Raw genomic sequence first — 56,183 nt, 5'->3', positions numbered from 1 at the left:
AACGCCAGCGAGCCGGCGATCTTGAACGCCATCTCGCTGGAGTCCACGTCGTGCATGGAGCCGTCGAAGGCCTCCACCTTCACGTCCACCATGGGGTAGCCGGCCACCGGGCCGTTCTGCATGGCCTCCGCGCACCCGGCCTTCACCGCGTCAACGAACTCCTTGGACACCGCGCCGCCGGTGACCTTGTTCTCGAAGGAGAAGCCCTGCCCGGGCTCATTGGGGGCCACGCGCAGCCAGATGTGGCCGTACTGGCCTCGGCCGCCCGTCTGGCGGATGTACTTCCCCTCCATCTCCACCCGGGAGGTGACCGTCTCGCGGTAGGCCACCTGGGGCTTGCCGATGTTCGCGTCGACCTTGAACTCGCGCAGGAGGCGGTCGACGATGATTTCCAGGTGGAGCTCGCCCATGCCGGCGATGAGCGTCTGCCCTGTCTCCTCGTTCGTCTTCACGCGGAAGGACGGGTCCTCCATGGCCAGGCGCTGCAGCGACTGGAGGATCTTGTCCTGGTCCGCGGTCGACTTCGGCTCGATGGCGATGTCGATGACGGGCTCGGGGAACTCCATCCGCTCCAGGATGATGGGCTGCTTGTCGTCACAGAGCGTGTCACCCGTGCCGGCCAGCTTCAGGCCCACCACCGCGCAGATATCACCGGCGTAGCACTCGGTGATTTCGTCCTTCTTGTCCGCGCGCATCTGCACCAGCCGGCTGACCCGCTCGCGCTTGCCCTTCACCGAGTTCCACACCGCCGAACCCGCCTCCAGCTTGCCGGAGTAGACGCGGAGGAAGGTCAGCGTCTGGGACTGGAACGAGGGGTCGTTCATGATCTTGAACGCCAGCGCGCTGAAGGGCGCGTCGTCCCGCGTCTCGCGCACGGCGTCCTCGCCGTTGGGCGTCTTGCCGTGGATGGGCGGCACCTCCAGCGGGCTTGGCAGGTAGTCCACCACCGCGTCCAGCAGCGGCTGCACGCCCTTGTGGCGGAAGGCCGAGCCGCAGAACACCGGGAACAGCTTCAGGCCCACGCAGCCCTTGCGGATGGCGCCACGCACTTCGGCCTCGGTCAGCTCCACGCCCTCGAGGAACTTCTCGGTGAGCGCGTCGTCCTGCTCGGCCGCGGCCTCGAGCAGCTCGGCGCGGGCGGCGTCCGCCTCCTCCTTGAGCTCCTCGGGGATGTCCGTCTCGTCGTAGCGGCTGCCCTGCTCCGAGTCCTGGAACACCAGGGCCTTCATCTTCAGCAGGTCGATGACGCCGCGGTGCTTGTCCTCCGCGCCCAGCGGCAGCTGCATGCGGACCGCACGCGCGCCCAGCTTCTCGCGGATGGTTCCCACGGACATCTCGAAGTCGGCGCCCACCCGGTCCATCTTGTTGATGAAGCAGATGCGGGGAACCTTGTACTTGTCCGCCTGGCGCCACACTGTCTCCGACTGCGGCTCCACGCCGTTCACCGCGTCGAACACGGCGATGGCGCCGTCCAGCACGCGCAGGCTGCGCTCCACCTCGATGGTGAAGTCCACGTGTCCCGGTGTGTCGATGATGTTGACGCGGTAACGCTGGTCGTGCCGCTGCCAGAAGGCGGAGATGGCGGCGGACGTGATCGTGATGCCGCGCTCACGCTCCTGGACCATCCAGTCGGTGGTGGTGTTGCCTTCGTGCACCTCGCCCATCCGGTGGATGGCGCCGGTGTAGAAGAGGATGCGCTCCGTGGTCGTCGTCTTGCCGGCATCGATGTGCGCCATGATGCCGATGTTGCGGTAGCGCTCGAGGGGGTACTCACGGGCCATGACTCAATACCTCTCCAGGAAGGAAGGGCGGGCCCGAGGCCTCGACACCTGCCGGCCGGACGATTTCAGAGAACCTGCTACATCTAACAAAACCGCCCGGATGCATCCTCTGCATCCGGGCGGCAACCGCGAAGCCTCTAGGGCCTACCAGCGGTAGTGAGCGAAGGCCTTGTTGGCCTCCGCCATCTTGTGCGTGTCTTCACGCTTCTTCACCGCGTTGCCGCGGTTGTTGGCGGCGTCCATGATCTCACCGGCCAGCTTCTCCTGCATGGTCTTCTCACCACGCGCCTTGGAGTAGGTGATGATCCAACGCATGCCGAGCGCCACGCGGCGGTCCTGACGGACCTCGACGGGCACCTGGTAGGTGGCGCCACCGACGCGACGGCTCTTGACCTCAAGCACCGGCTTGACGTTGTCGAGGGCCTTCTTGAAGGTCTTGAGGGGGTCTTCCTTCGCGCGCTCCTCGATGAGGGCGAAGGCACCGTAGCAAACGCCTTCCGCGATGGACTTCTTGCCCTTCCGCATCAGGTCGTTGACGAACTTGGTGACGAGCCGGTCCTGGAACTTCGGATCCGGAAGAATCTTGCGCTTGGCGACTACGCGACGGCGAGGCATCTCTTCTCTCTTCCCTTACGCCCCACTCCCATTGGGAGAAATCCACGGGGCTTCAAGTGCTGCAGGAGGAACTTCACAAGGACGCTCCCCAGGGTGCGGGGCAATGCGTCCAGACGCTGCGCTACAGAAGGTGATCCGCGCGACGAGCGATCAGCTCGGACGCTTCGCGCCGTACTTGGAGCGGCTCTGCTTGCGACCCGCGACACCCACGGAGTCCAGCGTTCCACGGACGATGTGGTAGCGGACACCCGGGAGGTCCTTCACACGGCCACCGCGAATCATCACCACCGAGTGCTCCTGGAGGTTGTGACCCACGCCGGGGATGTAGGACGTGACCTCGATCCCGTTCGTCAGACGAACACGGGCCACCTTGCGGAGGGCCGAGTTCGGCTTCTTCGGGGTCGTGGTGTACACGCGCGTGCAGACGCCACGCTTCTGAGGGGACTCCTTGAGCGCGGGGCTCTTGCCCTTGACGACGAGCTTCTCGCGGCCCTTGCGGACCAGCTGGCTAATGGTCGGCACTGATACCTCTTCTTCGGGTTCGTCGCCGCCAGAGACACCAGGCGGCGCATATCTACCTACAGGACTACGGAAAGGCGCGCGAGTATAGGAAGGGGCCTCTCCGTGTCAAGCACGGCCTGTCCCTTGCCTACAACCGGCCAGGGTCCCAGGTCCCATTTCCTGCCTCGGCGCTTCCACGCACGGCGGGTCTACAACGGGGCGGTCCTCTACTCCGCGTGAGGTTAGAAGTCGAGGACCATCACGACGGCGTCCTCGCCCTCGTCGACGTAGTAGTTCGGCCGGATGCCGACCGGGCGGAAGCCGAAGGCCCGGTAGAGCTGGAGCGCGGCCTCGTTGCTCTTGCGCACCTCCAGGGTGGCCAGGGTGCAGCGCCTGGCCCTCCCCCGCTCAAGGACCTCGTCCATGACGGCCCGCGCCACGCCCCGGCGCCGGTGTTTGGGCGCGGTGGCCACGTTCAGCACGTGCACCTCGTCATGGACGATCCAGAAGATGGCCAGCCCCAGCAGCTCCGGCCCATCCGCCTCCCGCTCCTCCTCCACGAGGAGGATGGTGGACCATTCGTGCTGAAGCTCGCGCTTGAGCAGGTCCTGGGACCAGGGGTTCTTGAACGCGGCCTGCTCCAGCAGCATGACCGCGGGCAGGTCCTCCGACACCATCTGCCGGATGGTGTAGCCGTGCCGGGCCCCGGGCGCCGGCTCCTCGCGCATCCGCCTCATCGGCTTGCCTCCCGGGCAAAGGGCGCCACGCGGCGCACCTGCGCCGAGGCCCGCACCTGCGCCAGCTCTTCCGCCGCCAGCGCCCCATACCGCTCCCGAACCAGCTTCTCCCGGATGGCGGCGCGCGCCGCCTCGTAGCCTTCCGGATATTCGTCCGCGTGCTGCTCGAAGTGGCGGCGGACCTCCGTCTCACCCACCTGCGCTCGCAGCCGGATGCGGCTGTCGAGGATGCGCTCGGCCCGAAGCCCCCGGGCCAGCACCCGCTCCAACCCCTGTACGTCCACGTCATGGCGGGACAGGAACCGCTTCAAGGCCGCCTCCCCTCCCAGCCCCGCCTGGAACGCCTCCACCCGCGCCTGGACCTCCGCGGGCTCGGCCGGGAAGGCCTGCAGCCGGTCCGCGTTCAGGACCTGGACCCGTTGGTTGATGATGAACTCCAAGGCCCCCCGGAGCGTGTCCTCGTCGAGGGGAAGCGCCAGGGCCTGCACGCCCCCTCGCTGGAGGAGCGCGACCCGGGCCTCGAAGCGCAGCTCGCTCAAGGTGAGCACCTGGCCCTCGATGATGGCCACCACCCGGTCCGCGACCCGGGCCTCCACGGCGGACGGCGGGGCAGCCGCGTTCCCCACGGCCGGCGCCAGCGAGAGCCAGCCCGCAAGCCACAGGGTATCCGCGCCGAGCCAGCGAGGCGGTGACATGGGCTCCCTCATCCTCCGGCGACTTTATACATCTCGCACGGTCCGGACAGTCCTTGCTGGCGCGTGCCTACCGGCTGGTTACGTTGAATCGGGTACACCACGGCGGGAACAAATGGCGGACGACTACTACCAGACCCTCGGCGTTGACCGGTCGGCTTCAGCGGAGGACGTCAAGAAGGCGTACCGCAAGCTGGCACGCAAGTACCACCCGGACGTCAACCCGGGCAACAAGGCCGCCGAGGAGAAGTTCAAGCAAGTCAGCGCGGCGTTCGAGGTGCTGTCGGACGCTCGGAAGCGCAAGCTCTACGACGAGTTCGGCCCGGACGCGGAGAAGATTGGCTTCGACGAGAAGAAGGCGGAGGCCTATCGGGCCTACAAAGCCTCGGCCGGGAGCGCTGGCGCCGGGGGCATCCCCTACGGCGCCGAGGGCTTCGACCTGGGTGACCTCTTCGGCGACCTGTTCGGAGGCCGCGGCGGTGGCGCCCCGGGGGGCGTCGACATTGGCGAGATGTTCGGGCGTCGCGCTCGCGGCTCCGGACCCGAGCGTGGAGACGACCTGACGGTTCGCGTCCAGCTCACCCTGGCCGAGGCCGTCTCTGGTACCGAGCGCCCCCTGGCCTTCAGCCGTCCGGGCCGCTGCGCCACGTGCAGCGGCAGGGGCACATCCGGGCCAGTGTCCACCTGCACCGTCTGCAACGGCACGGGCCGGTCCCGCCGGTCCGGGAGCCTGTTCGGCGGCGCGGGGGCGTGCCCCAACTGCCACGGCACGGGCAAGGCCGCTCCGCCCTGCTCCCAGTGCGGGGGCTCGGGGATGAAGGAGGAGCAGGCCCGGCTGACGGTGAAGATTCCCGCGGGCGTGCACACTGGCTCAAAGGTGCGGCTCTCCGGCCAGGGCGCGGCGGGGACACGAGGCGGCCCCCCGGGTGATCTCTACATCGAGACCGAGGTGGCCGAGCATCCGCTCGTGCGTCGCGAGGGCGACGACCTGCACCTCGACCTGCCCGTGACGGTCTCCGAGGCCCTGCTGGGCGCCGACGTGCGTGTCCCCACGTTCCAGGGGGAGGTCACCGTGAAGGTGCTCCCCCATTCCCAATCTGGCCGCCGGATGCGGCTGAAGGGGCGCGGGGTGCCCTCGCTCAAGGGCGGAGCACAGGGCGACCTGTACCTCCACCTCCAGGTGAAGGTCCCCGAGGAGACCACCGCCGAGGCCCGGGCCGCCGCCGAGGCGCTCGCCCGGGCCTACCAGGGCGACGTCCGCCGCGAGCTGACGCTCTAGCCTCTTGCCTCTTGTCCTGGGCGCCGCACCGTCATAGACGGACGGCGCCCCACCTTCTCACGCCGCCGAACCATACGGAGCACACGCGCACATGGGCCTCTTAGACATCTTCACGGGCGGCTCGGGCCCCGAGAAAGCCCTCAAGCTCAAGCCCAAGGTCACCCAGAAGTACGGAGACCCCGCGACCCGGCAGAAGGCCCTCCAACAGCTGGGGGAGATGAAGGTCCCCGAGGCCGTGTCCGTGCTGCTCAGCCGCTTCACCATCACCGTGGACCCGCTCACCACGGACGCGGATGAGAAGGAGCACACGTTCGAGCTGGTGAAGAGCTTCGGCAAGGACGTCGCCGTGCCTCCCATCCTGGAGTTCCTGCGCACCAGCGAGCAGGCCGCTTCCTGGGCCCTGCGGCTGCTCGGTGAGCTGACCTCCGAAGAGGAGACCATCACCGCCTGCGTGAGCGCGCTCCAGCACCTGTCCGCCCACTACACGCGCAACCCGGAAAAGCGGGTGGTGCTGCTGCACCACGTGGCCGGCAGCCAGGACCCCCGCATCCCCCCCGCGGTGGTGCCCTTCCTGGAGGACATGTCGGACGACGTGAAGATCGCCGCGCTCAAGACGCTGGGCGCCTTCAAGTACGAGCCGGCGCGCGAGCCCATGCTGAAGCTGCTCACCGCCGACGAGACGGCTCGCCGGGTGCAGACGTCCGTGCTCAGCGCGCTGGCGGAAGGCGGCTTCTCCGTGGAGGGCTACCAGGAGAAGGTGGAGCCGCTGCTGGTGGAGCCCTACGCCCTGGGCAACGACCAGCGCATCCAGCGCCGGGCCTGAGCCCCGGCTGTCGGCCAGCCGACATGGACACTGTCCTCCGGAAGGCCTCCGAGGACAGAGGCCGTTCACATGCGCGCGGAACTTGAGCAAGGATTCACCCGTGCGCTCAAAGAAGAAGGGGACGCTGGCGGAAGTCGTACCACTGCGTCCGGTCGCGAAGGCGGCCAAGAAGACTCCGAAGCGGCCCGCGAAGCCGCTCCCCTCGGTGGATGCGGATGTTGCTCACCGCGCCCTGCTGGAGATGTCGCGGCACCTGACGGACAACGCGGGGCCCACCGAAGCGCTCCGCTCCCACCTGCAGACCCTCCACACGCTCCTCAAGCCGAAGGTCTGCTACGTGGCGCGCTACTTCCCTTCCCGGGAGCAGCTCCACGTCGAGCACGTGCGAGGCCGCTACGACGACCGCGTCACCGCCGCCGTCCCGGGCGAGGGCGTGGTGGGCCGGGCCTTCTCCCAGAAGGCGCTGCTGCGTGATGGGGACCTCATCGCGGTGCCGCTCGAGGGCCCGCAGGGCGTCGGTGGCGTCCTGGTGGTGCTGGGCTCCCGGCGCGAGCCGTCCGACACCCTGTTGCAATCCCTGGCCGCGCAGCTCACCGCCGCCTACGAAGTGGCGCGCCTGCGTGACGACAGCGCCCGCCGCAACAAGGACCTGCAGACGGCCATCGCCGGCCTCAAGAGCCTGGAGCAGAACCGCGAGGAGCTGCTGGGCAACGTCTCGCATGACTTGAAGAACCCGCTCACCACCATCAAGTCCTACCTGGCGATGATGGGCCGCGAGAAGCTGGGGCCCCTCACGGATGCCCAGCGCCGCGCGGTGCAGATCTGCGACCGGAACTCGGACCGGATGCTGCGCATGGTGAATGACCTGCTGCTCATGTCCCGGCTCCAGTCCGGGAAGATGCAGCTCAATCAACGTCCCTTCGGACTCAAGGCCGTGGCGGAGGAAGTGGTGCGCTCGCTGGGGGCGCTCGCGGAGCACTGCAAGGTGCGCGTGGTGATTCCCCCCTGCCCCGAGGTGTTCGTCCGCGGCGACCGCGAGCGCATCGCCGAGGCCATCCACAACCTCGTGGAGAACGGCATCCACCACAGTGAGGCGGACGACACCGTCGAGGTGCGCGTCTCCGCCGAGGACGGCCTGGCCATGTTGACCGTGAAGGACAGCGGTCCGGGCATGTCCAGCGAGGCCCTGGAGCACGTCTTCGATGCCTTCTACCGCGCCACCCCGGGCATGCCTCGGCCGCCCGGTGCGGGGCTCGGGCTGCCCCTGGTGGGGAAGATTGTCGCCCTCCACGGCGGACGCATGGAGAGCGCCAGCGTCCTGGGTGAAGGCAGCACGTTCCAGATGGTGCTCCCCATGTTCGCCGGCGCCGTCAGCGCGCCGGAGATGGCCCAGGCCGCGCCCAAGTCCGGCGGCATCCTGCTGGTGGAGGACGACGCCGACTGCCGCGAGGTGCTCCAGCAGGTGCTGGAGCAGGAAGGCTACCGGGTGATGGCCACCTCGGGCGCCTCCGAGGCACGGTCCATCCTCTCCCACATCCGGCCGGCCATGGTCCTGCTCGACCTGCGGCTGAGCGAGGAGGACGGGCAGTCGGTGCTCCGCTACATCCGCGGCAACGAGTCGCTATCGGACATCGTCGTGTACATCATCTCTGGAGCCACCGAGGTGGCGTCGCTCACTTCGGGCCAGGGGCTGGAGCGCATCGACGGCTTCTTCGAAAAACCTCTCAACCTGCCCAAGCTGCTGGACACCGTCTCCGCGGTGGTCCGGCCCAGCCGACGAGCCCCCGCCGTGCCATGAGTCAGGGATTCGTCGTGGGTGCGAACAAGAGGTGGCCGTTGGCCACCTCGGTTTGTCTAGTATCCGCGCGGTCCCATGAGCACATCCGTCTATTCCCGCTACCGCGCCGCCTTCGCCCAGGCTCTTGCCACTGCCCTGGGCGTGTCGGCCGCCGACATCGAAGCCCAGGTCAAGCCCGCCGAGCCGGCGCACGGCGACCTCAGCTTCGCCACCTTCCCACTCGCCAAGGCCCAGAAGAAGGCCCCGCCCGCCATCGCCGCCGGGCTGGCGCAGTCGCTCAGTGTCCCTGGGCTGGAAATCAAGGCCGTGGGGCCGTACGTCAACGCACGCTTCACCGCCCTGCCCTTCACGGCGGAGGTCATCGACGCCGCGCGCGGCGCGGGCATTCGCTACGGCGGTGACGAGGACGCGGGCCGCGGCAAGACAGTGGCCATCGACTACTCGTCGCCGAACATCGCCAAGCCGATTGGCTTCCACCACATCCGCACGACGTTCCTCGGCCACTGCATCGCCAACATCTACCGGGCGCTGGGCTGGCGGGTGGAGGGCATCAACTACCTGGGCGACTGGGGCAAGCAGTTCGGCCTGGTGGCCGTGGGCTTCCAGGAGTACGGCGACCCCGCCCGCATCGACGACATGGGCCACCTGGTGGAGGTGTACGTCAAGGCCAACAAGCGCGCCGAGGCCGAGCCCGAGTTCGACGAGAAGGCCCGCGCCTTCTTCCGCCGCATGGAGGCCGGCGACGCCGAGGCCCTCAAGCTCTGGAACCAGTTCCGGGACACTAGCATCAAGGGCTTCAAGACGATCTACGCGCGGATGGGCATCGCGTTCGAGCACATCGAAGGAGAGAGCCGCTACCAGGGGAAGATGGACGCGGTCATCGACCAGATTGCGAAGAAGCCCGGCGTGAAGGAGTCGCAGGGCGCGCTCATCGTCGACCTGCCCTACGCGGAGAACGAGCCGCCCATCCTGCTGAAGAAGAACGACGGCAGCACGCTGTACGCCACGCGTGACCTGGCCGCCGCGCAAGACAGGTACGAGCGCTTCCAGTTCGACAAGTCGCTCTACGTCGTCGCACAGGACCAGGCGCTGCACTTCCGGCAGGTGTTCCGCACGCTGAAGGAGATGGACCTGCCCTGGGCGGACCGCACCGTCCACGTCGCGTTCGGCCGCATCCACGGCATGAGCACGCGCAAGGGACAGGTGGTCCAGCTCAACGACGTGCTGGACGAGGCGCGCGAGCGCGTCTCCGTCAAGGTGCGGGAGAACGTGGAGGCCGGCCGCATCCAGACGGACGACGCGGACGCTCTCTCCGAGCAGATCGCCCTGGGCGCCATCGCCTTTGGCGACCTCAAGCACAAGCGCGCCAGCGACTACACCTTCGACTGGGACGAGGTGCTCAGCTTCGAGGGCCACACCGGCCCCTATCTCCAGTACGCCCACGCGCGCGCCGTCAACGTGCTGCGCAAGGGCGGTGGCGCGCCGGCCAGCTACGACGCGGCCCTGTTGACGCTCCCTGAGGAGCAGGCCCTGCTGCGCGAACTCATGCGCCTGCCCGAGGTGGTGCGCGACGCGGCGGAGCAGTACGAGCCCAGCCTCGTGGCGCGGCTGCTGCTCGACGTGGCCTCGGCGCTCAGCCGCTACTACACGCTGGGCAACCAGGAGCGCGACAAGCGCATCAACGTCGAAGGCAATGACGCGCTGCGTGCTGCGCGACTCGCCCTCATCGACGCCGCCCGGGTTACGCTGGCCGCGGGGCTGACGCTGCTGGGCATTCCCACGCCCGACAACATGTAGCCGGGAGCATTCTTGGAGACCGCGCTGTCACCGACTGCGAATCAGGGAGCGTCCTCGCTGAAGGACGAGTTCGGCCCCATGGGCCGGGCGCTGGGAACGCGCTACCTGGAGAGCGTTCACTTCCCGCCGGAAGCAGAAACTGAGCTCCGGGGCCTGCACGCGAAAGGCTTCGTGGTGCACGTCATGCGCACCACCGCCTGGGTGAACTTCCTCTACCTGACGTGGGCCATGGTGCGCCGGGCGCTGCCGCCCGTGCGCGCCGTGGTGAACCTGCGGCCGTGGTTCACCCGCCCCTGGCGACAGGCGAAGCAGCGCGGTGACTTCACGCAGCGCTTCGAGCACGCCCGGCAGACGGGGGGCAGCGGCCTGGTCTTCCTGCGCCGCACCGCCCTACTCCGGCCGTCCGGAAAGGAGACGCGCGAGGACCCCTTCCCCGCCCTGGTGGCCATGGCCCGCCAGTCCGACACGCCGGTGTACCTGGTGCCGGAGTTGTTCGTCTGGGAGAAGCGCCCCGCGCGCCTGAAGCCCAACTGGGTGGACGTGGTGTTCGGCAGCCCGGAGGCACCGGGCTTCCTGCACTCGATGCTGGCCTTCTTCCGGAACTACAAGCGCGCGCAGTTCCGCGTGGGCGAGCCCATCGACCTGCAGCGCTTCGTCGCGGAGAACCCTCGCGACTCGGATGACGTGCTGGCCCGAAAGGTGCGCAGCAGCCTCCACGTCCACCTCGCGCGCGAGACGCGGGCCGTGTTCGGTCCGCCGGTGAAGCCCGCCTCGCGCGTCATCGACGAGACGCTGCGCGACAGGGCCCTGCGCAAGGTGGTGGAGGAGTGCGCGGCGGAATCCGGGCGCAAGCCGGCGAGCGTGCTGCGCGAGGCGCGCCGCAACCTGGAGGCCATCGCCGCCAAGCCCAGCCCCACCGCGCTGGCCTTCACCTCTCCCGTGCTGGAGTGGGTGTTCAACCGCATCTACGACGGCATGCACGTGGACGAGGCGGGCCTCCACCGCGCGCTCAAGGCCGCGAGCCATGCGCCCATCGTCCTGTGCCCCAGCCACAAGAGCCACGTCGACTACCTGGTGATGAGCTGGGTGCTGTGGAACCGGGGCTACGCGGTGCCCCTGGTGGCCGCCGGCGCCAACCTCTCCTTCTGGCCCCTGGGCACCTTCTTCCGCCGCTGCGGCGCGTTCTTCCTCCGGCGCTCCTTCAAGGGCGACAAGGTCTACGCCGCGTCCTTCAAGGCCTACGTGCGCAAGCTGGTGCATGACGGTATCCACCAGGAGTTCTTCCCGGAAGGCGGCCGTTCGCGTACGGGCAAGCTGCTGCTGCCCAAGCTGGGCATGTTCACCTGGCAGGTGGAGTCCGTGCTGGAGGGCGCGCGCGATGACCTCATCTTCGTGCCGGTGGCCATCGACTACGAGAAGGTCGTCGAGTCCGGCAGCTACTCGAAGGAGCTCGCAGGCGGCGAGAAGAAGCCTGAGGACCTCAAGGCGCTCTTGAGCACGCCCAAGGTGCTGGCGGCGCGGTATGGCCGCATCCACCTGGGGTTCGACGAGCCCATCTCCCTGCGCGCGTTCATGCAGGCGCGTGGCATCAACCCGGACGAACCGGTGTCGGACGAGCAGAAGAAGGGGCTCGTCCGCGCGCTGGGCAACCGGGTGATGTACGGCATCAGCAAGGTGTCCACGGTGACGCCGCACGCGCTGGTCAGCACCGCCCTGCTCTCGCACCGCCGCCGCGGCCTGACGCAGCGGGAGATGGCGGACCGCATCAACATCCTGCGCCGCATCGCCGTGGAGGAGGGCTCGCCGCAGTCGGTGGAGATGCGCAACGCCCCCAGCAACCCGGAGACGATGGGGCCCATCCAGGACGCCATGCGCACGTTCATCTCCGACGAGATGGTGCGCACCCAGGAAGCGCGCGGCGAGGTCATCTACCAGGTGGAGGACGCACGCCGCCCGGAGCTGTCCTTCTACAAGAACACGCTGATGAACCTGGTGGCCTCCCGGAGCCTCGTGGCCAACGCCATGCTGGCCAGCGGCAGCCCCGCGCCCTTCGACACCGTGAAGGAGCGCGCGCTGTTCCTGTCCCGCCTCTTCAAGGTGGAGTTCATCTATCGGGTGGGTACCACGTTCGACTCCATCTTCGCGGAGACGGTGGAGCGGCTGGAGCGCATGGGCCTGGTGCTCGAGGAGAACGAGACGCTCCGCGTGGCCCCCGAGGCCCACGCGCGTCCGGACCTGGAGTTCCTGGCCGACATGCTGCGCGACTACCTGGAGGCCTACCTGCTGGCGGCCATGACGCTCCAGGACGTGGCCAACGGCACCGTCGAGGACCGGAAGTCCTTCGTGAAGATGGCCCTGGAAACGGGCCGCGCGGAGTACCACGCCGGCCGCATCACCGCCTCCGAGTCCCTGGCCAAGGTGACGCTGGAGAACGCGGTGGCGTTCCTCGTGGATCAGAAGCTGCTCATCGAGGCCGACAAGAAGCTGACGCTGGGCCCCGCCGCCACCGAGCAGCAGGCCCGCACCCAGCTCGTTGACGATATCCGTGGGTACCTGAAGCGCGGCTGAGCGGGCCGCCGGTCCTCAGGGGTGCGTCGTGACCTCCACGCGGAGCTCGGCCGGCAGCGGGGTTCCTTCCAAGTCCGTGAGGCTTTCACGCAGGACGAGGGTGTGAAGCGTCGCCGGCGAGAGCACCTCGCCGGTGACGAGTTCAAAGGCATTGAGCCCCAGATACTGGACGATTCGCCGCCGCGGCAACAGCACCGGACGCTCCGGTGTGCTGCCACGCCACGCGCGAATCTGGTACGCCTGCGGCCTCGGTCCGGGCTTCCACCTGGAACGCCGCCCGTGCGACGTGCCCGCCCCCACGCCACACCCCAGGACGCCCAGGATGCGAAAGCCACGCCTCCACGTCCGCCGCGCTGTTCGAGCCAGGATGAAGGACGTCAAGGTTCGAAACGTATAGGAACAGGAGAAAGCCCGTTGGAAGACGCCACCCCCAGCGACGTTGCGCCCCCTCCACCGGGGCCGCCCTCTGGCACCCGCTACAGCACGAGCCCCAAATGGCTGGCGGTGGTGAGCGCCGCGCTCGCACTCGGCGCGTTCATCCTCGTGGGCGGCACCGTCCAGCTCGCCAACCCGGCCTTCGGCATCTGGTTCACCGAGCTGGTCGTGTTCCTGGGGCTTGGGTGGGTGATGCTGCGCAACGCGGGCTGGCGCCCCGTCCTCTACACGGGGCTGCTGCCAGCGCCGCGAGCGGCCACCCTCTTCGGCTTCCTCCTGGGTGTGGCGAACTTCTTCGCGGTGGTGGTCCCCATCCAGTTCCTGGCCCAGTCGGTGGCGCCGGAGTGGCTGACGCGGATGTTCGACAGCTCGAAGCTGTTCGCGGACCAGACACCGCTGGAGCTGGCCTTCATCCTCCTGGGGGTGTCGGTGGCCGCGCCCGTCTGCGAGGAGTTCTTCTTCCGCGGCATCTTCCAGCGGGGCCTCACGCCACCGGCGCCCGCGCCCACCACCGCGCCCCTGGTCATCTCCGCCGTGGTGTTCAGCGCCTTCCACCTGGACCCGGTGGGCTTCCTGGCTCGCACGGAGCTGGGCCTGCTCTTCGGGTGGCTCTACCTGCGCACCGGCTCGCTGTGGCCCGCCATTGGCGCCCACGCGGCCAACAACCTGGTGTCCTCGGTGCTGTTCCTGTCCGCCAAGGCCCTGGGCGCCGAGGCCTCCGAAGCCACGTCTGAAGCGACGGACCCTCGCCTGGTGCTCGTGCTCGCGGCGGCGGGCTGGGCGGGCATGAGCGTCCTGCTGTCCTACGCGCGGCGGCAGCCCGGCGTCTGGGGCCCCGGCACGCGCGCCAGCGACGAGGAGGCCCGGGAGCCCGGCCCCACGCCTTCGCTGGCGCGGCTGATGCTTCCCTGGGTGGTGGGGGCCACGGTGTCACTGGGCCTGCTGGTGGCAGTGGACTCGCGAGGCCTGTCCCTCAACTTCTACGACGCGCAGCACCCGCTACCAACGCTGGAGGCCCGCTCGGCCCCCGCGCTGCATGCGGAGCGCAAGGCGTTGAGCGCGCTGCGCGCCTCGGCGCGCCGAGGGGAGCTGCCCATGGAGGCCTACTACGAGGAGCGGCAGCGGCAGATTCGCGCGCACCGCGTCCAGACCGGGCCAGGGCTGAAGCCCTGACCCGCGGCGTGCCGCTTCAGACGAAGCGGTACGTGCTGACGTGGAAGATGGGGCCCACCATGGCGCTGGTGAGCGTGTCCCCGTCCACGCTGCCTTCGGCTTCGATGCGCTGCCCGTCCTTCTTCAGCTTCCGGTCTCCGCCAGCGAGCTGGTACGTCGTGCCGTCGTCGCCCTCCAGCACCCAGACGCCCGTTTCGATGTCACGGAAGACGACGCGGCCCGTGAGCTTCATGCGTCCTCCTTCTGGAGCATCGCGCGGGCGATGACGAGGCAGATGAGGGTGTTGAAGCCCAGCCAGGGCTTGGCGAGGAACGCGAAGGGCAGCCACGCCAGCGCCGGCGCCCCGGCCCAGGCCGTGTAGGCCAGGAAGCCCGCGAAGCCGAGCGCCAGGCCCCCCATGGCCGACCGCAGCCCCCGCCACTTGATGGCCGGCAGTGACAGGAGCAGCGGGATGAGCGCGCTGTAGAACAGCGGGTTCACCGTCCGGCCCCGGCCGAAGATGATGCGCTCCCAGTCCGGGAGGGGCAGCGACGCCACCTGCACCGCGTCCCCCGCGGCCCCCTCCGCGCCCCCGAACCAGCCACGCAGGAAGAAGGCGCCCACCGTGGACAGCAACAAGGGGATGAGGAATGCGGGCCGCACCAGCACGTTGAGGTAGCCCGGCCGCGCCCGGCCTCGCAGCGTCAGCAGCACGAACGCCAGCAGCGCCAGCGCCCAGTACAGCGGCGGCCACTGCGCCGAGCCCCCGCCGCGCAGCGACGCGAGCGACGCCTCCGCGTTGAGCAGGCCGTGGCCGTACTGCTCGCTCCACGCCTGGTCCGCCGACTTCTTCGCGCCCGCGTAGAGGGCCTGCTCCACCTCGTCCGGGCCCTTTGCGCCGGCCGCGTAGAGCATCGCAGCCACCGCCGCGACGTGCGGCGTGGCCATGCTGGTGCCTTGGTAGGACGCGTAGACGAAGCGCGAGACGTCGCGCGGGTCCAGCGTGTTCTGGAGGATGCCCCCCTGGTCGCCCCGGCGCTTGTCACCACCCGGCGCAGCGATGTCCAGCTCCTTTCCGTAGGAGGAGTACGGGGCCAGCACGCCGTCCGGCCCCACGGCCGACACCGCCACCGCGCCCGGGTAGGCTGCGGGGAACTCCACCGTCGCGCGCCCGCCGTTGCCGGCCGCGGCCACCACGGTGACGCCCTTCTTGCGCGCGTACTCCACCGCGCTGGCCATCACCTGCGAGTACGCCCCGCCGCCCAGGGACAGGTTGATGACGTTCGCGCCCTTGTCCGCCGCGAAGCGGATGGCGTCCGCGATGTCCGCCGTGTTCCCGCCACCGAAGTGGTTGAGCACCTTGACGGGCATCAGCGTCGCGTCGAAGGCCACGCCCGCCACGCCTTCACCATTGTTGGTGGCCTGGGCGATGGTGCCCGCCACGTGCGTGCCGTGCCCGTGGTCGTCGTTGGCGTGTTCGTCGTCGTTGACGAAGTCGAAGCCCTTCACGAACTTCACGCCCTTGAGGTCCGGCGCCTGCTTGAAGTCGCCGTGGTCCTCGTACGCGATGCCGGTGTCCAGCACCGCCACCACCACGCCCGTGCCCCGGTTGCGCTCCCAGGCCTTGGGCATGTCGATCATCCGCAGGTTCCACTGCTGCGCGAAGTGCGGGTCGTTCGGCGTGAAGCTGGCGCGGACCTCCATCAGCGGCTCGGCGGCCTCCACGGCCGGGTGCTGGCGGATGCGCTCGAGCACCCCGTCCACGTCGTCCACGCCGACCGCCACCGTGAGGGCCTCGTCGGCGCTCTCCACGGAGTTGAGCTCCAGGTCGACGCCCCAGTCGGCCTCCCAGGCGTCGAACTCCGCCTTCGTCGTGCCGTCCTTGAAGTCCACGACGATGGCGCTCGCCACCACGTCCCGGGCGTCGAGCGTTCGCAGATTCGCGGGGGGAGGCGTGTCCTGCTCACGAGAAGCGGGCGCACAGGCGGCCGTCAGCGTCAGGGCCAGCGCCGCGCCACCCAGGGTCCATCGCACCATCCGCATCAGGCCACTCCTTGAGAAACGAAACACGCGTCTGGAAGACCCCTACGAACGAACGTCGCGACGATTGGGTCTGCACCGACAGTCTGGATGTCCCCTCTCCCTGCGTGCAAGGGCGGCAAGGAGGAGAAACGTGAAGAAGTACGATGGTTTGCGCTACACCGGTCATCCGCCGGAGAGCCGCCGCAGCCAGGCCGCGACGGCCCGGCCGACCTGAGGAAGGTTCCGCTGGAAGGTGGGACCGGCATCGTCGATGACCTCTAAGTCGCCCCCCGTCCGAGCGACAGCGGCGGAGACGGCGGCCCGGGGCAGCCGGGTGTCCTCCTCGCCCTGTACCACCAGGAGCGGGCACGTCACCCGGGACAGGACCTCCGGCGCCACCAGGGCCGGGGCCACCAGACACAGGCCGCCCACGGCGGGGTACTTCGCCTGAAGCGCCAGGGCCACCTGAGCGCCCCCGTGGAGCGACGCCACGGCCAGCGCGTGGGTCCCCGCGTTCTCCAGGAGCATCCGCATGGCGGCCTCCGCGTCCGCCAGCAACTCCAGGTCCCGGCCCCGCTTGCCCTGGCTGGCCCCCACACCCCGGTGGTTGAAGCGCAGCGTCGGAAAGCCCGCGTTCGCCACCGCCCAGACGAGCTCCGCCGCGATGACGTGGTCCATCCCGCCCCCCTCGTCCGGCCGGGGCGGAATCACGAGCAGCGGCGGTACCCGGCTCCCTCGGTGCGTGGTGCCCTCCATGACCTCCGAACCCACCGGCACCAGCGTCGCGCGCTCGAGGAACTGACCTTTCTGGACCATGCCCCACCTTAATCCCTCCCCCCTCGCGTGGCCGCCCACACGCGGCGTCCGACAAGAACCCACACACGATTTCACGCAAAATCTCCGCCAGAAGGAAACTTCCAGGTGGATTCGAGGACAATGCGGAAACACCCCCAGATTCCGCAGGAGCCCCCACCTCATGAGCACCATCCAGCGCGGACGGAACAGCATCGCGCAGACCTCCCGCAGCACCGCCGACCGTGTTCGTGGAGGTGGCTCACCTGCCACCAACACCGTGCAGCCTCCCGTGACGGGTGGCGCCGCTCAGCGCGGCGTCGTGGTGGATGGCTTCGACAGCCGCTCCGCGCAGACGCGCGCCGTGGGTGGCGTCTTCACCGCGCCCGCGGGCTCCAAGGACAAGGTCTTCGACGGCAAGCTGGTGGGCGCCGGCGGCCAGACGTTCGAGCCGAACACGCCGCTCAACCAGGTGCCCGCCTTCGTTCCGGCGAACAACCCGAACGCCACGGCGACGGTCGTCTACGTCAACGGCATCAGCACCAACAAGGACGGCCAGGCGCGCGAGCTGCAGGCCATCGCGAACAGCACCGGCATGCGCACCCTCGGCGTGCACAACGCCACGTCCGGGATGATCGCCGACGTCATCCAGGCCGCGAAGGACAAGCTGAACAAGGGCAAGAACCCCGCGGTCGACTCGCTGTCGGACATCGTCTACTCCGAGCTGAAGGCGGGCCGTGACATCCACCTGATGGGCTACAGCCACGGCGGCCTCATCACCTCGCGCGCGCTGAAGGATGTCGGCAACCGGCTGCGCATCGAAGATGGGATGTCCAAGGCGCAGGTGGAGCAGCTGCTCAGTCGCGTCAACGTGGAGACCTTCGGCGCGGCGGCGGCTACCTACCCGGACGGCCCCAACTACGTGCACTACGTCAACAACAAGGACGCGGTGCCCGTCATCTTCGGACAGGGAAGCAAGGGCTGGACGCCGGGCGACCTGTTCCGCGACGCTGGCAAGGGCGCGCAGGTCCACCACTTCTCCGAGGGGGGCATGTTCAGCGGCGCCCACTCGCTGACGGAGACGTACCTGAACCACCGCGCCCCGTTCGACGAGGCCCGCACCGGCAACTTCTGAGCCGCCCTCTCCCAACGGGAGACAGCAGAGGCCACGAGGTTCATCACCTCGTGGCCTCTTGCGTTTCAGCCCTGGAGCGCGGGCGCGCTACACGGACTGCAGCACGTAGAACTTGAGGTACTTCCCCTCCGGGAACTGCAGGCGCACCGGGTGGTCCGGCGGCTGGTAGCGCTCCTCGACGAGCGCCAGGTCCACGCCCGCCTTGAAGCCCGCCTCGCGCACCGCGCCCATGAAGTCGTCCGGAGTCACCCGCGCCGAGCACGACGCCGTCGCCAGCAGCCCGCCCGGCCGGAGGAGGGCCAGCGCCTGCCGGTTGAGGGACGCGTACCCGTCGATGGCCGCCTGCACCGCGCGCTGAGTCTTGGCGAAGGCGGGCGGGTCCAGGATGATGAGGTCGAAGGTGCGGCCCTCGTCCTTGAAGGACTGGATGATCTTGAAGACGTCCGCGGCCAGGAAGTCGTGCTTCTCCGCGGCGAGGCCGTTGCGCGTGAAGTTCTCCCGGGCCAGCGCGATGGCGTCCGGGTCCTGATCCACGGAGAACACGCTGTTGGCCCCGCCCAGCGCCGCGTTGACGGAGAAGCCGCCGCTGAAGCTGAAGCAGTTGAGCACGTCGCGGCCCTTGCCCAGCCGCCGGATGAGGTAGCGGTTCTCCCGCTGGTCCAGGAAGAAGCCCGTCTTCTGCCCCTTCCATGCGTCCACCATGAAGGTGGCCCCGCGCTCGCGGATGGGAATCAGCTCCGGGGCCTCGTGGCCGTAGAGCATCTTCCCGGAGCCGCGGCCCTCGTCCTCGTCGACGTCGTCGCGGCCCACCTCGTCGCGGCCGATGATGCCCTTGAGCCCGGGCACGCCGGCCTTCAGCGCCTCGATGAGGAGCGGCCGGTATGGCGTGAGGCCCGCGGAGTACAGCTTCATCACCGCCCAGCCCGCGTACAGATCCACCACCACGCCCGGCAGGCCGTCGCCCTCGCCATGAATCAGGCGGTAGCTGTCCGTGTCGGTGAGGTCGATGAGCGCCGTGCGCTCGGACAGGGCCTGACGCACCCGCCGGGTGATGAAGCCCGCGTCCACGGTGTCGCGGGGGTCGCGCGTGAGCACACGCACGGCGATGGCCGAGTGCGGGTCATAGTACCCGCGCGCCACGAACTTCCCGTTCTCCGTCAGGTCCACCACGCTGCCGGCCGGAATCCTCGGTACGTGCTCCAGCGCCTTGCGGAACACCCACGGGTGCCCCGCGCGCAGGTGGCGCCCCAGCCCGCGCGCCAGCTCCAGCTTCACGACATTCACGGTGTCACTCCTCACGAGCCGCGCCGCGGCCCCTCCGGGCCAGGATGGCGCGAGCCAGTTCCTCGAAGCCCCGCCCCTCGGGCGCCCGGGTGATGAAAGCAGGTGGTGCCTCGATGCGGTCCAGGACGGCCCGCACGTTGGCCACGCCCACGCCCAGTCCAAAGGCGGCGAACATCGGGGCGTCGTTGAAAGAATCCCCCGCGTATACATAACGGCCGTCACGCGGGTCCAGCCGTTCGCCCCACGCCGTCCGCGCGAAGCGCCGCGTGGCACTCAGCTTGTCGAAGCGCCCCAGCCAGCAGTTGATGTGGACCGACGAGCGCACGGCCGTCACGCCCCGGGCCACCAGCAGGGACTCGATGCGGTCCGCCCCCGCGGCCCCCAGGCGGGCCTCCTCGTTGTAGTCCACCGCCAGGTCCACTTCCGTGTACGCGCTGTCCATCGACAGCCGCGCGCCAGGCACCTGCTTGAGGACCCGGGCCACCTCGGACTGGAGCCGCCGCCGGTTGGCCACCCGCTCCGCCGGCGCCTCCGCGTAGACCTTCCGCAGCCGGCCGTGCGCGCCCTTCAGGAAGAACAGGCCGCCGTTCTCCACGATGACGCCATCCACGGGGAGCTGCCGCGCCCAGGCCTCTCCCCAGCCCGCCGGGCGGCCGCTCACCAACACCACGCGAAGACCCGCGGACGACAGGCGCTCCAGCGCCCCCACCGTGTCCGAGCGCAGCTTGTGGTCCGTGGTCAGCGTTCCATCCACGTCCGTGAAGACGCCCTCCACGCGGGACAGGTCGGCCTCGCGAAGCGGGCGCGGGACTCGCGCGTTCATCACATCACGTCCAGGCCGGCGAGCAGCCCCTGGAAGGTGACGATGGTGGACCGCAGCTCGTCGGGCGGGAGCTGGCCCACCTGGAGCTTGCGCGCCTTGCGCAGGAAGGCGTCCAGCTCCGTCGCGCGGCCGTAGAGGGACTGGCCGCTGCCGGCCGCCTCGGCCAGGGCCCGGGCCGCGCCCGCGGGGTCCGAGCCCACCAGCGCCATGGCGCGCTCCAGCCGGACACCGCACGACGCCCATACCTCACGGTCATGGATGATGAGCAGCTGCCGCTGGTTCACCGCGGACAGGCCTTGAACAAAGGTGTCCAGGGCCTCCACCACCGCCACCAGCTCCGCGCGGGACGGGTTCGGGAGGATGGCCAGGCGGCCCACCTCCGCGCGCATCTCCACGACGTGCCGCTTGTCCTGCGCGCGCAGGTTCCGGTACGCGGCCGTGCGCCCGAAGGCGTCCAGCTCCGTCTGGAGCTGCTGGGCATTCCACTGCACGTCCTGCGCCTCCGCATCGCGGACCTTCTTCAGGCGCGCGGTGAGGATGCGGCCCAGGTCGGCGGTGATGGCGCGGACCGTCACCGCGGCCTTCACCTCCGCCGCGTAGCCCGGCACCACCTGGGCCCGCGTCACCTCGCCCAGGAGGCTCGCCGACTCGAACACCAGGTTGCTCATCTGCTCGCGGAACCGGGCGCGGACGCGCTGGATTTCCGCCAGCAGCGTCCACCGGTCGCTCACCACCGACGGGTTGCGCATGGCCTCGCCCAGCTGGGTGATGCCCTGGGCAATCTGGCTCATCGCCTCCTGGAGGATGCCGACGGGGGCCTGCGTGCTGGCGCCACCCGGGGACTGCGCGGGGAACTCTTCCCGGATGACGTTGAGCAGGCCGTTGACGTCCATCACCGTGTCGCGGATGACGGGCGCCATCTCCTCCCACAGGGAGAGGTCCGGGGAGGAGTCCACGACGGGCGCCTCGTACCGCACCAGGTCGAGGTCGCTCAGCCGGGAGATGGCGTGCGCGGTGGCGACGTACACCTTGCGCAGGCGGCCGGCGAACGCCGGATCCGGATGGGACTGGAGGATTTCTTCGAGCCTCGCGGACAGCGAGGCCTGGGGGGTCTCAGCGGCTTCAGACACGGGTGTCACACTCTAGCGCTCGACTTCCGCGCGGGGGAGTTCTAGCACTCGCCTGCGGGCCATGCCGCTGGCTTGGGAGCGCTACGGGATGATTCAGGTCTGTCTTGTGAAGGACGGTCAACTTCTCACCGGTGGTGAAGAGCTGCTGGGCGAGGAGGGCCGGAAGTGGATCGACGTCCTTCATCCGACCGAGGAGGTGTTGGCCCGGCTGGCCGCGCGGTTCGGGCTGCACAAGCTGGCCGTGGAGGACTGCCTCCACCTGGACCAACGGCCCAAGCTGGAGGAATACCCCAACCACCAGTTCGTCGTCCTCCAGGGATTCTCCGTCACGGGCAAGGACATCTGCGAGCTGACGTTGCACGAGCACCACTACTTCCTGGCGAAGGACTGGCTCATCAGCGTCCACGAGCTCCCCTTCACCGGCCACGACACGGTGTTGCGCCGCGTGAAGGACGACCCGCAGGCGACGCTCATCCGCGGGACGGACTTCGTCTTCTACATGCTCGCGGACACGCTGGTGGACGCGCAGTTCCCCATCCTCGACGCGTTCAGTGACGAGCTCGAGGACCTGGAGGGCGCCATCTTCGAGAAGCCGGAGAAGTCCCACCTGCACCGCATCTTCGCCCTGAAGCGGATGCTGGTGACGCTCCGGCGGGTGCTGTCGCCCCAGCGCGACGTGGTGGGCCTGCTGTCCCGGCGCGGCATCCCCCATGTCCACGAGAAGACGACGCTCTACTTCCGTGACGTGTACGACCATCTGGTGCGGCTGTACGAGCAGATTGATGCCGGGCGCGACATCATCGGCAACGTGATTGATGGCTACCTGTCCATGGTGGCGAACAAGACGAACGACATCTCCAAGCAGCTCACCATCTTCGCCACCATCTTCCTGCCGCTGTCCTGCATCGTCGGCTTCTTCGGCCAGAACTTCGACCGGCTCTACACGAACGGCGCCTGGTACTTGATGTGGGCGTCGATTCTCGGGCTGCCGGTGGGGATGATCTTCTGGTTCAAGCACAAAGAGTGGCTCTGACATTTCCGCGAGGAGAGGAAACATGCTGACCGTCACCGTGGATGGCGTCCCCCTGCACTACCAGGACGAGGGCAAGGGCCTGCCCGTGCTGCTGCTGCATGCGTTTCCGCTCAACGGCAGCGCGTTCGACAAGCAAGTGAAGGCGCTGTCGGGGCGCTACCGCTTCATCGTCCCGGACATCCGGGGCTTCGGTGAGAGCGCGCTGGGCGACGGTCCCACGGAGATGTCCCGCATCGCGCGTGACGTGCTGGCGCTGCTGGACGCGCTGAACCTGGACACCGTGGTGGTGGGCGGCGTGTCCATGGGGGGCTACGCCGCCATGGCCCTGCTGCGCGAGGACGCGGGCCGCGTCAGCGGGCTGGTGTTGATGGACACGCAGGCCACCGCGGACGACGCGGAAGGCAAGGCGCGGCGGGAGACCTCCGCGAAGCAGGCGCTGGAGTCCGGCGTGGAGCCCATCATCCAGGCCATGCTTCCCAAGCTGGTGGCCTCGGGACCGGACTCACCGGTGGCCCAGGAAGTGGCCGCGTTGATGCGCGCGGCCTCGCCCGCGGGGGTCGCTGCCGCGCAGCGCGGCATGGCCCTGCGTCCGGACAGCAAGGACATGCTGGCGCGGTACGCAGGCCCGGCACTGGTCGTGGTGGGAGAGCACGACACGCTCACCCCGCCAGCCAAGGCGAAGGAGATCGCCGGACTGATTGCCGGGGCGAAGCTGGAGGTCATTCCGGAGGCGGGGCACCTGGCCAACCAGGAACAGCCCGATCGGGTCAACGCCGTGCTGGAGGCCTTCCTGACGTCGCTTCAGGGGCCCAGGGCTTGAGTGAAGGCTGGTGGCTCGCCGTGCCCCATGCGAGCATGCGGGCCGGACGTTCCAGCCCGTTTCCGCCGAGGGTGCCGTGGACCGCATGCATCTGAAGGACGTCGAGGACCGCGACTCCGATGGCCACTACGGCCGGCTGATTCGCATGGCCCGCGAGGTGGGCTCGCCCGTGCCGCAAATCTGGCACCTGTTCGCCTACAAGCCTCGGCTGGGCGAGGCCCTGTCCCGCTTCACCCATGAAGTCATGCGGGGCCCTTCCCCGCTGTCGCCCGGACTGAGAGAGCTGATTGCCGCGTATACGTCGCGCGGCAACCAATGCTTGTTTTGAACGGGCTCTCACGCCGCGGTCGCGGCGGAACTGCTGGGCAATCCCGACATGGTGAAGACGGTCCTGGAGGACGTGGCGACAGCCCCCATCTCCGAGGCCGAGCGGGCCCTCTTTGCCTTCGTGGACACGCTCAATCACCGCGCGGCGCAGGTGGGACGGGAAGACATCGCGCGCTTGAAGGACGCCGGGTGGACGGACGAAGCCGTCTTCGACACCGTGACGGTGTGCGCGCTCTTCAACTTCTACAATCGCTGGATTGACGGCACCGGCGTGCAGGACATGCCCGCGGAGATGTATCAGCGCAGCGGGCAGCGGATGGCCGCCGCAGGCTATGCGCCGCCGCCACCCGCGAAGCCCGAGGAGTGACGCCGCCGCGTGAGCGCTCAGCGGCGATGCTTCCGCTGGGCGGCTTCGAGGACGGAGTCCTTGAGCAGATAGCCGAATCCGGCGTTTCGCAGGCGGAGGGCCAGGTCGCTGGCCGTGGTGCGCAGGCGCTCCGCCGTGACCTCCAGATGCCAATCGCACTGGGCAAGCTGTGACAAGAGGTAGGCCCGGCGTGTCTGGGCCGCCGACAGGCGATACGTCTTGAGGTACTCCAGGGTGCCGTTCGGACCGACGATGGCCTCGCCGATGTGGTTCTCCTCGGCCGGGTCCAGCGAGCTGTGGAAGCGCTGGAGGAGAAAGCCGCCCGCCTTGTAGACACGGGTGGACGTCATGCTGGCGCCGAAGAGGCTCCCGGCCATGAAGCCGTGGAAGTCGGCCCAGTCCTGGCGCATGCGGTGCACCTCGTTGCGCAAGTCCTCCAAGCTGGACACCCGCGCGTCATCCAGGGTCAGCCCCAATTCGGGCGCGTCCCCCAGGAATCCGTACTGGAGCAGCAGGTCGCCATAGAAGTCCTCCACCAAGGTCCTGTGGAGCGCGCGGTAGTCGTCCGGGTGCGCGACGACGAAGGCCGACAACAACACGTCCGCGTTGAACAGCAGCAGGCCCACCTGCCGCGGATGGATTTCGAAGGTGCGCAGCGCCCCGTCCAGCATCGGCGAAACCCACCCGGGGACCGCGCTCTCGAAGCGAGGGTCCAGGCCTCGCGCGAGGCCCTCGCGGGAATACTCGGCCCAGGCAATCTCCGGCCCGCCGAACTGCAGGGACAGGAAGCCCTCCATCGCCAGATGCAACGGGAGCATCCGGAGCTGGCGGCGGTCCTCCCGGTGCACCATCCGGTGCAGCAGCCGGATGGAGAAGGGGCCGGCCTTCAGCCGCTTCCCGTCCACGGCTTGCAGCTGCGCTCCATAGACGGCTTCCGCCTGGCGGTTTCCCCACGTCATGACCAGGCCGTGAGGGACATACGAGATGTACTTGAGGCCAGGCTCCTTCAGCCCGCCCTTCACCGAGACGACCGCGGCCACGTCGTCGTACGTCCGCAAGGTCATGCGGAGGTCGCCGCGCACCTCGTCCCTCAAGACAGGCACCAACCGGATGCCACCCCAGACCTGCGAGGGCGCCAACCGCAAGCCCGCGGGCTCCAGCCGCTGAATGAGCCGTGCGTCCGTCATGATTCGCCCTCCTCCGCCAGCGGCGCATCCTGACGGCGCCCCTCGTCGTGGACCTGCCGGCCCCCGGCGTCCCGCTGCAACATCGCGCCCACGCGCGACGCGAGGTAGGCCTCCAGCTCGGAGAGCGACGCCGCCCCCTCCGCGAAGCGCGCGAAGCCCAGCACCGTGGGAACGTCCTCCGCGTCCCGGACGCCCACCGTGGGCACGGCCGCACCGAAGGAACGGGGGGCATACCCCTCTGAGTCGAACACCGGATTGACGTGGACCAGCGCAGTGCGGTGCTCCGGGTCAAGCTTCGAGCGGAACACGCGCGTCAGCTCGGCCACCGCCCTGGGCGGGTCATTGTCGTAGCCATCGGAGACGATGACCACCAGGTCGGCACCCCAGGCCAACGCATCCAACAGCGGCGTGGCGAGGTCCGTCTGCCCTCGTGCACTGACCAGCAGCGGCTCCTCCACCGGGCACGTCCACCACGCGCGGTACTCCCGGGCGGCCGCGGACAGCAGGTAGTGCGTGGCCAGCGCCACACCGAGCGGCCGGCGACGCTTCTCCAGCGACCCGGACGACGAATAGCTGTTGTCCAGAATCGCGGCCACCCGCTGCAACGGCGACGGGGCCCTGCGCAGGACGCGGGCCGCGGCCTGCTCCAGCGCGGCGTGCAGCTCCGCGTGGCGCTCCCGGCGCACCTCCGGAGACAGGGCCAGGACATACAGCGCCAGCTTCGTCAGGGAGGCCCGCCCCAGCTCCACCGGGGGCGGCGTCCCGCGCGCGCGCGCCGCGGATTCCTGCAGGCGCAGGCGCTCCGCCGCCGTGAGGCGCGGCTCGATGCGCTGGAGGAACACCTCGCGGGAGATGCCATGCTTCACCGCCAGGCCCTCCGCCACCGTGTAAGGCAGCTCGTAGAGGGCCTCCTGGGTGTAGTGCGCGCGGCGAAAGGTCTCCAGCAAGGGCTGGGTGAAGGCGCGCTTCTTCCAGCCGCGGAAGAGGAACGGCCCCAGCTCCCCTTCCAGCTTCAGGTGCCCGTGGGACACGGCGGCGCGCAGCTTGGAGCGGTACTTCACCGCGTCAAAAACCAGGTTGGCGCGGCCGTGGACGTAGTCCCGGGCAATGGCCCGCGCCCGGCGGTTGTTGATGCGCCGGCCGCGCAGGGACTCCAGGACACGGAAGGCCCGCTGGGGCGGCAGGGCGCGCAGCGCGGCGGCGATGAGCGCGCCCTCCTCCGCCTTGTCCCGGACATCCGCCGGGCTGCCACTGGCGAGCAGGTTGAGGATGATCTGCGCCTGATTGAAGTGGTTGATGCCCGCAGCGAGTGTCCGCGCGTAGAGCCGGCGGTAGTTGCCCAGGATGTACTGGTGCAGGAACTCGATGGAGACGGACTGGCCGCGCGCGTCGCCGTAGAACTCCCGCTGCCCCGTGCAGGAGAAGCAGGCGTTGACGAACATCACCAGGTCTTCGCGGGCGACCTGCTCGCCGCGGACTTCCGCCAGTGCGGCCATCGTGTGCACGTCCTCCCCGGGCACCCGGGCTTGGGAAAGCAAGCGCCGCTCGGGGAAGAGTGAAACGACCGCGGGTCAGGCTCCAAAGGCTTGAATCGGAAGTCGCATCGGAGTCCCGCGAGCGGCGCCCCGAGGCTACCACACGATTCGAGGCGAGGGGCCTGACACCCCGCTCAACACCCACCTCAGGGCTGGCACGTCACCTGACTGTCCTCCACGGTGCAGGCGGAGCAGGTGGCCGTCTCCGTCAACACGCCCTGACGGCACTCCAACACGGCCTGGCCGTCCGCACGGCACAGCCCCGTGCCCTCGGCGCTGGACGCGCAGGCGTCCCCCGCGACGTTGTTGGACGTATCACACCGCACGGACTCCGACGTCTCACGGCAGCCCAGCGGGCCCCGGCAGGGCAGCTCACGCCAGGCGCCACCCCGGCACTCCAGCGCCAGCACCCGCTCCTGACAGACGAAGCCGCCCCCGTCGCAGTCGCCTCCCGCGCTCGGGCCACAACCAGCGAGGAGCAGAGAGCCAACCAACGGGACGAGTGCGAGAAGTGAGCGGTTCATGGGCACCAGCCAATATTTCGAGCGTCCCGTCGCCGGTCAACCACCCAGTGTCTCCTGGAAGAAACGGCGGAAGTTTCCACCCATGACGCGTTCCACCCAGGACGGTGGATGGCGGCGAAGCAGCGCATCGGTGAGCAATGGCAACCCGGTGACATCCTTCATGCCACGGGGGAGCGGCACCATGCCGTCGTAGTCGGAGCCCAACCCCACCCCGCCCTCCCCCATGACGTCCACGGCGTGCTCGATGTGCCGGACCACGTCATCCACGGTGTCACCGCCCAGATAGACGGGGGCGAAGATGATGCCCACCACCCCACCCCGGTCCGCGATGAAGCGCAGGGATTCGTCGGAGAGGTTGCGCCAGCCGCCGCCCGCCGCGCGAACGCCCGTGTGCGAGCAGAAGAACCGGACCGAGGGGTGGGTGAAGAGGTCCTTGAGGGTGGACTCCGAGGCATGCGCCACATCCACGCTCAGGCCCAGCCGGGCCATCTCCTCCATGACCTCCTGCCCCAGCGGCGTCAGGCCCCGGTTGCCCATCATCGGAAAGGAAGAGCCTCCCAGGTCGTTGTTGGACAGGTGGGTGAGGCCCATGAAGCGCACCCCGCGCTGGTGGAGCTCCGCCAGGCGCGCCACCTGGCCTTCAATGGCGTGCCCTCCTTCCACGCCCAGCACCGCGGACAGCCGCCCCTGGGCGAGGTTGTCCTCCAACATGGCGCCAGTGGTGGTGATGCGGGCGGCGTCCCCTGAGCGCTCACAGAATGAAGCCATCTGCTCAATCTGCCAGAGCGCCCGGGTCCACTCGCTCGCCCGGGCGTCCCGGGGCCACCCACGCCACGCGGCGAACACGGGGAAGCCTCCGATGAAGGGAAAGCCCCGGGTGACGATGGTGAAGCACTGCAGCTTCACCCCCGCCTCCCGCAGGCGGGGGAAGTCCACGTGGCCCTCTTCAGAACGTGCACACAGGTCGCGGTTCCACATGAGGGAATCCGCATGGCCGTCCGCGATGCACCACCGCTGGTGGAACTCTTTCACGTCACCCATGCGCGCAAGTCTGCCCACCCGCGTGCGCGAAACAAGCACCACCCGCGTCCCAGTGCCCGCACAGAGACCCCTGCCCGGGGGACCTTGCCCCCGCCGCCCCTCAAGGCCCCGATCCGGACGTCGTCCGCGGAGGGGCCTCCGGACGCACGGAGTCCTCCCAGCGCAGCACCTCCGCCATCTGCCGGCGGCAGCGGGCGTCGCGGCGGACCTGGGTGGCCTCCCGCACGGCTTCGTTCGGGCCGTAGGCGTACCCCTGACCGGCCAACACGGCGCGCAGGGCGTCCGCCAGTTCCTGCCCGGACTGGAAGCGCTCCGAGGGCTCCCGACGCAAGAGCCGGCCGAGGATGGCCCGCATGGCCGGGGACAGTCCCTGGGTGGCGCGCTCCACATGCGCCGGGGCCAGGCACGCCATGCGCGCGGCCATCAAGGGCGCGGGCAGCCAGCTGGGCACCTCCGAAAGCAGCACCTCCGCGTCAGGCAGCGGCCCCGCGGCAAGCGCGGCCCGCTCCACGTCCTCCAAGTCCAACAGGTGCAGGCCGGTGAGCACCTCCAGCAGCACCACCCCCAGGGAGAACAGGTCCGCGCGGCCGTCCAGCGGCTTTCGCTCCAGCGCTTCCGGTGAGGCGTAGGCCAGGTCTCCCCGGACGACATGGGTCTGCGTGACGAGGCGCCCCGGCAGCTTCGCCCAGGCCATGGCGAAGTCAGACAGCTTCACATGGCCCCGCGCGTCCAGGCGCAGGCTCCGCGGCGACACGTCCCGGTGGACGATGCCCAACGGACGGCCCCGGGCGTCTTCCAGCGTATGGGCATGGTGCAGCGCATCCGCCACCTCCGCGCCCACATAGGCGGCGAACGCCTCCGAGAAGGGCCGGCGCCGCAGGGCCGCGTAGCTGATGAGCGTCTCCAGGGACTTTCCGTCCACGTGCTCCATGACGAGGTGGGGCAGGCCTTCATGCACCCGCACCAGGAACACCTGCACGATGGCCGGGTGGCTGAGCCGCATCAGCAGCTTGACCTCTTCCCGCAGACGCGCGCGGCCCTGCGCGTCTTCGACATCCTGCAAGCGCTTGATGAGCACGAGATCGCCGGGGACGCCCGCATAGTGCCGCCGGGCGAGCAGCAGCTCTCCGGAGCCCCGTGCCCCGAGGTAGCGGATCAACTCATAAGCCGTGGCCCCGGTGGTGAAGAGGATGAACGGCTTTGAAGCGGGTGGCTCTGGGGGGTGAGTGGACATCTCGGGTGATGCCTCCTGGGCAGGAAGTCCTCCCCTGGGTTGGGAAGGCGTGAGAAAACCTCACGCATCTCTCCTACCACCCACGTCCGACACACCCTTCCAACCTCCCAGCACGGATTCAGGAAAAAAAAGGAAACGGCCCCCGCCGAAGCGGAGGCCGTCCCTGAGCGGTCCGTGAGTCAACGAGCCGCCCGATGCGCTCGATGCGTTGACTACTTCTTCTTCTGCACCGGCTGCGTCACGGTCAGCTCGCGAACCACCATGTCCTCACCGTCCTGCACATACGAGGCGCGGACCTGGGCCCCCTCCTCGATGTCATCCAGCTTCAGCGGCTGGTTGTTGTGCAGGATGCGCGTCTGGTCGTTCGTCTTCAGCTCGAGCTGCTTGTTGTTGCGGGTATCGACCACGGTCAGCTCGTCGCCGCCGGTGGAGAGCACGCGGCCGCTGACACTGCTCGCGGCAGCGGTGGCACCCGCCACGCCGGAGCCACCCAGGGCCAGGTCGTCATTCAGGTCCGCCCGGCGATCAGCCTCGGCCTCGGCCAGGTCCTCGCGCTCCTCCTGTACGTCCTGCCGCGCGCTGGCGACCTCTTCCGCGGCCTCACGCTGTGTCCCAGCGATGTCCTCCTGGGCCTCCGTTTGCGTGTTGGCGATGTCCTCCCGCGCGTCCTGACGGATCTCCGCCGTCTCCTGCTGGGCCTCCATCCGAGCCTCGGCGACGTCCTGGCGCTGCGACTCGACGTTGTCGCGCTTGCTGCAGCCAGTGACGACCAGCGACATACCCGCAACCGCAGTGACCGCCATCATGAGCTTGCGCATTTGTTCCTGCTCCTTTCACGTGGAAATGGGAGAAGGTTTCCCCCTCACTCACTTGCGGCCGAGAGAGCGTTTCCCCCGGCGTTGGGCAGAAAGTGGGTGCTCCCCCCGCCCTTGAACAGGGGTTGTCCGGCGGACGCGGAGACCTTAAGGGCATACGACGGACCACGGGGCGCATGGCCGCCTGCCTGCCCTACCAGGGAACAAGGGCGGGAAATGGAGATACCGGGTACAGCCGCGCGAACGGCTAAAGACCGCCGTCCACGCCACCGTCACCGGGCACCTCGTCAGTGCCAGCGCCCGCGCACAGCGGCGCGCCCTCCCGCGCGATGCGCTCGCGCTCCTGTGCCGTCGGCATGGGCACCGGACTCCCCGGAGGCGGCATGTCCTGGAACACGTCGGCTCGCACCTGGATTCGCGCCGCCATGCGCGCCCGGTCCAGCGACGCGCGAGCCTCGCGCGCGGAGGTCAGCCCCTGGGCGCGCCGCGACTCTCCTTGCGCCAGGAAGCCCAGCCCCAGGCCGCCCAGCAACAGCACCTCACCGGCGACTCAGGCATGGCGGCGCCCGTGCAGGTCGAGTGTGGCTTCGCGGCGGGGGACATCCAACGCGGCGGGGTCCGCCGCGGACGCCGGCAAGGCAACCATGCAGAGCGGTGCGAGCGCGATGAGCCGACGAGAAGCCACGAACATGCCCCCGAGTATACCGGTGACGGTGGCGGTCGCACGGACCGGCGAGCGCGTTGACAGCGCGGAGTCACCCTTGTAGTGCGTGCCCAGGTCCCCGTCGTCGCAAGGAGCCGTGAGGCCATGCAGGTCTGGGTCAACGGAGAGACGCGCGAGGTGCCGGAGGGCACCACCCTTTCGGCGCTGCTGGAGTCGCTTCAAGTGGGCGGCCCCGGCGTCGCCGTGGAAGTGAACGCGGAGGTGGTGCGCCGCGCGCGCCATCCCGAACACCACCTCCAGGCGGGGGACCGCGTGGAAATCGTCACCTTCGTCGGCGGCGGCTAGCCAGGAGTCCGCACATGAGCATCCAGGACAAGCCCTTCACCATCGCCGGAGTGACGTTCAGCTCCCGGCTCATCCTCGGCACGGGGAAGTACCCCAGCCACGACATCATGAAGCGCTGCCACGAGTCCTCCGGCACGGAGATGGTGACCGTGGCCGTGCGCCGCCTGGACCTCAAGGCCACGGGCGATGCGTCGCTGATGAACTGGATTGACCGCAACCGCCTGCGCCTGCTCCCCAACACGGCGCTCTGCTACACGGCGGATGACGCGGTCCGCACCTGCCGGCTCGCCGAGGAGCTGGGCATGAGCAAGTGGGTGAAGCTCGAGGTGCTCGGCGACGAGAAGACGCTCTACCCGGACGTCGAGGAGACGGTGAAGGCGGCCCGCATCCTGGTGAAGGAGGGCTTCACCGTGCTGCCCTACACCAGCGATGACCCCATCACCGCCCGCAAGCTGGAGGACGCGGGCTGCGCGGCCGTGATGCCGCTGGCGGCGCCCATCGGCAGCGGCCTGGGCATCCGCAATCCGCACAACATCCGCCTCATCCTGGAGACGGTGAAGGTCCCCGTCATCGTGGACGCGGGCGTGGGCACGGCGTCCGACGCGGCCATCGCCATGGAGCTGGGCGTGGAGGCGGTGCTGATGAACACCGCCATCGCCGGCGCGCAGGACCCGGTGCGCATGGCCGTGGCCATGAAGAAGGCGGTGGAGGCCGGCCGCGACGCGTACCTGGCGGGCCGCATCCCGCGAAAGGCCTACGGCTCCGCGTCCAGCCCGATTGAAGGGCTCGTCCACCACTGACGGCCGGGTGCGCACGGTGGTGCCTTCCCCCCTTCCCCGGCTCGTCGTCATCACCGACTGGCGCCTGCCGTCCGAACGGCTGAGGTGGGCGCTCGCCCGGGCGCTCGACGCCGGGCCCGAGGTGGCCGTCCAGCACCGCCACCCCGAGGCCGCCGGGCGTCGCTTCCTTGAAGAGGCGCGGGAGCTGGCCGCGCTGTGCCTCCCGCGTGGCAACCCGCTCTTCATCAACGGGCGGGTCGACGTGGCGCTGCTCGTCGGCGCCCATGTCCACCTCCCCGCCCATGGCCCTTCCCCCGTGGACGTCCGCCCACACCTTCCCGCCGGGAGGTGGATCAGCGCCGCCGTCCATGACGTGGCGGAGGCCCATGCGGCCCGAGGCGCGGACCTCGCCCTGGTGAGCCCGGTGTTCGCTCCCGGCTCCAAGCCAGGAGACACGCGGCCTCCCCTCGGGCCGGAGGGGTTCAGCGCCCTGGCCGCGACGTTGCCCTGCCCCGCGCTGGCCCTTGGCGGCATCACCCCCGCGCGCGCGGTGACGCTGCCAGACGCGGCGGGCTTCGCGGTCATCTCGTCCGTCCTGGAGGCCGACGATCCCACGGCGGCGGCGCGGAGCCTGCTGGCCGCGTGCGCCGGGCGGGCTATGCTGCGCGCCCCGTGAGCTCCATTCCCGCTGCCGCAGCGCTGCGCCCCCTCGCCATGGGGGAGATGATCGACCGTGCCGCCACCTTCTGGCGCTCCCACCTGAAGCCCCTCTTCCTGCTGAGCTTCGGCTTCACGCTGGTGAACTACATCATGACCAAGGCGACGCTGGTGATGGGCCAGCGGGTGGCGCCCCTGTTCTACATGGGGAACGCGGAGGCGCGCGCCCAGCTGGACCCGGCGGTCATGCTGCCGCAAGCGAGCATCACCATGGCGCTGTGGATGGGCCTGTTCCTGTTCCTCGTCTGGACGTACTGGCTGGCCACCGTGGCCGCGTCCCGCTACGTCCTCGCCTCCCAGATGGGAGAGCCGGTCCGCCCCGCGGAGGCCCTGCGCCGGAGCTTCTCGCGGCTGGGCACGCTGACCGGGGTGTATCTGCTGTCGCTCGGCTGGTCCACGCTGGTGACGGTGGCGCTCATGCTGCCCGGGCTCATCCTTGCGGTCATCGGCATCGCCGTCGGAGCGACCTCGGGCTCCAACACCCTGGCCGTCGTGCTGGGCGTGGCCGGTGCGTTGCTCGCGAGCCTGGGCCTGCTGGCCGCGGCGCTCTGGTACATGCTGCGCTTCCTGCTGGTGCCCCCGGTGCTGGCCATGGAGGACCTGGGCGCCTGGGAGACCTTCCGGCGCTCTGGTCAGCTCCTGTCGGGCCGCGTGGAGCCGGGCTTCATGGGACGGGTGATGGTGCGGGCGATGATTCTCTTCACCGTGGTGAGCCTCATCCTCATCTCCGTCCAGCTCGTCTCCGGGTTGCCGTCGTGGCTGGCGATGATGCCCTATGGCAGCCCCTTCGATCCGGGGACCATGGCCCGCACGCCGCAGCTGCTGTTGGTGCCCGTGGAGCTGCTGCAGACGGTGGCGCAGTCCTTCTTCACGCCCATCAACTTCGTCTTCTGCGCGCTCTTCTACCTGGACATGCGCGTGCGCCGCGAAGCCCTGGATTTGGAGCACCAGCTCAACGCGATGACGCCCGTCGTCTGACGGTGCCCCCTGGACTCCTCCGTGCCGAGCCTGCCCCTCCTCCTGCTGCTGGCCTCCCTGCCCTGCGCCGAGCGCGAGGACCTCGCCCTGGACCTGCGCGAGACGGCCGAACACCGCCCAGCCGGGTTCGCCGATGAAGTGAGCACGCTGGCAGCACGCCTGGGCGGAATCCCGCTGCCTCCCGCCCAGGACGGGGTCACCCCGCCCGAGCGCGCGGAGCAGCTCGCCCGCTTCCTGAAAGAGGCCTGTGACGTCCAGGCGCTGGCGAACAGCCCCAGCGCCGCCCCGCCCCCACCGACAGAGCCCGAGCGGCTGGAGACCATCCTCGACCGGCCCGAGTTCGCCCGCGCACGCCAGCGGCACGGCGATGCCTTGAAGCGCATCATGCGGGAGGTGACGGCGTGGCTGGAGGGCCTCTTCGAATCGAGGGAGGCCCAAGGCTTCGCGGTGGCCACGCGCGCGGTGATGCTGGGGCTGGCGCTTGCGCTCATCCTGTGGGGCGTGCTCCGGCTCCGCGCGAGGCGTGGACGGACGGCGGCTCGGGCCTCCGCCGCCTCCGGCGCAATCGCGGAGCCGCTGGTCCTGGGCTCTCCGGCGGAGCACCTGCGCAGGGCCCGAGCGGCGCTCTCCACCGATGCGCGCGAGGCCATCCGGGAAGGACTGCTGAGCCTGCTGTCCTCACTGGAGCAGCAACGGCTGGCCCGGCCAGACCGGGTGCGGACGAACCGTGAGCTGGCGGCGGAGTTGCCAGGCCGCGGCGCGCCCGCGACGCTGGTGCGCGAGGTGGAGCGGCTCATGGGCTGGTACGACCGGACCTTCTATTCGCTCGCGCCGGTGGCGCCGGAAGAAGCCGCCCGCTTCGTCACCGAAGTCGAATCGCTGAACGGAACCCTGGCGACGGAGGGCGCGCGGTGACGAACACCCGGGCCATCGTCTTCTTCGGAGTGCTCATCGCGCTGGCCCTGGCGGTGGGCCTGTCCACGCGCACGGACGCACCCGACTCGCCGGTGCCCACCGTGGAGAACACGGCGCCGCAGGGGGCTCGCGCGCTCTATCTGTACCTCCGCGAAGGGGGCCGGGCCGTGGACACGCAGCTTTCGCCGCTCGAAGCCCTTCCCCCTGGCACGCGAACCCTGGTGCTGGCGGCGCCCGAGGGCCGGGCCGTGTCGCCGGAAGAAGTCACCGAGCTGGAGCGCTTCGTCACGGAGGGCGGGACGCTCGTGTACCTGTCGCCCCGCGAGCTGGGGCAACATCAGGCCGCGCTCGAGGCGTGGCTGCATCTGGAGTCCGGGCTGATGATGCCCGCGAGCAGCCGCGGCCTGGACTCGACGTTGTCCGACGTGGGCGGGACCACCGTGGATGTGTGGCTGCCCGTGGGCCCCCTGCACGGACTCTCCCGGCTTCGAGTCTCCCAGGACCGGGGCCTGCGCATGGACCACGAAGACGCCGTGCCCGTCGCCGGCCTGGGCGGCGCGGTGGCGGTGTGGCGCAGGGCCGTGGGCAAGGGCGAGGTGTACGTGCTGGCCGGTTCGGACCTGCTGGAGAACCGGCGCCTGGAGCTGCTGGACAACCTGCGCTTCTGGGAAGCGCTGGCCGCCCGCGGGCCCCTGCTGTTCGACGAGTACCACCACCAGCTCGCGCCGCCGCCCCCCTTCTCCCGCGGCATCTGGGTCTTCGCGGCGCAGGTGCTGGCGGTGGGACTGCTCTACGTCGTGGCGCGAGGCACACGCTTCGGCGCCCCGCGCCCGCTGCGCGTGGAGCGGCACCGGTCCGCGCTGGAGTACGTGCGCAGCATGGGCTGGCTCATGCGCCGCGCGAAGGTGGAGAAGGAGCTGCTGCCGGAGTTGGACCAGGCCCTGCGCCAGCAACTGCAGGAGCGACTGGGCATCCCCCTGAGCCTGTCGGACGCGGACGCCGCGCGCCTGATGGAACAGGACGGAGGCGTCCAGGCCACCGAGTACCTGGAGGCGAAGGCCGACCTCACGCGAACCCACGCGCAGCCCACCGTGGCACCGGCGGACTACGCGCGGGTGGCCCGCCGCTACGCCCACCTGGAGCGGGCGCTGGCGGGCCGCGAAGCCCGCGCCTAGGCGGGCGGAACGTCAGAGCTCCTTGCCGTCCGCCATGAGCGCCGCGCCAACATGGTGGCGAATCTCGTCCACGCGCGCGTCCCAGCTCTCGTTGAAGATGCGCTCGGCGCGCTCGCGGTTCGGACCGGGCTTGTCCGCCAGGCACTCGTCCACCTTGCGCACGAAGTCCTCGGTGTCCTTCGCAATCTTGCAGAGCCCCACCTTGCGCACCTCCGGCAGGTCCGTGGACACCACGGGCAGGCCGGACGCCAGGTACTCACGCACCTTGAGCGGGTTGGCGTTGAGCGTCAGCTCGCTGACCTTGAACGGCATCAGCGCCACGTCGAACGCCTTGCTGTAGCCGGGCAGGTCCGCGTACGGCTTGCGGCCCAGCATGTGGATGTTCGGCTCGGCGCGCAGCGCGGAGTCGTCACAGTCCGGCGTCGTCTTGCCGATGATGACCACCGAGCCCTCCGGGTGGGCGCGGGCCGTGGCGATGAGGGCCTCCTGGTCCACCCAGTCCGCCACCAGCCCGAAGAAGCCGATGATGGGCTTGGGCAGACGGGCGATGTCCGGGGGAATCGTCGTGGCCGGGTCGCACGCCTTCACGAAGTGGGTGAAGTCGGTGCCATGCCGCACCAGCACCGTGCGCGGATTGACGCGGGCCTTGTTCTCACGCAGCCGCTCCGCGGAGGTGATGCAGAGGTCGGCGCGCTTGAGCAGCCGCTCCTCCAGCTCCGCGATGTGGCGGCCGTTGGTGTCGCTGAAGGCGGAGAACTCGTCCACGCAGTGGTAGATGACGAACTCCTCGCCCAGCGTGCCAGACACCGGCGCGGACGCGGGCAGGAAGCTCCAGGAGATGGGCTTCTGGAAGCCCAGCTGCTTCATCGCCCGCAGCACCTGGAGCCGCAGCAAGCGCCGGTTGGCGCCACGCACCAGCTCCGAGCCATAGAAGGGAATGGCCAGCGGCGACAGGACGTGGATGTTGGGCTCCACCTCGCGGACGCCTTCGGTGAAGCGGCCCAGCTTGTCGAAGATGCGCTTCACGTCATGCGCGTTGGCCTTCGGCGCGCGGTTGCCAATGCTGTTCACCCAGAGGACGCGGTTCTCCCGGGAGAGAATCCGCATGATGTGGACCTTCGACAGCGGATCCCCATCCCAGTCGTTGGAGAACACCACCAGGTCACGTCCGCGCAGCGTCCTGCGCGCGAGGTCCAGCTCATCACTGCGCCGCATGTCTCGTCTCCCCCAGGCCTGAACCTTGTTCGTGTGACGACTTCAAAGCGTTGTTGGAGGACAGCTCCCCGTACAGCGCGAGCAGCTCCGGCCCCGCATCCACCTGGGGCACATGCATGGGCCCTGCCGCCACGGCCTCGCGAATCACCCGCGCCAGCTCCCCGGCATTGCCCGCGGCGAACACGCGGGTGGGCTCGGGCCGGCCACAGACATCACTGGCCACGCAGGGCACGCCCAGCGTCAGCGCCTCCCTCACGGAGATGGAGTCTCCGTCATGGGTGGTGGGCCGCACGAAAGCGTCGCTGCGCGCGATGAGCCCCAGCGCAGCGGAGTGCTCGAGCTCCCCCAGCACCTCCAAATGGCCCGCCACGCGCGCCTCACGGACGTCGCGGATGAACGCCTCGGACTCCAGGCCCGGACCGAAGAGCGCCAGCCCCACGTCCGGCCACGTCCGCGCCAGCTCGCGCAAGGCCCGGAACATCAGCGTGCGTCCGTAGACGGGCGATGGATGGTGCGCCATGGACAGCAGCACCCGCCGCCGGGAGCGCGCGGCCTCCACCGCGGAGGGAACGGGCCCCGGCCGCACCTGCGAGGCGCAGAAGGCCGGGAGCACGTCAATCTTCTCCTCTGGCACGCCGCAGCCCACCAGCGCGGACCGCACGGGTTCGGACACGGCGACCACCCGCGCGTAGCCCGCCAGCGCCACGCGCGCGAGGCTCCGCCGCGTGCTGGACGCGGCGAGGTAGTCCGGCAGCAGCCCGGAGTGGAGGGTGATGACCCGGGGAGACCTCGGCCCGGGCAGGCCCCCCACCATCCCCGCCAGCACCCAGGACTTCGGGTTGTTGCCGCTGGTGTGGAGGTGAATCGTCCACCCGGTGGCGACGTGCCGCGCGAGCCGCAGGGCGAGCGGAGCGGCGCCGCGAGCCGGGATGACGTCCGGAGCCGGCCGGCCACCCTTCCCGATATCGAGCACCTTCACGTCGACCCCGCGGCCGCGCAGGGAGCCATGAAGCTGTTGAACATGAACCGCGACGCCGCCATGCGGCGGCGGGTAGTCCCCAACGAGGAGCACGCGCATCGATGTGGCTCCCGCGGACTACTGGCGCAGCGTGGAAGACGACGGCACCGCCACCAGCGGCACGCGGGGAGGCTCCTGCCCCATCTCCCGCTGATACGTCCCTATCGGATCCGGGTCCTGCCGGATGACCCTCGCGGGCACCCCCGCCACCACCGTGCCCGGCGCCACGTCCTTCACCACCACCGCGTTGGCGCCAATGACGGCGAAGTCCCCGATGCGGATGTTGCCCAGGATCTTCGCGCCCGCGCCCATGCGCACGTAGTCACCGATGACGGGAGCGCCCTCGATGCCCGAGCGCCCGCCAATGGTCACCTGCTGCGAGATGAGACAGTGGCGTCCAATCCGCGCGGCCCTGTGGATGACCACGCCGATGCCGCCGTAGCCCAGCTGCGTCCCCTCGCCGATCTCCGCGTCCTCGGGGATGTGCGAGCTGTGCAGATAGTAGATGGCCTTGCGCAGCACGGCTGGCAGCAGGGGAACCCCCCGCTTCTTCAGCCCGCGCGCGAGCCGGTAGAACGTCATCGCGTCGACACCCATCACGCCTCCCAAACCCCGTGTTCCGACACGCACCAAACTAAGTACCCCCCCGCGGGGAGGGAAGTGCCCTACCCCGCCCTTCGCGCCCGCAGCCCCGCGATCAGGCTGAGCGGCCTCACCCCCGTGAAGTGCAGCACCACCAGGTATCCGGTGAAGAACAGCGTCCCGGCCACCGCCAGCGGCAGCACGCGCCACAAGAAGCCCGTGGGCAGGTGCGCCCAGGCCCCGTGGGCACCGGCCCGCAGGACGAACACCGCCGCCGCCGCCGCGCACGCCGCCAGCGTCGCCTTGCCCAGCGACTGCCAGGGAATCACATCCGCCACACTCAGCTTCCGCGCCGGCGTGGACAGCGCCGCGGGCACCCGGGCCAGCAGCATGGCCTTGCCCACCACCTCCGCCACCGCCCACGAGCCGATGCCGCCCATGAGCCCGAAGTGCTTCACACCCAGCCACACCAGCGGCACCGTCACCGCCGCCTTCACCGCGTAGGACGCGAAGATGGCCCGCGTCTGCCCCCGGGCGCGCAGCGTCCCGTCCATGGGGAGGATGGAGAGCACCACGCCCAGCACGCTGATGCGGAAGACGGGCACCGCGGGCAGGAACTTCTCACCGAACATCGCCCCGATGAACTCCGGCGCCGCCGAGAAGAGGAACGCAGCGAAGGGCAGGAAGAAGTAGGCCAGCTTCCCGGCCGCTTCACGGAAGGCCTCCACGCCTTCCTCCAGGCGGCCCTCGCGCTCCAGCTCGCCCAGCCGCACCATCAGCACCTCGCTGGTGGGCGTGTACAGCAGGTCCACCACCGGCAGCTGGAAGCAGCCAACGCGGTAGAGCGCGTACAGCGCCGGCGCCACCGCGCCCGCCACCGCGTACAGGTGCGCGTTCTGTTGGGGGATGGCCAACAGCATGGCCGCGCCGAACGGCGCCGCGTAGGTCAACTGCTCGCGGAAGCGCTGGCCATCCACCAAGGGCCCGGCGGCACCGCGCAGCGACACCACCCACGTCGCCAGGTAGCGAAGCGCCGCGAAGGCCGCCACCGCCATCATCATTCCGTAGAGCGAGGCCCCCAGGAGCGGCGGCACCACCATCACCGAGGCCCGCACCGCGTCCGACACCAGATACACCACCGCGGACGCCTTCGTGCGGCCCTGCGAGGTGAGGGACACCTCCAGCGGGAAGCTCCCCAGCAGGAAGGCGGTGTACGCGGCCAGGGGCAGGCGGTACTCGGCCAGCGCGGGGTTGGAGAACCAACCCGCCACATACCCGAGCAGCGCCCACACCGCGCCCGCGCCCACCAGGCCCATGGCGGACATGAACAGCAGCGTCTGTCCCAGGAAGGGCCGCTTCGCTGCCGTGCGAGGCAGGAAGTAGTAGAGGCTCTGCACCACGCCGAACGGCAGGACGTAGTAGAGCGTCGTGGCGATGAGGAACAGCTGGTAGTACGTCCCGTAGTCGTCCAGGTTCAGCACCCGGGCGAGCACGAGGGGAATGGACAGCGTCAGCCCGGCGGTGAACAGCCGGGCCAACACCAACGGGCCGGCGCGCCCGAGGAACGAGCCCCCGGACGCGGCCGACGTGGAACTTCCGCTCACGGAGCCTCCTGGAGGGTCGTGGCGGTCTCCGGACCCACCACGATTTCGTTACTGTTCGCTGGGTTGGGGCTCACCCGCGCCGGGGCACTGCTCAACTGGTTTCCCCCGGCGGGGGCACTGATGAAATGGGGGCGCTTCCCCGGCACCGGGCTGCTCATGCCCAGCACCCCGAAGCAGTCGTCCAACTGGCAGCCGGTGAGCGACGACGAGTAGTCGCCGAGCATGCCCAGGCTGAAGTTCTCCCACAGCACCTTGCGCTTGAGGGTGAACGGGTCGCCGCCGATGCGGTTGGGCATGTCCTCCGTGGTGACACCGGAACGGAAGCCGTTGGCCGACAGCACGCGGATGACCTCGTCCGAGTACCAGCCGTTGCAGTAGGCGAAGTCGCGCACGGTGATGCCCACCTCGCGCTCGATGGCGCGCTTGGACTCCAGGATTTCGCGCTCCACGACTTCCTGCGGCTCCAGCGTCAGCACCGTGTGGCCCAGCGTGTGCGCGCCGAACTCGAAGCCGTCGCGCGCCATGCGGCGCACCTCGTCCCAGTTCATGACGTCGCCCTGCTCCGGCACCAGGTCCGCGCCGCCGCCGAGCTGCTGCTCCAGCGCGTCGATGATCTCCGTCAGCACGCGCGTGGGGTGCTCGCCGATGAAGTCGTCCAGCGACGCCGACACCGTCTTCTGTCCAGAGAGGATGGGCCCCAGCAGCTGCAGCGCGGGCGCGGGCAGCGAGTCATAGAACGGCCGGAAGCGGCGCTCCTGGACCCGGCGAAGCAGGTGGAACAGCCGGTCGTGGTTGAAGCGCTTGTCGGTGTTGATGAACGCCGTGGGCAGATAGGTGATGGCCGGAACGCCCATCTCCTTGAGCACCGGATAGGCATGCCGGTAGACGTCCCGGTAACCATCGTCGAACGTCACGACGCACAGGTCCTTCTTCGCCACCCGGCGGCCATGCATGACGTCCACCGCGTCACCGATGGAGGCCAGCTCGAAGCCCGCCGCGTGCGCCTCCTCCAGATGCCGGCGGAAGGTCTCCTGGGAGATGAGCAGCCCGGGAATCGAGCGCTGCAGCTCCCCGGTGAAGTCGCTCACCACGCGGTGGTAGCTCACGATGAGGATGCGCCTCCCGCCGGACTGGGAGCGCCGATACGCGGCCATCGCCCGCCGCATCCCGCTGTAGTGGATCATCCCCGCCGCCGCCGCCTTGACCGCTCTTCGCAACACCTTACCCGTCGCCATTCACGCCCTCCGCGCGGACCTGCTGCGTCCGCCTCGCATGCCCGCGCACCGTTGCAGGGGAGGTGCCAGGAGGTTGGGCACTCAGGGCCGGGCAGTCGAGAGGGCCGTCCGGCCGAACGGCTCGCCTGGTGAGCAGTGGACGTTCCCCTCCGTGGAACCCTGGAGGCCCCCGGCGGGCACCTGCGACCACATGGGGAGGAAATCCTTTCCTCCCCCCAGGCTCGCCCTTTCTCCGTCCAGGCCACCACCTTGGGTTTCACTGGTGGACGTTCTGGTTTCCGGATACGAACGCCCCCGCCGATGCCTCCCCTCTCCGCCGCCCCCGCGCTTGCCCTGCATGACGTCAGCAAGCGGTATGGCCGCCGGTGGGCCCTGGCGCGTCTCACGTACGCGCTCCCCGCTGGACGCTCGCTGCTGCTCACCGGCCACAACGGCTCCGGGAAGACGACCCTGCTGCGCCTGCTGGCCACCGCCCTGAGCCCCACCGCGGGCCGGGTGGAGGTGCTCGGTCGCGACGCGGTGGTGGAGCGCGACGCGGTGCGCCGTGACGTGGCGCTGCTGTCGCACGCCAGCTTCCTCTATGAGGACCTCACCGCGCACCAGAACCTCACGGTGCTGGCCCGGCTCCTGGGGCTGCCCTCGCCCGCGGACGCCGCCAACGCGGAGCTGACCCGGGTGGGGCTCAACCGCCGCTCCGACAGCCCGGTCCGCGGCTTCAGCGCCGGCATGCGCAAGCGCCTGGCCATTGCCCGCCTGCTGCTCAAGGCGCCGTCCATCGCGCTGCTCGACGAGCCCTTCGGCGAGCTGGACCCCGCGGGCATCCGCGACATGGAGGCCATCATCGCCCAGCTCAAGGCCAGCGGCGCCACCGTCATCCTGGCCACCCACCTCGTCGAGCAAGGCCTGACGCTGTGTGAAGAGCGGCTTCACCTGCAGGAAGGCCGGGCGGTGGCGGCATGAGCGCCTCGCGTCCCCGCCCCATCGGCCTGTTGACGGCGACCCTGGCGCTGCTGCGCAAGGACCTGCTCATCGAGTGGCGCACCCGCGCGCGCCTCAACGCCATCATCTTCTTCGCGCTGGCCACGCTGCTGATGTTCTCCTTCGCGCTGGGCCCCGACACGAAGCTGCTGGAGAAGAACGCCGGCGGCTACTTCTGGCTGGCCATCCTCTTCGCCAACGTGCTCGCCCTGGGCGAGTCGTTCCGCGTCGAGTCGGAGAACGCTTGCATGGACGGCATCCGGCTGGCGCCCGCGGATGCCCGCGCCATCTTTCTGTCCAAGGCCCTGGGCAACACCCTGCTGCTGACGGCCCTGGGCGCCCTGCTGGTGCCCGTCATGGTGGCCCTGTACGGGGTGCGCATCGTCACCAGCGTGGTGGACCTGGGGCTCATCCTCCTGCTCGGCAGCTTGGCCTTGAGCGCCCCCGGGACCGTCTACGCCGCGATTTCGAGCAATGCCCGGGCACGGGATGTGCTCCTGCCTTTGCTATTGTTCCCGCTGGTCATCCCCGCCCTCCTCTCCGCGGCCAAGGCGACCACGCTCGTACTTCAGGGAGACCCCATGAATCAGTTTGGCTCATGGCTGGGGCTTTTAGGCGGATTCAATCTGATTTATTGGGGCGTAGGCTTCTTGCTGTTCCCGCGGATCATCGAGGACTGACGGATGGGAAAGTTCATCAAGTGGGGCCTGCCGGCGCTGGCGCTGGTCGTTCTCGCCGCGGGGTGGTGGCTGGGACTGGCGTGGGCACCGCCGGACCGTGAGATGGGCGACGTGCAGCGCATCATGTACGTCCACGTCCCGCTCCAGTGGGTGGCCATGGTGGCCATGGCCATCAACTTCGTGGTGGCCATCGGCTACCTCATGAAGGCGAGTTGGAAGCTGGATGCCACCGCGGAGGCCTCCGCGGAGATTGGCCTGGTGCTGGGCACCGCGGGGATGATCACCGGCGCCATCTGGGGCCGGCCGACCTGGGGCGTCTACTGGTCGTGGGATCCGCGCTTGACCTCGCAGGCCATCATGCTGGTGACGTACACCGGTTACCTGGTGCTGCGGCGCTTCGTGGAGGACCCGGAGAAGCGCGCGACCTGGAGCGCGGTGGTGGCCATCATCGGCGCCATCAACCTGCCCATCGTCTGGTTCTCCGTGCGGTGGTGGCGCAGCCTGCACCAGGTGCAGTCCACGCCGAAGACGGTGGACCCGGAGATGACGCTGGCCCTGCGCGTGTCGGCGTTCGGCATGCTGTTCCTCACGCTCTGGTTCCTGGTGCAGCGCTACCGCCAGGCCCTGGCGGAGCGCCAGGCGGAGGTGGCCCTGCCGGACGCGCTGCCGTCGGACCTCGCCGCCGCGGGTGGCGCCAACTCCTCGAGGGTGGCCTGACCATGATGACGCTTTCCACGCAGTGGCTGTGGCTCCTCGCGGCGGCGCCCGGACAGGTCGGCAGCGGCCGCATCGTCGGCGGCTGGGGCTATGTCTGGGCCTGCTACGGCATTACAGTCGCCATGCTCGTTCTCTACGCTGTGTCCCTGTGGGTTCGTCGGCCCAAGGCACTTACCGACGCCAAGGAGTGAGTCGCCATGTCCCCCGTCGCTCGCAACCGTCTGATTGCCCTGGGGGCCCTGCTCGTCGCGGGGGCTGGCCTGGGATTCGTGGCCTTCGGCAACATCGGCGAGAACCTCGTCTACTACTGGAGCCCGTCGGAGATGCTGGGCCAGGGTGACAAGGCGTACTCGGCCACCATCCGCCTGGGCGGCGTGGTGGAGCCGGGCAGCATCCAGTGGAACGCCGAGCACACCACCCTGCACTTCCGCGTGGCGGATGACGTCAAGGAGGGCGCGCCCAGCGTGCTGGTGCGCTCCACGGAGACGCCGCCGCAGATGTTCCGCGACAAGATTGGCGTCGTCGTGGAGGGCACCTACGACAAGTCCGGCGTCTTCAGCTCCAACCGGCTGATGGTGAACCACTCCAACGAGTACCGCGCCCCCAAGGAGGGTGAGGATCCTCGTCAGTGGCAGGAGACGCTCTCCGACGCCACCACCGCGATGGGTGCGAAGTGAACGGAACCGTGGGCTACGGCCTGGTGCTCGGGGGGCTCGCGTTCGCGGCCTTCGGCGCGCTCGTGGGCCTGGTGAGCGGCCTGCGCCGCAGTGACGCGGGCTTCCCGTGGGTGCTGCGCGCGGTGTGGGGCTTCGCCGCCTGCATGGTGGGCGCCAACCTGGTGATGGTCCACGCGCTCGTCACGCACGACTTCAGCGTGCGCTACGTGGCGCAGGTGGGCAGCCGGGCCACGCCGCTGGTCTACACCATCGTCTCGCTGTGGAGCGCCCTGGAGGGGTCCATCCTCTTCTGGGGCTTCATCATGGGCGGCTATATCGCCGCCTTCGCCTTCATCCACCGTAAGGAGCACGCGCGCTACATGCAGCTGGCGCTGGGCACCATGCTGGCGGTGGGCGTCTTCTTCGCCTTCCTCATCGCGGGCCCGGCCAACCCCTGGGGCGCGGTGTCCCCGGTGCCGGCGGATGGCCCCGGCCCCAACCCGCTGCTCCAGAACCACATCCTGATGATCATCCACCCGCCCATGCTGTACCTGGGCTACGTGGGAATGACGGTGCCCTTCGGCGTCGCGGTGGCGGGCCTGCTGCGCGGCGAGATTGGCGAAGCGTGGATGGCGCCCCTGCGGCGCTGGACGCTGGTGGCGTGGCTCTTCCTGTCCATTGGCATCATCCTGGGCGCCTGGTGGGCCTATGCCGTGCTGGGCTGGGGCGGCTACTGGGCGTGGGATCCGGTGGAGAACGCGTCCTTCCTGCCCTGGCTGACGGCGACGGCGTTCATGCACTCCACCATGGTGCAGGAGCGCAAGCGGATGCTGAAGCTGTGGACGCTCAGCCTCGCGCTCGCGTCCTTCGTGCTCACCATCCTGGGCACGTTCATGACGCGCTCGGGCATCTTCAACTCGGTGCACTCCTTCACCCAGTCCGACATCGGGCCCACGTTCCTGGTGTTCCTGGGCGTGCTGCTGGTGCTGTGCGTGGGCCTGCTGGCGGTGCGCGGTCCGCTGCTGGTGCCGGAAGGCCAGCTGGCCTCGCCGCTGTCCCGCGAGGCGAGCATCCTGGTGAACAACCTGGTGTTCGTCGCCATCACCTTCACGGTGCTGCTGGGCACGCTGTATCCGCTCATCTCCGAGGCGGTGCGCGGCGTGCGCGTGAGCGTGGGTGAGCCGTACTTCAACAAGATGGCGGTGCCGGGCGGCATCGCGGTGCTCTTCCTGATGGGCGTGGGCCCGGTGCTCCCCTGGGGCAAGCCGGATCCCGCCACGCTGCGCCGACAGTTCATCATCCCCTCCGTCGTGGGGCTGGTGGTGACGGCGGCGTGCTTCGCGGCGGGCCTGCGCGGCGTGTACCCGCTGATGACCTTCGGGCTGGCGGGCTTCGTCACCGTCGTCACCCTGCGGGAGCTGGTGGCGCCGGTGCGGGTGCGCATGGCCGAGCGCAAGGAAGGCCTCGTCGCCGCGCTGACGACCAGCGCGCTGAAGGCCCAGCGCCGCTTCGGCGGCTACGTGGTGCACCTGGGCATCGTGCTCATCATCGTCGCGGTGGCCGCGTCCTCCGCGTACGTGAAGCACACCTCCGGCACGCTGAAGAAGGGGCAGGTCATCGAGCTGGGCGGCTACCAGATGAAGTACCTGGGCCTGGTCAGCGGCGAGGAGCCCCACCGCACCTACGTGGCGGCGCGCGTGGAGGTGACGTCCCCGGGCGGCAAGGTGTCCGAGCTGAAGCCGCGGCTCAACTACTACGAGCGCAGCACGGACCCCATTGGCACCCCCGGTGTCCGGGAGACGCCGGGCGAGGACCTCTACGTGTCGCTGATGGCCTTCTCCGAACAGGCCGGCACGGCGAGCATCAACATCTGGGTCTTCCCGCTCGTCGGATGGATCTGGTGGAGCATCCCCCTGCTGGTGCTGGGCACGCTCATCTCGCTGTGGCCGCGCCGGAAGGCCGCCGTGGCCATGGCGGGCGCGCCGGCGGTGGGTGCGTCCCCGCTCACGGGTGGTGACGCCGAGCGAGGGGCCGCCTGATGAAGGGCTGGCGCTACACGCTGGGCTTCGTGGTCCTCTGCGCGGGCCTGCTCTTCGTGTTGTTCAAGGGCTTCGGGCGCAACCCGCACGAGGTCCCCTTCATGATGAAGGGCAAGCCGGCCCCGGACTTCGCGCTGCGCGCGCTGGACAGCGGTGAGAAGGTGAGCCTGGCGGACCTGAAGGGCCGGCCGGTGGTCATCAACTTCTGGGCGTCGTGGTGCAGCCCGTGCCGCGTCGAACACCCCGTGCTGGAGTGGGGCGCGCGGCAGTACGGCTCGCAGGCGGTGTTCCTGGGCGTGGTGTTCCAGGACACCGATGACAACGCGCGCGGCTTCCTCCAGCAGCACGGCGCCAGCTACCCGCAGCTGGTGGACCCGCGCTCGCGGATGGCGCTGGACTACGGCGTGGCGGGCGTGCCGGAGACGTACTTCATCGACCCCAACGGCGTCATCCGGGGCAAGCATGTGGGCCCTATCGACCCACAGACGCTGGCCCTGCGCATCCAGGAGCTGTCCACGCCCTCCGCCCCCGCCGAGGCCGCTCGGAAGTAGCCCCTGTCGTCCCAACGAGGTGGCGGTATGCGGTGCCAGGAGTGTGGTGAAGACTCCAATTCCCGGTTGCGGTACTGCGAGAACTGCGGGGCGACCATGCCCGAGCCGCCCAAGGGAACGGGGGCCCGGCCCTCGCTCCGCGCCTCGCGGCCCCAGCGCAACCTGGAGGAGCCCGCATACGCGGCGGACATCCTCGACGAGGCGGATGAGCACTCGCGGCCCTACGTCGCGAGCGACGCGCCCGAGCGTCCGCCCGAGGACCAGACGGACCCGGGCCAGTCCGCCCCGCCCTATGATGGACCGAAGTGGCTGGCGCACGTGCCGGCCCACTCGCCCACGGTGCTGGGGGTCATCGTGGTGGGCTGCGCCGTCGTCCTGTCCGCCCTGCTCTCCTCCGGCGGCGTGGGCCTCCTCGGGTCGCTGCTGGCGGTGGTGAGTGGCACGGTGCTGTGCGCACGCGAGCTGCGCGCCGCGGAGCAGTCCCCTGGCTTCACCGAGCGGATGCCCGCAGTGCTGATGACGCCGGAGGCCGCCGCCACCACCACCGCCGTGCTGGTGGCGCTGGCGCTGCGCTCGCTCAGCCTGGGCGTGCTGCCGCTCCTGATGGTGGCGGGTGTGGGGCTGGTGGCCCATGACCAGTACCGCAAGGTCATCGCGGGAGCGGACGGCGTGGGCGCGTACTTCGAGCCCCGCCAGCTCCTGGCGATGCCGCGGCTGGTGGGCCTGGGCGGCGTGGCGGTGTGCCTGCTGGCGCTGTTCGCGCCGTGGGGCACGGTGAACCTGAACCTGGACGTCGTGCCGGGCAACGCGCCGGTGCCCCAGGGCCCGCCCGAGCTGCGCGTCATCGCCACGCAGCGGCCCACCGACGACATGCTCTACAGCTACGGCGGCGGCGTCACCCACCTGCGGGGCTGGGACTTGCCGGCGTCGGTGGTGGTGGAGCTGGCGCTGCTGGCCGTGCTCGCCCTGCTGGCGCTGCGCCCGGAGGTGGAGCGCCCGTCCTGGACGCGCTACCTGCCCGCGGGCGCGGTGGCCCTGGCGCTCGCCTTCGCCGGGCTCAACATGCGCCTGCTCCCCGGGCCCTTCGTCTTCGTCTTCGGCCTGGGCGCGGTGGGCTTCGTCGCCGTGCAGCACCTGCGCGCGGCTCGCGCCGCGGAGCTGGCCCCGCGGTACGACGAATCCGAAGATGAAACCGAAGAGGTGGGCTGAGCCGGTTCAGCCCGCGAAGGGCACCGGCGCGACGCCGCGGACGCCCGGTGTCAGCTCGAAGAGCCCACCGGCCAGCGGCTGGGCCTCGAGCTCGTCCTCGCTGAGCCCGTCTCTCCCGGTGGTGACGAACAGCCGGTCCAACGCATCCCCGGCGAAGGCGACACTGGTCGTCTTCGCCACGGGCAGCCGGTACTCGGCCAGCCACGCGCCTTCCGGGGAGAAGCGGCGCACGCAGCCGCCTCCGTAGAAGGCAATCCACAAGCCGCCCTCCGCGTCGACCGTCATCCCGTCGGGGAAGCCGTGGGGCGCGTCGAAGCGGAGGAACTCCCGGCGACGGGAGGCCGCGCCGTCCGGGCTCAGCGCGAAGGCGTAGGTGACGCGCCTGGGCGAGTCGTTCACATAGAGAGTCCGCCCATCGGGGCTGAAGGCCGGGCCGTTCGTCACCGTATAGCCCTCGTCGATTCGAGCGAGGTGCCCCTGGGCGTCAAACCGGTAGAGCCCGCCGGTGGGCGCCTGCTCGTGGTCATCCATGGTGCCCACCCAGAAGCGGCCCTGCGGGTCCACCTTCCCGTCATTGCAGCGGTTGTGGGGGCGCTCAGGCTCCGGGTCCAGAAGCCGCTCCAGACGCGCGCTCCGGGGCTCGTAGAAGGCCAGGCCCCGCTCCGTCCCCGCGATGAAGCCTCCACTCCGCCGGGGCGCGAGCGAGGCGATACGCATTGGAGTGTCCCAGCTCGCCTGCGCACCGCCCTGGAGCTCCAGCCGGTGCACCTTTCGGCCCGGGATGTCGAGCCAGTAGAGCGCGCCCTCCTTGGCCATCCAGAAGGGGCCCTCGCCGAGCACGGCCCGTGCGGGCCAGATGCACCTGGCTTCGTCGTGCCTGACAACGTCCGCGGTGCGCATGCGTGGCGCCTCCAAGAAAGCGAGAGACAACGTCCGTGGCAAAGTTAGCCACGCCGCACGCGCCGGGCATGCACGCGGCGGCGGACGCGGCCTCGCCCGGCTGGCCATGCCTTGCGTCCTCTGACTGACCCACCAGGTTGAGGTCCGTTAACCCGACGCACAGAACAGGGTTATCCCAGAACTTCCGGTGATGGAGGGCGCTCCGGGTTCCCGTACCTTGGGCACGCCTTCAACGACGTGCAGACACCATCGCGAATCCAGGCACGGGGGGAGCGCGGCATGGTCAGTCCGAGGACGGCACCAGTCCGGACAGGAAACACCAGTACCTTCATCCTGAAGCAGCGCAGGCTGCATCTGGTCCTGGTGGATCCACAGGAAGTGCCCTACGTGGATACGGAATACGTGCTCACGGTCGGCCGCACCGAGCACTGTGGAAGGACCGCGGCGGATGGCTCGCTGAGCCACGAAGTGCCGGGCCTCGCCGCGGGGGAGCTGCTGGTGAAGCTGTCCGGGCCGCCAGCGCCGCCGCCTGGCCGGAGCGCGCCGCCCGCCGCCCCCAAGGGCGTGCCACCGCCCTACCCGCCCACCGTCACCGAAGACGACTTTCCGGACACCGCGCCCGCCGCCGCGTCCGAGCCGGTGACGCTCCGCTGGGCGCTGCAGCTCCAGTCGCTCCCGGGCTTCGAGTCCGACGCACTCCGGGCCGCGCAGGAGCGGTTGCACAACCTGGGCTACGCCATCGACGGGGAGCGTGGGTCGCCCGGAGCATCGACAAAGTCCGCCGTGCGAGCGTTCCAGCGCCGCCATGGCCTGCCGGAAACGGGACAGCTCGCGGACATCACCCGCGAGCTCATCCGCCTGCACGACGCCTGAGGCTCCACCCATGGCACGCATCTCACTGACGGCCAGTGTCGCCCTCGCTGCGCCCGGAGGACGCAACCGCAACCGCCTCCGTCCCGCCAGCCATGGCGTCGCGGACTTCCGGCTCCGCAGTCCGGGAGGCCCCCAATCCCGCTGCCACCGCCCCGCGCCCTCCCCCGCGCTGGCGGGGGGGGATGACGGCTTCCACTTCGCGCCCGAAGTCGAGCCGGTGGAGCTGACGTGGCACCTGCTCAATACGGGCGGGCGGGTGCGCGCCGGAAAGCTGGAGCTCTTCACGCGCTACCGCAAGGCGCCGCTGTGGTCGCGTGAGCTGGGCGCCGAGGAGCTGCTCCAAGGCGAGCACCGGTGGAAATGGGATGGCCGCGTGCCCGAGTCGGAGACATTTCCGGATGGCGTCGTCACGGTGGAGCACTCGCCCTACAAGCTGAAGCTGACGCTCCAGGGCAGCGGACTGGCGCAGGCGCCCGTGGCGTGGACGTTCTTCCACGTCCTGGTGGCGGGCGTTGACCTGGAGCTGGGCGAGCCTCGGGTGCTCTCGCGACCACGCGACCGCGAGCTGACCCAATCGTTGAAGCGGCTCCCCGCGCCTGGCGAGAAGGCTGAACTCCGGCTGGTGGGGAACGTCTTCAAGACGAAGCCATCGGAGATGTTCGACGACACCGACCACCAACTGCACCGGAAGCACTGGGGCGGCGGACCGGAGCTTCCGCTGTTCGCCCGGGCGTGGCTGAAGGACTCGCGCGGCAACAGGGTGGATGCGCCCAAGGCCCTGGGCCGCGTGCGCTTCCTCTGGGACTGGGAGGACGAGACGGAGGCGCTCGAACACCATGCCCCCACGGCCCGTGCCTTCCTCAGGCATGCGCTGGACCGGCACTGTTCGACGTCACGACCCAAGGGCGACAACGCGCACCGGGACGTGGGTGGCAAGCGCGGCGCGCCGTCCTCGGCGGTGTTCCCCAGGCAGGCCGGCTACGCGCCCCAGGCCGAGCCCCGTGACGGCGCCTTCCCCTTCCGCGTCACGCCCTGCAACAAGCGCGGCTGGGCGGCCTACAGCCAGGCCTGGACCAAGGGCGCCTTCGCGGGTCGCACCGGCGTGGTGTTCCAGCCGTCCAGCATCGCGGGAGACGCCTGGCGCGTCACCGTGCAGCTCGCCTATGACCGCCGCAGGGACGGCGGCGTGGTGCTGGACGTGGACGATGATGGACCGCTACCCGCCGCCGTGCGCGCGTCCACCGGCGTCTTCGAGTCGTGGCGTGAGGTCCACCTCTCCCGTCTCTTGCGCAAGGACGCGGGCGCCTCCGGCTTCTCGCTCTCCACCGTGCAGGGCCATTTCGAGCAGGCCTTCCTGCGCCTGGAGGACCGCACGGGCGGGGGCTCGGGATGGAGCGCCGAGGACTACAACGCGCGCATCGCCGAGGCCGTGGCGGCGTCCCGGCACTGGGAGCTCCGGGCGGCCATCGACCCCGCGGTGGACCAGTACGCGGCGGGCGGCCACGCCGTCACCTTCCGCACTCACGCGGAGTTCCTGGCCGAGGTGCAGCGCGTGAAGCGCTGCGGCGATGCGGATCTCCCCCGGTGGCTGGCGCCCACGCGAGAGCGAAAGGTGCCCCTGCTGGAGGCGCGCGAGTACCACCGGCAGTGCAAGGACTGGGCAAAGACGCTGCTCACACGCGCGCTGGACTCGGCGCTGGGGACGGCCGCGGGCATCGCGCTGTTTCAGTTCTCCGGGCTCTACAACCTGGAGACGACGGTCGGCGGCATTCGCGTCAACGGCTTCGCGTCGGAGTTCCCCTCGCGGAAGAGGGACCGCTGCGCCGTCATCCAATGCGCCGCGCCGGGCAACTACCGAAACACCGTCAACACGCTGGAACAGACGCTGGCGCACGAAATCGGGCACCAGCTCTTCCTGCCGCATGCCCCCTTCCCCGTGCACCGCGAGATTGGCGGGGCCCAGGCGAAGCGCCACGACGTCGACGGGAAGGACTGCCTGATGGGCTACGACTTCGCGACGGAGCGGCGCTTCTGTGGGCTCTGTCTCCTGCGCCTGCGGGGATGGAATACCCGCGCCCTGGAACGCGACGGTGCCCGGAACGCGCGACCATGAGCGCCTCCATCCGCTCCGGGCCCTGGCTGCTCGTGCTGACCCTGTCGGCGGCGAACCCCGCTCCCACGCCATCCCAAGTCAAGACGACACCGTCCCCACCCTCTGGAGGTGCGCCCATGCGCATCCAACTCCGATTGTCCAAGGCGCAGCTCGTCACTTCAGAAGACCTGGACGTGCGCATCGCCCTGTCCAACGAGAGCGCCACGCCCCTGGAGTTCCCCGACCCCTTCCGGCACTCCGACCAATCCCTGACGTACACCGTCACAGGCCCCGAGTACCCGAAGGGCCATGCCGTCAATCACTACACGGTCATCGAGCGTGAGGGTACGCAGCCGCTCGGTGGCGTCGTCGCGCCCCAGGTCCGGCTGGGCTCGGGGCGCGTGCTCGAGTCCGTCGTGCCGCTCCAGGAATGGGTGCCCATCCGCCAGCCGGGTCGGTACCGCGTGACTGCGCGGCTCCAGGCGGCGGGAATCGACGCCGTGTCGGCCCCCATCGAATTCGAGGTCATGACAGGCCGGCCAGGGCCCGCCTCGGTGGGGGTGATGATGGGAGGAGGTCCCTATTCGGGCATGCGTGCCGTCTGGCTCCAGCACCTGGGAGGACACACGTTGCTGATGCAGGCCGTCTTCGTGGACGAGACGGACGAAGAAGGACGCGGCGTCAGCCGGAGGACGGCGCAGGCCCTGGGCACAGTGGAGCCGGAGGCCACAGACGCACTCTCCCCGTGGACGAACGACGCGCCGGGCGGCGAGGCTGTCACCTGGACGCTGTGGCGCCAAGGTGCCTCCATCCTTGCCCTCGCCCCCCCCGCGACGCCCCAGGCGCCGTTCCGCTTCGACCTGGAGGCGCCTCCCGCCCGGCTTGTCCGCCCACCGTTGGAGACACACGCTGGCGAGCTCTTCATCCCTCTCCTGGGGGCGGGAGCCCTGGACCTGCGCCTCATCCGCTTCCAGTCCAGCCAGGATGCCACCCACGTCACCCCGGGCAAGGAAGTGAGCCGGGTGAAGCTCGCCGCCACTCCCGTCGCGGCACGCGCCACGCTCCAGCCCGCCGCGGTGGGCAACGGCATCAGCATCATCCTGGTGAGCGAGGCCCCGGGCGGACTGGACATCCAGCACGTTCGCGCCACCCGCGCCGGGCGGCTGCGCCGGACGGCGAGCGCCTTCATCCGCGGACTGCGCGGACTGCCTGGCTCGGAGCCGGGCGTCTGGATTGACGAGGCGGGCCGCGTGCATGCGGCCCTGGTCGCCGCGTCGCTCAAGAATCCCAACCAGGTCGTCCTGGTGGAGGTGCGCTTCCGCTCCGACGGCCGGCTGGAAGCTCCCGCTCGACAGACGGCGCTGACGGAACTCCCAGCCGCCGCGCGCGCGGCCGTCGCACGGCACTGCCATCAGCCTCACTCAGACAGAGCAGGCGGCGTGAACTGGGCCATCCTTCTCGAGGACGGGCGGCTGGTCCACGCGGGCCAGCGGGAAGAGCCCGTCTCTACGACAAGGCCTGTCGCGGTGCCGCTGGAGCTGCTCGACATGCTCCAGGGCACCTTCATTCTCACGACAGACCCCGTGCTGGGCCCCACGTTTGAGTGGATTTGAGAAATATCTATTTCCGGCCGTTGAGAAACGCAGCGAAGACCGCCTGGGCTTCCGCGGACGCGATTCTCTCAATGAGATGTATTCCTTCACGCTGGAGCGCCGCGTCCACCTCGGCGCGAAGCGGCTCGCGCAGCAAGCGCTTGGTCAGGCGTAGCGCCTCCACGGGCTTCGCGGCCAGCGCCGAAGCGCGCTGAGACACCACCTCCGCGAGGCTGTTCTCTGGCACCACCTGATGGACGATGCGCGCCCGCAGCGCGGTGGCAGCATCGAAGGCGTCTCCAAACATCAGCAACTCCGACGCCAGCGACATCCCCGCCAGGCGAGGCAGCAGCACGCTAGAGGCCCCCTCCGGGCACAGCCCCAGGTTGACAAAAGGCATGCTGAACATCGCGCGAGCACTGGCCACCACGTAGTCACAGTGCAGCAGCATGGTCGTTCCAACGCCCACCGCCACACCGTCCACGCCCGCGACGACCGGCTTTTCGAGCCGGGAGAGGGCGCGCATGAAGCGCAGGAACGGATTGTCTTCGCCGCCGGGCGGCTTCTGGAGGAAGTCCTTGATGTCGTTGCCCGACGTGAAGTTGTCGCCCGCCCCCGTCAGGACGACCACCCGGACCTCTTCATTCTTGTCGGCGTCGATCAACACCTGCGCCGCGGCGTCATAGAGCTCGCCGCTGAAGGCGTTCTTCTTTTGCGGCCGGTTGAAGGTGAGCGTGAGGACCCCGGCTTCCAAGCGCGTCATTGATGTACCGGTCATGAGATCAAGGCCTCCAAACAAAGCAGATCACGATTTTCCGTTCCCTTGAACCATGACCGCCTGACATCAGTTGTCACAGAACCTCATGAGTCAGGTTGTCCTTCCCAACGGGACTGGAATCACTACACACAACCATCCCATTAGCCAACATCATATGCATATAAATAGTTTTCATGACAACGCCATGACATAAATCGCTTGAAACAAAATATACAGACTCCATATCAATACCGGTAAAACGAACCTTGCCAGGACAACCAGAGCCCATGACAACGCTCTCCGCAGAGCGCAAAGCGCTCCTTGCCGCTCGAAAATGGAAGGAGCGGGCCGAAACCCACGAGCGTCAGCGCAGAGAGCCCATTGCTATCATTGGCATGGCCTGCCGCTTTCCAGGCGGACAAGACACGGATGCCTTCTGGCAAATGATATGCGCCGGGTCCGACATGGTCCGGGAGGTGCCGGCGGACCGCTGGGATGTCGATGCCTTCTTTGATTCGAATCCCGAAGCGCCCGGAAAGATGACTACGCGCTACGGCGCATTCCTTGATCAAATTGACGGCTTCGACGCGGGCTTCTTCCAGATTTCCCCACGCGAGGCGTCCCGGATGGACCCGCAGCAGCGCCTGCTCTTGGAGGTCGCGGTCGAGGCGGTCTGCGACGCGGGGCTCGTGCGAAAGAGGCTGCTCAGGACGCGCACCGGCGTGTTCATGGGGATGATGTATGACGACTACGCGCGGATGCAGTCCGAGGATCCCGCGCGCATTGACGCGTACACCGCCTCCGGGGTCGGGGGCAGCTTCCTGTCAGGCAGGCTGTCCCACTTACTGGGGCTGATGGGGCCCAGCCTCACATTGGATACGGCGTGCTCGTCCTCGCTCGTGGCCGCGCACCTGGCCTGTCAGAGCATCCGTGCGGGGGACTGCGAGGCCGCCCTGGTGGGTGGAGTGAGCTTGATGCTCCAACCGCAGACGACCATCAGCCTGTCCAAGATTGGCGCCCAGTCACCGGATGGACGCATCAAGGCGTTCGACGCCGCGGCCAATGGCTACGTGCGAGGTGAGGGCTGCGGCGTCGTGGTGCTCAAGTCCTTGTCCAGGGCGCTCGAAGAGGGGGACCGGGTGCTCGCGGTGCTCCGGGGGACAGCGAGCAACCATGACGGCCCCAGCGGCGGAGTGACGGTGCCCAGCGGCAAGGCCCAGGAGGCCGTCCTTCGGCATGCGCTCGAGGCCGCCGGTGTCGAGCCGACGGAGGTCGGCTATCTCGAAGCGCACGGCACGGGCACGCCGCTGGGAGACCCTATCGAGATGGGCGCCATCGGCCGCGTCTATGGCGCCAACCGCGCGACCGACGACGCCCTGTGCGTCGGGTCGGTGAAGGCGAACATCGGCCACCTGGAGTCCGCGGCCGGAATGGCGAGCCTCACCAAGGGCATCCTCATCCTCCGCAACGGGAAGATACCGCCGCAGATCAACTTCGACGTACCGAGCCCGAAGATCGACTGGCGGCCTCCCATCCGGGTCTCCACGTCGCTCGCCGAGTTGCCCCGCGGAAAGGAGCAGGGCGTGGTCGCGGTGAGCTCGTTCGGCCTCAGCGGGAGCAACGCGCATCTGCTCCTCGGCGCGGCCCCCACCCCCGTCGACGTCC

Annotated in this window: 55 protein-coding genes (1 of these 55 running past the window's edge); 29 read left to right on the top strand and 26 right to left on the bottom strand. The window is 69.5% G+C overall.

The window, feature by feature from the left end; genetic code table 11:
• From fusA to HV826_RS24060, 5 genes are all read right to left on the bottom strand, one after another.
• On the bottom strand, positions 1-1,781 hold the 5' portion of the coding sequence (gene fusA / locus HV826_RS24080) for an elongation factor G (RefSeq protein ID WP_176419344.1). Its footprint begins 295 nt before the window's first position; only the first 1,781 of its 2,076 coding nucleotides appear in the window; the start codon lies at positions 1,779-1,781; its stop codon lies off the left edge, out of view.
• Between the two features lie 144 nt (positions 1,782-1,925).
• Positions 1,926-2,396: a 30S ribosomal protein S7 gene (gene rpsG, locus HV826_RS24075; protein ID WP_011553340.1), complete on the bottom strand. Its 471-nt coding sequence runs from the start codon at positions 2,394-2,396 to the stop codon at positions 1,926-1,928.
• A gap of 150 nt (positions 2,397-2,546) precedes the next feature.
• Positions 2,547-2,918, bottom strand: coding sequence for a 30S ribosomal protein S12 (gene rpsL / locus HV826_RS24070; RefSeq protein WP_002637381.1), 372 nt, complete (start codon positions 2,916-2,918; stop codon positions 2,547-2,549).
• Positions 2,919-3,139: 221 nt separating this feature from the next.
• Positions 3,140-3,634, bottom strand: coding sequence for a ribosomal protein S18-alanine N-acetyltransferase (gene rimI, locus HV826_RS24065; protein WP_176419343.1), 495 nt, complete (start codon positions 3,632-3,634; stop codon positions 3,140-3,142).
• Positions 3,631-4,329 (bottom strand): hypothetical protein, encoded by a 699-nt coding sequence (locus HV826_RS24060; RefSeq protein ID WP_255208478.1) that lies wholly within the window; start codon positions 4,327-4,329, stop codon positions 3,631-3,633. The genes rimI and HV826_RS24060 overlap by 4 nt, the downstream gene beginning before the upstream one ends.
• Positions 4,330-4,441: 112 nt before the next feature.
• On the opposite strand from HV826_RS24060, the gene dnaJ reads away from it, so the two are divergent.
• From dnaJ to HV826_RS24035, 5 genes are all read left to right on the top strand, one after another.
• A complete protein-coding gene (dnaJ, locus tag HV826_RS24055) occupies positions 4,442-5,605 on the top strand; it encodes a molecular chaperone DnaJ (protein WP_176419341.1) in 1,164 nt (387 codons plus the stop codon).
• Between the two features lie 91 nt (positions 5,606-5,696).
• Positions 5,697-6,428, top strand: a complete 732-nt coding sequence (locus tag HV826_RS24050; protein ID WP_176419340.1) for a HEAT repeat domain-containing protein — start codon at positions 5,697-5,699, stop codon at positions 6,426-6,428.
• 100 nt (positions 6,429-6,528) lie between these two features.
• Positions 6,529-8,226, top strand: coding sequence for a hybrid sensor histidine kinase/response regulator (locus tag HV826_RS24045; RefSeq protein WP_176419339.1), 1,698 nt, complete (start codon positions 6,529-6,531; stop codon positions 8,224-8,226).
• A gap of 75 nt (positions 8,227-8,301) precedes the next feature.
• Complete coding sequence (argS, locus tag HV826_RS24040; protein WP_176419338.1) at positions 8,302-10,023, top strand: arginine--tRNA ligase; 1,722 nt, start codon at positions 8,302-8,304, stop codon at positions 10,021-10,023.
• Positions 10,024-10,035: 12 nt separating this feature from the next.
• Positions 10,036-12,591, top strand: a complete 2,556-nt coding sequence (locus HV826_RS24035; RefSeq protein ID WP_176419337.1) for a 1-acyl-sn-glycerol-3-phosphate acyltransferase — start codon at positions 10,036-10,038, stop codon at positions 12,589-12,591.
• Between the two features lie 15 nt (positions 12,592-12,606).
• On the opposite strand, the gene HV826_RS24030 is transcribed toward HV826_RS24035, so the two are convergent.
• Positions 12,607-12,972 carry a hypothetical protein gene (locus HV826_RS24030; RefSeq protein WP_176419301.1) on the bottom strand — a complete coding sequence of 122 codons (366 nt, stop codon included), beginning with the start codon at positions 12,970-12,972 and terminating at the stop codon, positions 12,607-12,609.
• A gap of 33 nt (positions 12,973-13,005) precedes the next feature.
• On the opposite strand from HV826_RS24030, the gene HV826_RS24025 reads away from it, so the two are divergent.
• Positions 13,006-14,199, top strand: coding sequence for a type II CAAX endopeptidase family protein (locus HV826_RS24025; protein ID WP_217918756.1), 1,194 nt, complete (start codon positions 13,006-13,008; stop codon positions 14,197-14,199).
• A gap of 16 nt (positions 14,200-14,215) precedes the next feature.
• On the opposite strand, the gene HV826_RS24020 is transcribed toward HV826_RS24025, so the two are convergent.
• The 3 genes from HV826_RS24020 to HV826_RS24010 all read right to left on the bottom strand — a co-directional run bounded on the left by HV826_RS24020 (position 14,216) and on the right by HV826_RS24010 (position 17,016).
• Entirely contained in the window at positions 14,216-14,431 is a 216-nt protein-coding gene (locus HV826_RS24020) for a DUF5818 domain-containing protein (RefSeq protein ID WP_140798334.1), read from the bottom strand.
• Positions 14,428-16,221 carry a S8 family serine peptidase gene (locus tag HV826_RS24015; protein WP_176419336.1) on the bottom strand — a complete coding sequence of 598 codons (1,794 nt, stop codon included), beginning with the start codon at positions 16,219-16,221 and terminating at the stop codon, positions 14,428-14,430. The genes HV826_RS24020 and HV826_RS24015 overlap by 4 nt, the downstream gene beginning before the upstream one ends.
• Positions 16,222-16,383: 162 nt before the next feature.
• Positions 16,384-17,016: a serine aminopeptidase domain-containing protein gene (locus tag HV826_RS24010; protein ID WP_176419335.1), complete on the bottom strand. Its 633-nt coding sequence runs from the start codon at positions 17,014-17,016 to the stop codon at positions 16,384-16,386.
• A gap of 160 nt (positions 17,017-17,176) precedes the next feature.
• On the opposite strand from HV826_RS24010, the gene HV826_RS24005 reads away from it, so the two are divergent.
• Positions 17,177-18,127 carry a hypothetical protein gene (locus HV826_RS24005; RefSeq protein WP_176419334.1) on the top strand — a complete coding sequence of 317 codons (951 nt, stop codon included), beginning with the start codon at positions 17,177-17,179 and terminating at the stop codon, positions 18,125-18,127.
• 87 nt (positions 18,128-18,214) lie between these two features.
• On the opposite strand, the gene HV826_RS24000 is transcribed toward HV826_RS24005, so the two are convergent.
• From HV826_RS24000 to HV826_RS23990, 3 genes are read right to left on the bottom strand one after another with little or no spacing between them, the layout of a single operon-like run.
• Positions 18,215-19,411 (bottom strand): class I SAM-dependent rRNA methyltransferase, encoded by a 1,197-nt coding sequence (locus HV826_RS24000; protein ID WP_176419333.1) that lies wholly within the window; start codon positions 19,409-19,411, stop codon positions 18,215-18,217.
• Positions 19,412-19,415: 4 nt separating this feature from the next.
• Positions 19,416-20,234, bottom strand: coding sequence for an HAD-IIB family hydrolase (locus HV826_RS23995; protein ID WP_176419332.1), 819 nt, complete (start codon positions 20,232-20,234; stop codon positions 19,416-19,418).
• Positions 20,234-21,373, bottom strand: a complete 1,140-nt coding sequence (locus HV826_RS23990) for a hypothetical protein (protein ID WP_176419331.1) — start codon at positions 21,371-21,373, stop codon at positions 20,234-20,236. Before HV826_RS23990 ends, HV826_RS23995 begins: the two co-directional genes overlap by 1 nt.
• Before the next feature lie 52 nt (positions 21,374-21,425).
• Here HV826_RS23990 and HV826_RS23985 point away from each other — a divergent pair, with 52 nt between their 5' ends.
• From HV826_RS23985 to HV826_RS23970, 4 genes are all read left to right on the top strand, one after another.
• A complete protein-coding gene (locus HV826_RS23985; protein WP_255208123.1) occupies positions 21,426-22,397 on the top strand; it encodes a magnesium transporter CorA family protein in 972 nt (323 codons plus the stop codon).
• Positions 22,398-22,419: 22 nt separating this feature from the next.
• Entirely contained in the window at positions 22,420-23,217 is a 798-nt protein-coding gene (locus HV826_RS23980) for an alpha/beta fold hydrolase (protein WP_176419330.1), read from the top strand.
• A gap of 85 nt (positions 23,218-23,302) precedes the next feature.
• Positions 23,303-23,545, top strand: a complete 243-nt coding sequence (locus tag HV826_RS23975; RefSeq protein WP_217917509.1) for a peroxidase — start codon at positions 23,303-23,305, stop codon at positions 23,543-23,545.
• A 48-nt stretch (positions 23,546-23,593) separates the two neighbouring features.
• Positions 23,594-23,911 (top strand): carboxymuconolactone decarboxylase family protein, encoded by a 318-nt coding sequence (locus HV826_RS23970; RefSeq protein WP_217917504.1) that lies wholly within the window; start codon positions 23,594-23,596, stop codon positions 23,909-23,911.
• 17 nt (positions 23,912-23,928) lie between these two features.
• Here HV826_RS23970 and HV826_RS23965 read toward each other — a convergent pair whose 3' ends face one another.
• The 7 genes from HV826_RS23965 to HV826_RS37415 all read right to left on the bottom strand — a co-directional run bounded on the left by HV826_RS23965 (position 23,929) and on the right by HV826_RS37415 (position 30,785).
• A complete protein-coding gene (locus tag HV826_RS23965) occupies positions 23,929-25,098 on the bottom strand; it encodes an ARPP-2 domain-containing protein (protein WP_176419329.1) in 1,170 nt (389 codons plus the stop codon).
• A complete protein-coding gene (locus HV826_RS23960; protein ID WP_176419328.1) occupies positions 25,095-26,594 on the bottom strand; it encodes a hypothetical protein in 1,500 nt (499 codons plus the stop codon). Before HV826_RS23960 ends, HV826_RS23965 begins: the two co-directional genes overlap by 4 nt.
• A gap of 185 nt (positions 26,595-26,779) precedes the next feature.
• Positions 26,780-27,157, bottom strand: coding sequence for a hypothetical protein (locus tag HV826_RS23955; RefSeq protein WP_217918755.1), 378 nt, complete (start codon positions 27,155-27,157; stop codon positions 26,780-26,782).
• A 36-nt stretch (positions 27,158-27,193) separates the two neighbouring features.
• Entirely contained in the window at positions 27,194-28,198 is a 1,005-nt protein-coding gene (locus HV826_RS23950; protein ID WP_176419326.1) for a dipeptidase, read from the bottom strand.
• 100 nt (positions 28,199-28,298) lie between these two features.
• A complete protein-coding gene (locus HV826_RS23945; protein ID WP_176419325.1) occupies positions 28,299-29,432 on the bottom strand; it encodes a serine/threonine-protein kinase in 1,134 nt (377 codons plus the stop codon).
• Positions 29,433-29,644: 212 nt separating this feature from the next.
• Positions 29,645-30,250: a hypothetical protein gene (locus tag HV826_RS23940; RefSeq protein ID WP_176419324.1), complete on the bottom strand. Its 606-nt coding sequence runs from the start codon at positions 30,248-30,250 to the stop codon at positions 29,645-29,647.
• A gap of 244 nt (positions 30,251-30,494) precedes the next feature.
• A complete protein-coding gene (locus HV826_RS37415; protein ID WP_255217384.1) occupies positions 30,495-30,785 on the bottom strand; it encodes a hypothetical protein in 291 nt (96 codons plus the stop codon).
• Positions 30,786-31,055: 270 nt separating this feature from the next.
• On the opposite strand from HV826_RS37415, the gene thiS reads away from it, so the two are divergent.
• Genes thiS through HV826_RS23905 form a run of 6 tightly spaced genes read left to right on the top strand, consistent with a single transcriptional unit; the run spans position 31,056 to position 35,820 of the window.
• Positions 31,056-31,256, top strand: coding sequence for a sulfur carrier protein ThiS (gene thiS, locus HV826_RS23930; RefSeq protein WP_140791124.1), 201 nt, complete (start codon positions 31,056-31,058; stop codon positions 31,254-31,256).
• A 14-nt stretch (positions 31,257-31,270) separates the two neighbouring features.
• On the top strand, positions 31,271-32,056 hold the full coding sequence (locus tag HV826_RS23925) for a thiazole synthase (RefSeq protein WP_176419323.1): 786 nt from the start codon (positions 31,271-31,273) through the stop codon (positions 32,054-32,056).
• A gap of 16 nt (positions 32,057-32,072) precedes the next feature.
• Positions 32,073-32,711 carry a thiamine phosphate synthase gene (locus HV826_RS23920; RefSeq protein WP_176419322.1) on the top strand — a complete coding sequence of 213 codons (639 nt, stop codon included), beginning with the start codon at positions 32,073-32,075 and terminating at the stop codon, positions 32,709-32,711.
• Positions 32,708-33,730, top strand: a complete 1,023-nt coding sequence (locus HV826_RS23915) for a hypothetical protein (protein WP_176419321.1) — start codon at positions 32,708-32,710, stop codon at positions 33,728-33,730. The genes HV826_RS23920 and HV826_RS23915 overlap by 4 nt, the downstream gene beginning before the upstream one ends.
• Positions 33,731-33,751: 21 nt before the next feature.
• On the top strand, positions 33,752-34,645 hold the full coding sequence (locus HV826_RS23910; RefSeq protein ID WP_176419320.1) for a DUF4129 domain-containing protein: 894 nt from the start codon (positions 33,752-33,754) through the stop codon (positions 34,643-34,645).
• Positions 34,642-35,820 (top strand): DUF4350 domain-containing protein, encoded by a 1,179-nt coding sequence (locus HV826_RS23905; RefSeq protein ID WP_176419319.1) that lies wholly within the window; start codon positions 34,642-34,644, stop codon positions 35,818-35,820. Before HV826_RS23910 ends, HV826_RS23905 begins: the two co-directional genes overlap by 4 nt.
• 12 nt (positions 35,821-35,832) lie before the next feature.
• Here HV826_RS23905 and exoP read toward each other — a convergent pair whose 3' ends face one another.
• From exoP to exoL, 5 genes are all read right to left on the bottom strand, one after another.
• A complete protein-coding gene (gene exoP / locus HV826_RS23900; protein ID WP_176419318.1) occupies positions 35,833-37,035 on the bottom strand; it encodes a spore coat polysaccharide biosynthesis glycosyltransferase ExoP in 1,203 nt (400 codons plus the stop codon).
• Positions 37,022-38,113 carry a spore coat polysaccharide biosynthesis glycosyltransferase ExoO gene (exoO, locus tag HV826_RS23895; protein WP_176419317.1) on the bottom strand — a complete coding sequence of 364 codons (1,092 nt, stop codon included), beginning with the start codon at positions 38,111-38,113 and terminating at the stop codon, positions 37,022-37,024. Before exoO ends, exoP begins: the two co-directional genes overlap by 14 nt.
• An 18-nt stretch (positions 38,114-38,131) precedes the next feature.
• Positions 38,132-38,650, bottom strand: a complete 519-nt coding sequence (locus HV826_RS23890; RefSeq protein ID WP_176419316.1) for a serine O-acetyltransferase — start codon at positions 38,648-38,650, stop codon at positions 38,132-38,134.
• Between the two features lie 68 nt (positions 38,651-38,718).
• Positions 38,719-40,239, bottom strand: a complete 1,521-nt coding sequence (exoM, locus tag HV826_RS23885) for a spore coat polysaccharide flippase ExoM (RefSeq protein WP_176419315.1) — start codon at positions 40,237-40,239, stop codon at positions 38,719-38,721.
• Positions 40,236-41,393, bottom strand: a complete 1,158-nt coding sequence (gene exoL / locus HV826_RS23880; RefSeq protein WP_176419345.1) for a spore coat polysaccharide deacetylase ExoL — start codon at positions 41,391-41,393, stop codon at positions 40,236-40,238. The genes exoM and exoL overlap by 4 nt, the downstream gene beginning before the upstream one ends.
• A gap of 381 nt (positions 41,394-41,774) precedes the next feature.
• Between exoL and ccmA the strand changes: the two genes are divergently transcribed.
• The 8 genes from ccmA (at position 41,775) to HV826_RS23840 (ending at position 48,304) form a co-directional block, all read left to right on the top strand.
• A complete protein-coding gene (ccmA, locus tag HV826_RS23875; RefSeq protein ID WP_176419314.1) occupies positions 41,775-42,434 on the top strand; it encodes a heme ABC exporter ATP-binding protein CcmA in 660 nt (219 codons plus the stop codon).
• Positions 42,431-43,132: a heme exporter protein CcmB gene (locus HV826_RS23870; protein WP_176419313.1), complete on the top strand. Its 702-nt coding sequence runs from the start codon at positions 42,431-42,433 to the stop codon at positions 43,130-43,132. Before ccmA ends, HV826_RS23870 begins: the two co-directional genes overlap by 4 nt.
• Before the next feature lie 3 nt (positions 43,133-43,135).
• Positions 43,136-43,849, top strand: a complete 714-nt coding sequence (gene ccsA, locus HV826_RS23865) for a cytochrome c biogenesis protein CcsA (protein ID WP_176419312.1) — start codon at positions 43,136-43,138, stop codon at positions 43,847-43,849.
• A 2-nt stretch (positions 43,850-43,851) separates the two neighbouring features.
• Positions 43,852-44,040 (top strand): heme exporter protein CcmD, encoded by a 189-nt coding sequence (locus tag HV826_RS23860; protein ID WP_176419311.1) that lies wholly within the window; start codon positions 43,852-43,854, stop codon positions 44,038-44,040.
• 6 nt (positions 44,041-44,046) lie between these two features.
• Positions 44,047-44,526 (top strand): cytochrome c maturation protein CcmE, encoded by a 480-nt coding sequence (locus HV826_RS23855; protein WP_163785999.1) that lies wholly within the window; start codon positions 44,047-44,049, stop codon positions 44,524-44,526.
• Positions 44,523-46,544 (top strand): heme lyase CcmF/NrfE family subunit, encoded by a 2,022-nt coding sequence (locus HV826_RS23850; protein WP_176419310.1) that lies wholly within the window; start codon positions 44,523-44,525, stop codon positions 46,542-46,544. The genes HV826_RS23855 and HV826_RS23850 overlap by 4 nt, the downstream gene beginning before the upstream one ends.
• A complete protein-coding gene (locus tag HV826_RS23845; protein WP_176419309.1) occupies positions 46,544-47,095 on the top strand; it encodes a redoxin domain-containing protein in 552 nt (183 codons plus the stop codon). The genes HV826_RS23850 and HV826_RS23845 overlap by 1 nt, the downstream gene beginning before the upstream one ends.
• Before the next feature lie 96 nt (positions 47,096-47,191).
• Complete coding sequence (locus HV826_RS23840; protein ID WP_255217383.1) at positions 47,192-48,304, top strand: zinc ribbon domain-containing protein; 1,113 nt, start codon at positions 47,192-47,194, stop codon at positions 48,302-48,304.
• A gap of 6 nt (positions 48,305-48,310) precedes the next feature.
• On the opposite strand, the gene HV826_RS23835 is transcribed toward HV826_RS23840, so the two are convergent.
• Positions 48,311-49,204, bottom strand: coding sequence for an SMP-30/gluconolactonase/LRE family protein (locus HV826_RS23835; RefSeq protein WP_176419307.1), 894 nt, complete (start codon positions 49,202-49,204; stop codon positions 48,311-48,313).
• Between the two features lie 387 nt (positions 49,205-49,591).
• Here HV826_RS23835 and HV826_RS23830 point away from each other — a divergent pair, with 387 nt between their 5' ends.
• The 3 genes from HV826_RS23830 (at position 49,592) to HV826_RS23820 (ending at position 53,782) form a co-directional block, all read left to right on the top strand.
• Positions 49,592-50,077 carry a peptidoglycan-binding protein gene (locus HV826_RS23830; protein WP_368670979.1) on the top strand — a complete coding sequence of 162 codons (486 nt, stop codon included), beginning with the start codon at positions 49,592-49,594 and terminating at the stop codon, positions 50,075-50,077.
• A gap of 10 nt (positions 50,078-50,087) precedes the next feature.
• On the top strand, positions 50,088-52,190 hold the full coding sequence (locus tag HV826_RS23825) for a hypothetical protein (RefSeq protein WP_176419305.1): 2,103 nt from the start codon (positions 50,088-50,090) through the stop codon (positions 52,188-52,190).
• Between the two features lie 116 nt (positions 52,191-52,306).
• Positions 52,307-53,782: a hypothetical protein gene (locus tag HV826_RS23820; RefSeq protein WP_255217382.1), complete on the top strand. Its 1,476-nt coding sequence runs from the start codon at positions 52,307-52,309 to the stop codon at positions 53,780-53,782.
• 7 nt (positions 53,783-53,789) lie between these two features.
• On the opposite strand, the gene HV826_RS23815 is transcribed toward HV826_RS23820, so the two are convergent.
• On the bottom strand, positions 53,790-54,539 hold the full coding sequence (locus HV826_RS23815; RefSeq protein ID WP_176419303.1) for an enoyl-CoA hydratase-related protein: 750 nt from the start codon (positions 54,537-54,539) through the stop codon (positions 53,790-53,792).
• Between the two features lie 266 nt (positions 54,540-54,805).
• Between HV826_RS23815 and HV826_RS23810 the strand changes: the two genes are divergently transcribed.
• The coding region (locus tag HV826_RS23810; RefSeq protein ID WP_368670978.1) for a type I polyketide synthase at positions 54,806-56,183 on the top strand (1,378 nt) is incomplete at its 3' end.

This window comes from Myxococcus sp. AM010 (assembly GCF_013372585.1).
Lineage (GTDB): Bacteria > Myxococcota > Myxococcia > Myxococcales > Myxococcaceae > Myxococcus > Myxococcus vastator.
Note: the sequence above shows the minus strand (reverse complement) of the source record. Positions and strands in the feature narration are given on the sequence as shown.

Excerpts from the sequence above, each read along its gene's own strand:
- rpsG (WP_011553340.1), bottom strand. The coding sequence starts at position 2,396 with ATGCCTCGCCGTCGCGTAGTCGCCAAGCGCAAGATTCTTCCGGATCCG.
- rimI (WP_176419343.1), bottom strand. The coding sequence starts at position 3,634 with ATGAGGCGGATGCGCGAGGAGCCGGCGCCCGGGGCCCGGCACGGCTAC.
- HV826_RS24060 (WP_255208478.1), bottom strand. The coding sequence starts at position 4,329 with ATGTCACCGCCTCGCTGGCTCGGCGCGGATACCCTGTGGCTTGCGGGC.
- dnaJ (WP_176419341.1), top strand. The coding sequence starts at position 4,442 with ATGGCGGACGACTACTACCAGACCCTCGGCGTTGACCGGTCGGCTTCA.
- HV826_RS24050 (WP_176419340.1), top strand. The coding sequence starts at position 5,697 with ATGGGCCTCTTAGACATCTTCACGGGCGGCTCGGGCCCCGAGAAAGCC.
- argS (WP_176419338.1), top strand. The coding sequence starts at position 8,302 with ATGAGCACATCCGTCTATTCCCGCTACCGCGCCGCCTTCGCCCAGGCT.
- HV826_RS24020 (WP_140798334.1), bottom strand. The coding sequence starts at position 14,431 with ATGAAGCTCACGGGCCGCGTCGTCTTCCGTGACATCGAAACGGGCGTC.
- HV826_RS24015 (WP_176419336.1), bottom strand. The coding sequence starts at position 16,221 with ATGCGGATGGTGCGATGGACCCTGGGTGGCGCGGCGCTGGCCCTGACG.
- HV826_RS24010 (WP_176419335.1), bottom strand. The coding sequence starts at position 17,016 with ATGGTCCAGAAAGGTCAGTTCCTCGAGCGCGCGACGCTGGTGCCGGTG.
- HV826_RS24005 (WP_176419334.1), top strand. The coding sequence starts at position 17,177 with ATGAGCACCATCCAGCGCGGACGGAACAGCATCGCGCAGACCTCCCGC.
- HV826_RS23995 (WP_176419332.1), bottom strand. The coding sequence starts at position 20,234 with ATGAACGCGCGAGTCCCGCGCCCGCTTCGCGAGGCCGACCTGTCCCGC.
- HV826_RS23985 (WP_255208123.1), top strand. The coding sequence starts at position 21,426 with ATGCCGCTGGCTTGGGAGCGCTACGGGATGATTCAGGTCTGTCTTGTG.
- HV826_RS23980 (WP_176419330.1), top strand. The coding sequence starts at position 22,420 with ATGCTGACCGTCACCGTGGATGGCGTCCCCCTGCACTACCAGGACGAG.
- HV826_RS23975 (WP_217917509.1), top strand. The coding sequence starts at position 23,303 with ATGCATCTGAAGGACGTCGAGGACCGCGACTCCGATGGCCACTACGGC.
- HV826_RS23970 (WP_217917504.1), top strand. The coding sequence starts at position 23,594 with ATGGTGAAGACGGTCCTGGAGGACGTGGCGACAGCCCCCATCTCCGAG.
- HV826_RS23965 (WP_176419329.1), bottom strand. The coding sequence starts at position 25,098 with ATGACGGACGCACGGCTCATTCAGCGGCTGGAGCCCGCGGGCTTGCGG.
- HV826_RS23960 (WP_176419328.1), bottom strand. The coding sequence starts at position 26,594 with ATGGCCGCACTGGCGGAAGTCCGCGGCGAGCAGGTCGCCCGCGAAGAC.
- HV826_RS23955 (WP_217918755.1), bottom strand. The coding sequence starts at position 27,157 with ATGAACCGCTCACTTCTCGCACTCGTCCCGTTGGTTGGCTCTCTGCTC.
- HV826_RS23950 (WP_176419326.1), bottom strand. The coding sequence starts at position 28,198 with ATGGGTGACGTGAAAGAGTTCCACCAGCGGTGGTGCATCGCGGACGGC.
- HV826_RS23945 (WP_176419325.1), bottom strand. The coding sequence starts at position 29,432 with ATGTCCACTCACCCCCCAGAGCCACCCGCTTCAAAGCCGTTCATCCTC.
- HV826_RS23940 (WP_176419324.1), bottom strand. The coding sequence starts at position 30,250 with ATGCGCAAGCTCATGATGGCGGTCACTGCGGTTGCGGGTATGTCGCTG.
- thiS (WP_140791124.1), top strand. The coding sequence starts at position 31,056 with ATGCAGGTCTGGGTCAACGGAGAGACGCGCGAGGTGCCGGAGGGCACC.
- HV826_RS23925 (WP_176419323.1), top strand. The coding sequence starts at position 31,271 with ATGAGCATCCAGGACAAGCCCTTCACCATCGCCGGAGTGACGTTCAGC.
- exoP (WP_176419318.1), bottom strand. The coding sequence starts at position 37,035 with ATGCGGCGCAGTGATGAGCTGGACCTCGCGCGCAGGACGCTGCGCGGA.
- exoO (WP_176419317.1), bottom strand. The coding sequence starts at position 38,113 with ATGCGCGTGCTCCTCGTTGGGGACTACCCGCCGCCGCATGGCGGCGTC.
- HV826_RS23890 (WP_176419316.1), bottom strand. The coding sequence starts at position 38,650 with ATGGGTGTCGACGCGATGACGTTCTACCGGCTCGCGCGCGGGCTGAAG.
- exoL (WP_176419345.1), bottom strand. The coding sequence starts at position 41,393 with ATGGCCGCGTATCGGCGCTCCCAGTCCGGCGGGAGGCGCATCCTCATC.
- ccmA (WP_176419314.1), top strand. The coding sequence starts at position 41,775 with ATGCCTCCCCTCTCCGCCGCCCCCGCGCTTGCCCTGCATGACGTCAGC.
- HV826_RS23870 (WP_176419313.1), top strand. The coding sequence starts at position 42,431 with ATGAGCGCCTCGCGTCCCCGCCCCATCGGCCTGTTGACGGCGACCCTG.
- ccsA (WP_176419312.1), top strand. The coding sequence starts at position 43,136 with ATGGGAAAGTTCATCAAGTGGGGCCTGCCGGCGCTGGCGCTGGTCGTT.
- HV826_RS23860 (WP_176419311.1), top strand. The coding sequence starts at position 43,852 with ATGATGACGCTTTCCACGCAGTGGCTGTGGCTCCTCGCGGCGGCGCCC.
- HV826_RS23855 (WP_163785999.1), top strand. The coding sequence starts at position 44,047 with ATGTCCCCCGTCGCTCGCAACCGTCTGATTGCCCTGGGGGCCCTGCTC.
- HV826_RS23845 (WP_176419309.1), top strand. The coding sequence starts at position 46,544 with ATGAAGGGCTGGCGCTACACGCTGGGCTTCGTGGTCCTCTGCGCGGGC.
- HV826_RS23840 (WP_255217383.1), top strand. The coding sequence starts at position 47,192 with ATGCCCGAGCCGCCCAAGGGAACGGGGGCCCGGCCCTCGCTCCGCGCC.
- HV826_RS23835 (WP_176419307.1), bottom strand. The coding sequence starts at position 49,204 with ATGCGCACCGCGGACGTTGTCAGGCACGACGAAGCCAGGTGCATCTGG.
- HV826_RS23825 (WP_176419305.1), top strand. The coding sequence starts at position 50,088 with ATGGCACGCATCTCACTGACGGCCAGTGTCGCCCTCGCTGCGCCCGGA.
- HV826_RS23820 (WP_255217382.1), top strand. The coding sequence starts at position 52,307 with ATGCGCATCCAACTCCGATTGTCCAAGGCGCAGCTCGTCACTTCAGAA.
- HV826_RS23815 (WP_176419303.1), bottom strand. The coding sequence starts at position 54,539 with ATGACCGGTACATCAATGACGCGCTTGGAAGCCGGGGTCCTCACGCTC.